The 57,671-nt window shown below is 47.8% G+C and carries 51 protein-coding genes and 1 other RNA gene (2 of these 52 only partly in view); 49 read left to right on the top strand and 3 right to left on the bottom strand.

Annotation, left to right across the window (positions count from 1 at the left end; genetic code table 11):
* Positions 1 to 1,845 carry the 3' portion of a TIM-barrel domain-containing protein gene (locus LOZ80_RS15975; protein WP_238172309.1) on the top strand. Its footprint begins 1,431 nt before the window's first position, so only the last 1,845 of its 3,276 coding nucleotides appear in the window; the start codon falls outside the window, past its left edge; the stop codon is at positions 1,843 to 1,845.
* A gap of 51 nt (positions 1,846 to 1,896) precedes the next feature.
* The gene (locus LOZ80_RS15970) at positions 1,897 to 5,754 is read left to right on the top strand and encodes a TIM-barrel domain-containing protein (RefSeq protein WP_238172308.1); all 3,858 of its coding nucleotides are present in this window, start codon (positions 1,897 to 1,899) and stop codon (positions 5,752 to 5,754) included.
* A gap of 337 nt (positions 5,755 to 6,091) precedes the next feature.
* Here the strand turns inward: LOZ80_RS15970 and LOZ80_RS15965 are convergent, their stop codons facing one another.
* Positions 6,092 to 8,002 carry an FAD-dependent oxidoreductase gene (locus LOZ80_RS15965; protein ID WP_238172307.1) on the bottom strand — a complete coding sequence of 637 codons (1,911 nt, stop codon included), beginning with the start codon at positions 8,000 to 8,002 and terminating at the stop codon, positions 6,092 to 6,094.
* 202 nt (positions 8,003 to 8,204) lie between these two features.
* Here LOZ80_RS15965 and rsgA point away from each other — a divergent pair, with 202 nt between their 5' ends.
* From rsgA to rnpB, 25 genes are all read left to right on the top strand, one after another.
* Positions 8,205 to 9,269, top strand: a complete 1,065-nt coding sequence (gene rsgA / locus LOZ80_RS15960) for a ribosome small subunit-dependent GTPase A (RefSeq protein ID WP_238172306.1) — start codon at positions 8,205 to 8,207, stop codon at positions 9,267 to 9,269.
* Between the two features lie 156 nt (positions 9,270 to 9,425).
* Positions 9,426 to 9,776 carry a histidine triad nucleotide-binding protein gene (locus LOZ80_RS15955; RefSeq protein ID WP_238172305.1) on the top strand — a complete coding sequence of 117 codons (351 nt, stop codon included), beginning with the start codon at positions 9,426 to 9,428 and terminating at the stop codon, positions 9,774 to 9,776.
* Positions 9,777 to 9,890: 114 nt separating this feature from the next.
* Positions 9,891 to 10,064 (top strand): 30S ribosomal protein S21, encoded by a 174-nt coding sequence (rpsU, locus tag LOZ80_RS15950; RefSeq protein ID WP_029195880.1) that lies wholly within the window; start codon positions 9,891 to 9,893, stop codon positions 10,062 to 10,064.
* Between the two features lie 8 nt (positions 10,065 to 10,072).
* The gene (locus LOZ80_RS15945) at positions 10,073 to 10,516 is read left to right on the top strand and encodes a GatB/YqeY domain-containing protein (RefSeq protein ID WP_189006384.1); all 444 of its coding nucleotides are present in this window, start codon (positions 10,073 to 10,075) and stop codon (positions 10,514 to 10,516) included.
* Positions 10,517 to 10,646: 130 nt separating this feature from the next.
* Positions 10,647 to 11,312 (top strand): NfeD family protein, encoded by a 666-nt coding sequence (locus LOZ80_RS15940; protein ID WP_238172304.1) that lies wholly within the window; start codon positions 10,647 to 10,649, stop codon positions 11,310 to 11,312.
* A gap of 12 nt (positions 11,313 to 11,324) precedes the next feature.
* Positions 11,325 to 12,314, top strand: a complete 990-nt coding sequence (gene floA, locus LOZ80_RS15935) for a flotillin-like protein FloA (RefSeq protein WP_283214767.1) — start codon at positions 11,325 to 11,327, stop codon at positions 12,312 to 12,314.
* A gap of 20 nt (positions 12,315 to 12,334) precedes the next feature.
* On the top strand, positions 12,335 to 12,793 hold the full coding sequence (locus LOZ80_RS15930; RefSeq protein ID WP_238172303.1) for a hypothetical protein: 459 nt from the start codon (positions 12,335 to 12,337) through the stop codon (positions 12,791 to 12,793).
* Positions 12,794 to 12,949: 156 nt separating this feature from the next.
* The gene (gene yqfC, locus LOZ80_RS15925) at positions 12,950 to 13,228 is read left to right on the top strand and encodes a sporulation protein YqfC (RefSeq protein ID WP_238172302.1); all 279 of its coding nucleotides are present in this window, start codon (positions 12,950 to 12,952) and stop codon (positions 13,226 to 13,228) included.
* 39 nt (positions 13,229 to 13,267) lie between these two features.
* Positions 13,268 to 14,461 (top strand): sporulation protein YqfD, encoded by a 1,194-nt coding sequence (gene yqfD, locus LOZ80_RS15920; RefSeq protein WP_238172301.1) that lies wholly within the window; start codon positions 13,268 to 13,270, stop codon positions 14,459 to 14,461.
* A gap of 6 nt (positions 14,462 to 14,467) precedes the next feature.
* On the top strand, positions 14,468 to 15,433 hold the full coding sequence (locus LOZ80_RS15915) for a PhoH family protein (protein WP_238172300.1): 966 nt from the start codon (positions 14,468 to 14,470) through the stop codon (positions 15,431 to 15,433).
* Positions 15,434 to 15,473: 40 nt separating this feature from the next.
* On the top strand, positions 15,474 to 17,702 hold the full coding sequence (locus LOZ80_RS15910) for an HD family phosphohydrolase (RefSeq protein WP_238173003.1): 2,229 nt from the start codon (positions 15,474 to 15,476) through the stop codon (positions 17,700 to 17,702).
* Positions 17,703 to 17,734: 32 nt separating this feature from the next.
* On the top strand, positions 17,735 to 18,268 hold the full coding sequence (ybeY, locus tag LOZ80_RS15905) for an rRNA maturation RNase YbeY (protein WP_238172299.1): 534 nt from the start codon (positions 17,735 to 17,737) through the stop codon (positions 18,266 to 18,268).
* Complete coding sequence (locus LOZ80_RS15900) at positions 18,268 to 18,972, top strand: diacylglycerol kinase (protein ID WP_238172298.1); 705 nt, start codon at positions 18,268 to 18,270, stop codon at positions 18,970 to 18,972. Before ybeY ends, LOZ80_RS15900 begins: the two co-directional genes overlap by 1 nt.
* A 23-nt stretch (positions 18,973 to 18,995) precedes the next feature.
* On the top strand, positions 18,996 to 19,418 hold the full coding sequence (locus tag LOZ80_RS15895) for a cytidine deaminase (protein ID WP_443147067.1): 423 nt from the start codon (positions 18,996 to 18,998) through the stop codon (positions 19,416 to 19,418).
* Between the two features lie 6 nt (positions 19,419 to 19,424).
* Positions 19,425 to 20,324: a GTPase Era gene (gene era, locus LOZ80_RS15890; protein WP_238172296.1), complete on the top strand. Its 900-nt coding sequence runs from the start codon at positions 19,425 to 19,427 to the stop codon at positions 20,322 to 20,324.
* Between the two features lie 100 nt (positions 20,325 to 20,424).
* Positions 20,425 to 20,577: a YqzL family protein gene (locus LOZ80_RS15885; protein ID WP_238172295.1), complete on the top strand. Its 153-nt coding sequence runs from the start codon at positions 20,425 to 20,427 to the stop codon at positions 20,575 to 20,577.
* Positions 20,578 to 20,622: 45 nt separating this feature from the next.
* Entirely contained in the window at positions 20,623 to 21,372 is a 750-nt protein-coding gene (gene recO, locus LOZ80_RS15880; RefSeq protein WP_238172294.1) for a DNA repair protein RecO, read from the top strand.
* 184 nt (positions 21,373 to 21,556) lie between these two features.
* Positions 21,557 to 22,372 (top strand): pyruvate, water dikinase regulatory protein, encoded by an 816-nt coding sequence (locus LOZ80_RS15875; protein ID WP_189006352.1) that lies wholly within the window; start codon positions 21,557 to 21,559, stop codon positions 22,370 to 22,372.
* A 90-nt stretch (positions 22,373 to 22,462) separates the two neighbouring features.
* Positions 22,463 to 22,927, top strand: coding sequence for a YaiI/YqxD family protein (locus LOZ80_RS15870; RefSeq protein WP_189006350.1), 465 nt, complete (start codon positions 22,463 to 22,465; stop codon positions 22,925 to 22,927).
* A 50-nt stretch (positions 22,928 to 22,977) separates the two neighbouring features.
* Positions 22,978 to 24,825: a DNA primase gene (gene dnaG / locus LOZ80_RS15865; RefSeq protein WP_238172293.1), complete on the top strand. Its 1,848-nt coding sequence runs from the start codon at positions 22,978 to 22,980 to the stop codon at positions 24,823 to 24,825.
* Positions 24,826 to 24,861: 36 nt separating this feature from the next.
* Complete coding sequence (rpoD, locus tag LOZ80_RS15860; RefSeq protein WP_028558036.1) at positions 24,862 to 25,977, top strand: RNA polymerase sigma factor RpoD; 1,116 nt, start codon at positions 24,862 to 24,864, stop codon at positions 25,975 to 25,977.
* Between the two features lie 112 nt (positions 25,978 to 26,089).
* A complete protein-coding gene (locus LOZ80_RS15855; protein ID WP_238172292.1) occupies positions 26,090 to 26,920 on the top strand; it encodes a hypothetical protein in 831 nt (276 codons plus the stop codon).
* A 3-nt stretch (positions 26,921 to 26,923) separates the two neighbouring features.
* Positions 26,924 to 27,688, top strand: a complete 765-nt coding sequence (locus LOZ80_RS15850) for a tRNA (adenine(22)-N(1))-methyltransferase (RefSeq protein WP_238172291.1) — start codon at positions 26,924 to 26,926, stop codon at positions 27,686 to 27,688.
* Positions 27,664 to 28,773 carry a Nif3-like dinuclear metal center hexameric protein gene (locus LOZ80_RS15845; protein ID WP_238172290.1) on the top strand — a complete coding sequence of 370 codons (1,110 nt, stop codon included), beginning with the start codon at positions 27,664 to 27,666 and terminating at the stop codon, positions 28,771 to 28,773. The genes LOZ80_RS15850 and LOZ80_RS15845 overlap by 25 nt, the downstream gene beginning before the upstream one ends.
* Before the next feature lie 54 nt (positions 28,774 to 28,827).
* An RNA gene (gene rnpB / locus LOZ80_RS15840) (RNase P RNA component class A) lies at positions 28,828 to 29,245 on the top strand.
* A 98-nt stretch (positions 29,246 to 29,343) separates the two neighbouring features.
* Here rnpB and LOZ80_RS15835 read toward each other — a convergent pair.
* Complete coding sequence (locus LOZ80_RS15835; RefSeq protein ID WP_238172289.1) at positions 29,344 to 31,305, bottom strand: S8 family peptidase; 1,962 nt, start codon at positions 31,303 to 31,305, stop codon at positions 29,344 to 29,346.
* A 181-nt stretch (positions 31,306 to 31,486) separates the two neighbouring features.
* On the opposite strand from LOZ80_RS15835, the gene LOZ80_RS15830 reads away from it, so the two are divergent.
* The 15 genes from LOZ80_RS15830 (at position 31,487) to LOZ80_RS15760 (ending at position 48,041) form a co-directional block, all read left to right on the top strand.
* Positions 31,487 to 31,987: a YpuI family protein gene (locus LOZ80_RS15830; RefSeq protein ID WP_173216683.1), complete on the top strand. Its 501-nt coding sequence runs from the start codon at positions 31,487 to 31,489 to the stop codon at positions 31,985 to 31,987.
* A 77-nt stretch (positions 31,988 to 32,064) separates the two neighbouring features.
* Positions 32,065 to 33,159: a glycoside hydrolase family 15 protein gene (locus LOZ80_RS15825; protein WP_238172288.1), complete on the top strand. Its 1,095-nt coding sequence runs from the start codon at positions 32,065 to 32,067 to the stop codon at positions 33,157 to 33,159.
* Between the two features lie 48 nt (positions 33,160 to 33,207).
* Entirely contained in the window at positions 33,208 to 33,423 is a 216-nt protein-coding gene (locus tag LOZ80_RS15820; protein ID WP_238172287.1) for a DUF1540 domain-containing protein, read from the top strand.
* An 18-nt stretch (positions 33,424 to 33,441) separates the two neighbouring features.
* Positions 33,442 to 33,873, top strand: coding sequence for a DUF4190 domain-containing protein (locus LOZ80_RS15815; protein ID WP_238172286.1), 432 nt, complete (start codon positions 33,442 to 33,444; stop codon positions 33,871 to 33,873).
* Positions 33,874 to 34,206: 333 nt separating this feature from the next.
* Positions 34,207 to 35,499 carry a hemolysin family protein gene (locus tag LOZ80_RS15810; RefSeq protein ID WP_238173002.1) on the top strand — a complete coding sequence of 431 codons (1,293 nt, stop codon included), beginning with the start codon at positions 34,207 to 34,209 and terminating at the stop codon, positions 35,497 to 35,499.
* A gap of 589 nt (positions 35,500 to 36,088) precedes the next feature.
* The gene (locus LOZ80_RS15805; protein WP_238172285.1) at positions 36,089 to 36,817 is read left to right on the top strand and encodes a lytic transglycosylase domain-containing protein; all 729 of its coding nucleotides are present in this window, start codon (positions 36,089 to 36,091) and stop codon (positions 36,815 to 36,817) included.
* 124 nt (positions 36,818 to 36,941) lie between these two features.
* Positions 36,942 to 38,120: a cysteine desulfurase family protein gene (locus LOZ80_RS15800; protein ID WP_238173001.1), complete on the top strand. Its 1,179-nt coding sequence runs from the start codon at positions 36,942 to 36,944 to the stop codon at positions 38,118 to 38,120.
* Positions 38,117 to 39,325, top strand: a complete 1,209-nt coding sequence (gene thiI, locus LOZ80_RS15795; RefSeq protein WP_238172284.1) for a tRNA uracil 4-sulfurtransferase ThiI — start codon at positions 38,117 to 38,119, stop codon at positions 39,323 to 39,325. Before LOZ80_RS15800 ends, thiI begins: the two co-directional genes overlap by 4 nt.
* Positions 39,326 to 39,392: 67 nt before the next feature.
* A complete protein-coding gene (locus LOZ80_RS15790; RefSeq protein ID WP_238172283.1) occupies positions 39,393 to 40,073 on the top strand; it encodes a TerC family protein in 681 nt (226 codons plus the stop codon).
* 126 nt (positions 40,074 to 40,199) lie between these two features.
* The gene (locus LOZ80_RS15785) at positions 40,200 to 42,635 is read left to right on the top strand and encodes a DUF8815 domain-containing protein (RefSeq protein ID WP_238172282.1); all 2,436 of its coding nucleotides are present in this window, start codon (positions 40,200 to 40,202) and stop codon (positions 42,633 to 42,635) included.
* Positions 42,632 to 43,585, top strand: a complete 954-nt coding sequence (locus tag LOZ80_RS15780) for an ABC transporter ATP-binding protein (RefSeq protein ID WP_238172281.1) — start codon at positions 42,632 to 42,634, stop codon at positions 43,583 to 43,585. The genes LOZ80_RS15785 and LOZ80_RS15780 overlap by 4 nt, the downstream gene beginning before the upstream one ends.
* Positions 43,557 to 44,393 carry an ABC transporter permease gene (locus LOZ80_RS15775; protein ID WP_238172280.1) on the top strand — a complete coding sequence of 279 codons (837 nt, stop codon included), beginning with the start codon at positions 43,557 to 43,559 and terminating at the stop codon, positions 44,391 to 44,393. Before LOZ80_RS15780 ends, LOZ80_RS15775 begins: the two co-directional genes overlap by 29 nt.
* A gap of 56 nt (positions 44,394 to 44,449) precedes the next feature.
* The gene (locus tag LOZ80_RS15770) at positions 44,450 to 46,120 is read left to right on the top strand and encodes a DUF8809 domain-containing protein (RefSeq protein WP_238172279.1); all 1,671 of its coding nucleotides are present in this window, start codon (positions 44,450 to 44,452) and stop codon (positions 46,118 to 46,120) included.
* A 32-nt stretch (positions 46,121 to 46,152) separates the two neighbouring features.
* The gene (locus LOZ80_RS15765; protein ID WP_238172278.1) at positions 46,153 to 47,142 is read left to right on the top strand and encodes an AAA family ATPase; all 990 of its coding nucleotides are present in this window, start codon (positions 46,153 to 46,155) and stop codon (positions 47,140 to 47,142) included.
* The gene (locus LOZ80_RS15760; protein WP_238172277.1) at positions 47,139 to 48,041 is read left to right on the top strand and encodes a DUF58 domain-containing protein; all 903 of its coding nucleotides are present in this window, start codon (positions 47,139 to 47,141) and stop codon (positions 48,039 to 48,041) included. The genes LOZ80_RS15765 and LOZ80_RS15760 overlap by 4 nt, the downstream gene beginning before the upstream one ends.
* Before the next feature lie 9 nt (positions 48,042 to 48,050).
* Here LOZ80_RS15760 and LOZ80_RS15755 read toward each other — a convergent pair whose 3' ends face one another.
* Positions 48,051 to 49,259 (bottom strand): MFS transporter, encoded by a 1,209-nt coding sequence (locus LOZ80_RS15755; RefSeq protein ID WP_238172276.1) that lies wholly within the window; start codon positions 49,257 to 49,259, stop codon positions 48,051 to 48,053.
* Positions 49,260 to 49,397: 138 nt separating this feature from the next.
* Here LOZ80_RS15755 and LOZ80_RS15750 point away from each other — a divergent pair, with 138 nt between their 5' ends.
* The 7 genes from LOZ80_RS15750 to LOZ80_RS15720 form a co-directional block, all read left to right on the top strand.
* Positions 49,398 to 51,326 carry a vWA domain-containing protein gene (locus tag LOZ80_RS15750; RefSeq protein ID WP_238172275.1) on the top strand — a complete coding sequence of 643 codons (1,929 nt, stop codon included), beginning with the start codon at positions 49,398 to 49,400 and terminating at the stop codon, positions 51,324 to 51,326.
* Positions 51,310 to 54,147 (top strand): VWA domain-containing protein, encoded by a 2,838-nt coding sequence (locus tag LOZ80_RS15745; RefSeq protein WP_238172274.1) that lies wholly within the window; start codon positions 51,310 to 51,312, stop codon positions 54,145 to 54,147. Before LOZ80_RS15750 ends, LOZ80_RS15745 begins: the two co-directional genes overlap by 17 nt.
* Positions 54,148 to 54,246: 99 nt before the next feature.
* On the top strand, positions 54,247 to 54,729 hold the full coding sequence (locus LOZ80_RS15740) for a LiaF transmembrane domain-containing protein (RefSeq protein WP_189006296.1): 483 nt from the start codon (positions 54,247 to 54,249) through the stop codon (positions 54,727 to 54,729).
* Positions 54,730 to 54,893: 164 nt separating this feature from the next.
* Complete coding sequence (gene typA / locus LOZ80_RS15735; protein ID WP_238172273.1) at positions 54,894 to 56,735, top strand: translational GTPase TypA; 1,842 nt, start codon at positions 54,894 to 54,896, stop codon at positions 56,733 to 56,735.
* Positions 56,736 to 56,868: 133 nt separating this feature from the next.
* Positions 56,869 to 57,144 carry a YlaH-like family protein gene (locus LOZ80_RS15730; RefSeq protein WP_189007031.1) on the top strand — a complete coding sequence of 92 codons (276 nt, stop codon included), beginning with the start codon at positions 56,869 to 56,871 and terminating at the stop codon, positions 57,142 to 57,144.
* Between the two features lie 24 nt (positions 57,145 to 57,168).
* On the top strand, positions 57,169 to 57,603 hold the full coding sequence (locus LOZ80_RS15725) for a hypothetical protein (RefSeq protein ID WP_238172272.1): 435 nt from the start codon (positions 57,169 to 57,171) through the stop codon (positions 57,601 to 57,603).
* A protein-coding gene (locus tag LOZ80_RS15720) for a hypothetical protein (protein WP_238172271.1) crosses the window boundary here: on the top strand, positions 57,593 to 57,671 show its start. 215 nt of this gene lie beyond the right edge of the window; only the first 79 of its 294 coding nucleotides appear in the window; its start codon is at positions 57,593 to 57,595; the stop codon falls past the right edge of the window. The genes LOZ80_RS15725 and LOZ80_RS15720 overlap by 11 nt, the downstream gene beginning before the upstream one ends.

Below are 57,671 nucleotides of genomic sequence, written 5' to 3'. Positions count from 1 at the left end.
ATGAAGCTTGTGTTATGGCAGGTTCCGATCCAGAAATGGACGGCATCTGCTTACACCCAGAAAGATAATGACGAGGCTTACATGATAGCTCAAAATTATGCTGTAGGCAACGGCAGCGGAGGCCAATACCGGATACCGGCTGGACAGTGGTTCGAGAATAGCTTGCTGCTTGATTTCACGAATACAACGGCCAAAAACTGGTGGATGTCCAAGCGTGCCTATCTGTTTGACGGCGTTGGCATTGATGGCTTCAAAACGGATGGCGGTGAAATGGTGTGGGGCCGTTCGAATACGTTTTCCAATGGTAAAAAAGGCGATGAAATGCGCAATCAATACCCGAATGAGTATGTAAAAGCGTATAACGAATATGCTCGTTCGAAGAAAAGCAATGCCGTCTCGTTCAGTCGTTCCGGTACACAAGGCGCTCAAGCGAATCAGATTTTCTGGTCCGGTGACCAAGAGTCGACGTTTGGCGCTTTCCAGCAAGCTGTCAATGCGGGACTTACCGCCAGTATGTCAGGTGTTCCTTACTGGAGCTGGGATATGGCCGGCTTCACGGGCTCCTATCCATCGGCTGAATTGTACAAACGGGCAACTGAAATGGCTGCATTTGCTCCAATCATGCAGTTCCATTCGGAATCGAATGGCAGCTCAGGCATTAACGAAGAGCGTTCGCCATGGAACGCCCAAGCGCGTACGGGCGATAACACGATCATTAACCATTTTGCCAAATATACGAATACCCGGATGAATCTGCTGCCTTACATTTATAGTGAGGCGAAGAAAGCAAGCGATACCGGTGTGCCGATGATGCGCGCGATGGTGCTTGACAATCCGACGGATACGAACACTTACGGATTAAATCAGCAGTATATGTTTGGCAGTAATTTACTCGTCGCGCCTGTGCTGAATCAAGGTGAAACGAACAAGAGCATTTATCTTCCCCAAGGCGACTGGGTTGATTTCTGGTTCGGTGCGCAGCGTCCAGGCGGACGGACGATCAGCTACTATGCAGGAGTCGATGATCTTCCTGTCTTTGTGAAGTCAGGCAGCATACTTCCGCTCAATTTGAATGCGCAATATCAGCTTGGCGGGACGATTGGGAACAGTTTGACGAGTTATACGAATCTGGCCTTCCGCATTTATCCGCTAGGGACAACAACGTATGACTGGAACGATGACATTGGCGGTTCCGTGAAAACAATTACTTCTACCGAACAATATGGGTTGAATAAAGAAACGGTGTCAGTCCCTGCTATTAACTCCACCAAAACCTTGCAGGTGTTCACAACCAAACCGTCCTCTGTTGCGGTTGGCGGATCTGCGATGACGGAATACAGCACTTTATCCGCCTTAATTGGCGCCTCGACAGGATGGTACTATGACACCGTTCAGAAATTCACGTATGTAAAACTTGGGGCAAGTGCTTCAGCTCAATCTGTTGTGCTGAATGGCGTGAATAAAGTAGAGTATGAAGCTGAGTTTGCTGCACTTACCAGCGTAACTACGAATACGAATCATACGGGTTACACGGGCACTGGATTTGTGGATGGCTTTGAGACGGTGGGAGACAATGTTTCCTTTGATGTTTCTGTTAAAGCCGCAGGCACCTATACGTTGAAGGTTCGCTATTCCTCGGGGGCTGGCAATGGGTCCCGCGCCATCTATGTCAATAACACCAAAGTAACGGACCTTGCTTTACCGCTGACAACGAACTGGGATACCTGGGGAACGGCAACGGTTAACGTAACATTAACTGCTGGTCTCAACACAGTGAAAGTTAGTTATGATAGCACAAACACACTTGGTATTAATCTCGATCACATAGCTATCGTAGAGCACTAAAAGCTGGGAGGGCTCGGCCCTCCCTTATTTCCTTAGCGAAAGGGAGTATCTATGATGAAGTTGTTAACTAAAAATGTTTCGCGAGTTTTGGTTTTATTCACGGCCTGTACCCTTGTAGTCTCAACTCCCCTTGTACTTCCAGGTTCTCCTGCTCATGCCTATGTCAGCAGCCTTGGCAATCTTGTGAGTTCGAGTGTGACTGGAGATACTCTGACGCTCACAGTTGATAATGGCGCTGAGCCTAACGATGATCTTCTGGTGATACAGGCTGTGCAAAGCGGTATTTTGAAGGTGGATTATCGGCCGAATGGCGTAGCGTCAAGCGCTAAAACGCCGATGCTGGATCCGAATAAAACGTGGTCTTCCGTAGGCGCTACGATTAACACGGCGACAAATCCAATGACAATTACGACCTCAACGATGAAGATCGAGATTACGAAAAGCCCTGTGCGGATGACGGTGAAAAAGGCCGATGGCACAACCTTATTCTGGGAACCATCAGGCGGCGGGGTATTCTCTGACGGTGTGCGCTTCGTCCATAATACGGCAGACAATATGTACGGTATTCGAAGTTTCAACGCGTTCGACAACGGCGGGGATTTGCTGCGGAATACCTCCTCCGAACCTGCGCATGCCGGCGAGCAAGGCGATTCCGGCGGGCCGCTGATTTGGAGCACAGCTGGCTATGGCTTATTGGTTGATAGTGATGGCGGGTATCCGTACACGGATAGTGCAACGGGAAAAATGGAATTTTATTATGGCGGTACCCCTGTAGAAGGGCGCCGGTATTCGAAGCAAAATGTTGAGTATTACATTATGCTTGGCTCCCCTAAGGAAGTAATGAGCAGCGTAGCAGAGATAACGGGCAAACCGCCGATGCTGCCCAAGTGGTCGCTTGGCTTCATGAACTTCGAATGGGATACGAATCAAACGGAAGTTACGAACAATGTGGACACGTATCGCGCCAAAAATATACCGATCGATGCTTACGCTTTCGATTATGACTGGAAAAAATATGGAGAAACAAATTATGGCGAATTTGCTTGGAATACCACCAATTTCCCTTCAGCCTCTACGACAGCATTGAAGTCGACGATGGATGCCAAAGGCGTCAAAATGATCGGCATCACGAAGCCGCGGATCGTCACGAAAGACGCTTCTGCAGCTGCGACCACCCAAGGAACTGACGCGACAAATGGCGGGTACTTCTACCCGGGACACAGCGAATATCAGGACTATTTCATCCCTGTCACCGTGCGCAGCATCGACCCTTATAATGCCAGTGAGCGCAGCTGGTTTTGGAATCATTCCAAAGATGCCCTTGATAAGGGGATAGCCGGGTGGTGGAATGATGAGACAGACAAAGTGTCCTCTGGCGGCGCATCGTATTGGTTTGGCAACTTTACCACAGGTCATATGTCTCAGACGATGTACGAAGGGCAACGGGCGTACACAAGCGGAGCACAACGGGTTTGGCAAACCGCAAGAACCTTCTATCCCGGAGCGCAGCGTTATGCGACAACCCTTTGGTCTGGTGATATCGGCATTCAGTACAACAAAGGGGAGCGAATCAGCTGGGCTGCAGGGATGAAAGAACAGCGTGCGGTCATGCTGTCTTCGATCAATAACGGGCAAGTGAAATGGGGGATGGACACCGGCGGCTTCAATCAGCAGGATGGTACGACCAATAATCCGAACCCGGATTTGTATGCGCGTTGGATGCAGTTCAGTGCGCTAACCCCGGTCTTCCGTGTACATGGGAACAATCATCAGCAGCGTCAGCCGTGGTATTTCGGATCGACGGCAGAGGAAGCCTCCAAAGAGGCGATCCAGCTTCGCTATTCGTTGATCCCCTATATGTATGCCTACGAAAGAAGTGCTTACGAGAATGGAAATGGGCTTGTTCAGCCCTTGATGCAAGCCTATCCGACCGACACGACTGCGAAGAATTATACAGATGCCTGGATGTTCGGTGATTGGCTGTTGGCGGCTCCTGTTGTGGATAAACAACAGACGAGCAAAGACATTTATTTGCCGGCAGGGACTTGGATCGACTATGCAAGAGGCATTACGTATACAGGCGGTCAGACGATTCAATATCCCGTGAACCCGGAAACGTTAACAGACATGCCGCTGTTTATTAAAAAAGGAGCAATCATCCCTACCCAAAAAGTGCAGGATTATGTGGGCCAAAGCGCTGTCACATCTGTGGATGTGGATGTTTTCGCGAGCTCAACACCATCGAGTTTCACCTACTACGATGACGATGGAGCCAGCTACAACTACGAGAGCGGCACTTATTTCAAGCAAAATATGACAGCGCAAGATAATGGTTCAGGCTCGCAAAGCTTCACACTAGGAGCGAAAAGCGGAAGTTTCACACCAGCGCTGCAGTCCTACGTCGTTAAGCTTCATGGTTCAGCGGCTACTTCTGTAACGAACAACAGCAGCGCAATGACCTCCTATGCGAGTTTGCAGGCTTTGAAAGCTGCCGCTGGTGAAGGGTGGGCGACAGGCAAGGATGTTTATGGCGATGTGACCTATGTGAAGGTGGCAGCAGGCTCCGCTTCTGCCAAAGCGATTGCCATCGCGGGTACGGCGGCAGTTGGCGCATCTTCCGTCCAATATGAAGCGGAGGATGCCTCGCTTTCCGGCACCACCGTTGCTGCCAAAGCAACCGTGAATACGAATCATACCGGATATACAGGTACAGGATTTGTAGATGGATTGGGGAATGCAGGTGCAGGCGTAACTTTCTATCCTAAGGTGAAAACGGGTGGCGACTACAATGTTGCTCTTCGTTATGCCAATGCATCAGGAACGGCGAAGTCTGTCAGTATTTTCGTGAATGGGAAAAGAGTGAAGTCCACTTCGCTGAACAGTTTGGCGAATTGGGATACGTGGGCGACGCAGTCGGAGACACTGCCATTGACAGCAGGCGTGAATATTGTCACGTACAAATACTATAGTGACGCAGGCGACACAGGGAATGTCAACTTAGATAATATCACGGTTCCTTTCACCCCGGTGGTCGGCAAATATGAGGCGGAGAGCGCAGAGATTTCTGGCGGCGCAGCGCTGAATGCAAATCATTGGAACTACAGTGGCACCTCATTTGTTGATGGTATTAGCGCAGTTGGCGGACTGGTGAAATATAACGTCAATGTTCCGAACGCTGGAAGCTATCAGGTTGCCCTGCGCTATGCGAATGGCAATAGTGTGACCAAAACAGTAAGTACCTACGTGAATGGAACTAAATTAGGTCAGACCAGCTTTACTAGTCCCGGAGGCAACTGGAATGTCTGGCAGGACAATGTCCAAACGGTAACTTTGAATGCGGGAGCCAATACGATTGCCTTTAAATATGATTCAGGCGACAGTGGAAATATCAATCTGGATCGGCTGCTCCTTTCAACGGCTGCAGCGGGGACGCCTGTATCTGAGTTGAATCTGTTGGATAATCCTGATTTTGAACGCGACACAAGCCTGAGCCACAATTGGGTAGAGTGGCATCCAAGCACCCAGGCTGTTGCTTATGGCATTGACAGCGGTTCGACGACGAACCCGCCGGAATCACCTTGGTCAGGCGATAAGCGAGCTTACTTCTTCGCGGCTGGCGCTTATCAACAGAGTCTGCATCAAACTATAGCAGTCCCAGTCAACAACGTGAAGTACAAAGTTGAAGCTTGGGTCCGCATGAAAAATACGACACCAACGACAGCGCGCATGGAAGTGCAAAATTATGGCGGATCGGCGATTTATGCGAATATCAGCAACAGCGGTGTGTGGAAGTATATCAGTGTCAGCGATGTAATGGTGACCAATGGGCAGATCGATGTTGGTTTTTATGTGGATTCACCTGGCGGTACCACGCTGCATCTGGACGATGTGCGCGTCACGAAGCAATAACCAAAAAACCAGCACGCCCTTTTTAGGGGGCGTGCTGGTTTTTGTTAGGGTTTAACACTGCTGGCTCGCGCGGAGATAGTGTGCGTCACAACGCCGATAATAGAGCAACTTTTCCGTCCTAACCGTTAATGGGAACTACGATCCTCTATTTTGCCGAAAATCAAACAAATAGCTATTCAAACGGAACTACAATCCCTTATTTGCCAATTTTGGCCTTTGAAGCCTGCCTATTGTGGCAAATAGCGCCCTGTAGTTCCGTTTCACTTTAAATCCAACGCTCTCTTGCTCGAATAGCGTATCCTAGTTCCCTTTCGGCTGTCTAGCGGTTCCTACTGTTTTAAACGCTCAGCAACGATTGCTGAACCTCTTGCACAATCGCGAGCGCCGCGCTGCGTGCGCTGGAGAAGGCGCGTTCCGCAAGCTCGCCTTTGCCCGTGCAGCCGTCGCCGCAGAAATAGAAAGGCACATTTTCCACGCGGATCGGCAAAAGGTTGTTCGTAGCAATGTTTTTCACACTGGAAACCATCGCTTTCTTCGAAACCCGTTTAACCGCTGTCACATCGCGCCAGCCTGGGTAATGCTTATCGAACAAGGCTTCCATTTGCGTATTCTTTTCTTCCAAATAAGCTTTGCGCTGCTCATCGCTGTCGAATTTATCGCTTAAGTAGGCAATCCCTTGCAGCAATTGACCGCCTTCCGGTACCAAAGTGTGGTCCGTAGCCGATACATCGCTGATGAATAATTTATTGTCCATATCACTGATGTAGCTGAATGGTCTGGCGACAACGCGGCTTAAGCCGACGTCATAAACCATAACTTCGGTTGCGGTATTGGCTTCATAAGGAGCAAGGAAGGGCTCCCACGCCGTACCTTTTAATAATTTGACCACCTGCTGCACCGGCATAGCGAAAATTACTTTGTCGAAGGCCGTTTCCTGATTCTTGGTCTGCAAAATAAATTTGCGATCAGCATAGCGCAGACTCTCAACGCCTTCTTGAAGGGCAATATTCCATTTTCCTGTAGATGTGATTTTTTGTTTTAATTGATTGGTGATGACAGCCCAGCTGCCAAGCACGTAATTTACCGGTTTGGAGGAGAGGAACAGGTTATGATAATACTCGCTGATGACAGCTCCGGAGACGTTTCTGGCATCCTCAGGCGTAATGAAGAAGTTGGAGCAGACGAGGTGTTCCCACAGTTCTTTCACGTCTTCATCTGCATTGGAATCGGCCAAGTAATCCGCTAAAGTCGCATAATTTTTTAAATTATGAATATTTGCGATGATCGCCGCGATTTCACCCACGAACCTTACTTTTTGCGCTGTGCTGAGCAGATCGGTTTTGAGCAGGTTGATCGCATCAAGCGGAGCGGGTGTCAATTGATTATGTTTGGCGTAAAATACTTTGCGTTTATCCACTTGCTTGGAAGAAAAGGAGAGACCGAGTTCGCGTTCCATATTGGTTAAGGTATGTCGGTCTATGCCATAGATGGCATGCGCGCCGTAATTCAGAGTGAAGCCTGCCTTCTCATACGTAAATGCACGGCCTCCAAGCTGCGGGCTGCGCTCGAATAAGATACCTTCAATATTAGGGTTCTCCGATAGATAAGCTGCTGCGGTCAGTCCAGCTAGACCTCCGCCGATAATCGCTATTTTCATTTTGTGCTCCTCCTTGGGGGCTGGTTCTACTTGAAGTGGGGCATTGGGTGCTTCGGATCTAAGGCCTACCCATATCCAAGCTAAATTATTGGTCATCATGGCGAGCAGATCGGCATGCTCTTGGTTGCACCAAGTTCGAAGCGTGCCTATATACATGCATACGAGCAGATCGATTTTAAGCGGATCAGGCAGCCAGTGCAGCAAACTGTCCGAGAGGACGTTTAATTGGTGTTGTTCAGCCATTTGTACGGTTTCATTTTGTAAAGAAATAGCTTGCAGGCTGCGAATCAGCCTTGGTGATGATTGAATGTTAGACGCTAAGTCTAAAAACAAACGATTGATATGTCCTTCAAGCGACTGAACCTTTGAGGGCGGCTGTTTCACCCAATTCTGAATTAACTCGATTTGCTTGCTGTAGATGGCGGAAATGATGGCATCTTTACTTTTGAAATAATGGTAAAAAGTTCCCTTCGACGTCCGGGTAGCGGCAATTATGTCGTCTACGGATACATTTTCATATCCTTTGTCCATGAACATCGTTAAAGCGACTTCCATCATGACATCTCGCTTTTTGCGGGTAGTGGCTCTCATGAATTGACTCAGACGGCTCACTCCGTTCCCAATCATCGATTTATTCTTATTATATGCAAAAATAGACCGATAGTCTACATTGGAATTGACCGATGTCTGAAACAATCCGGAAAGATTAATCTAAACCATTATTTCCCGTGTAGTGCCATAGATTGCAGTCTATACTTAGACCTAGAAAGCGATGAGAGGATGACAAGTAAACTTGATAAAAACCGATTTAGGCTGGAATACTTTTTTCGAAAAATCATTTGAACCCTATCATAGTGAAGGATATCAAGCAGGACGGGTGTCCTTGGAACATAAACATATGTATCGCGTGTTGACAGAATCGGGTGAAGTATTAGCGGAAGTTTCCGGTAAAATGCGACACCTTGCGATTCATCGTGAAGACTATCCGGCGGTAGGTGATTGGGTTGTGGTTTCCATCAGAGCCGAAGAACAGCGAGCAACGGTTCATGCTGTACTGCCGCGCCAAAGTAAGTTTTCCCGAAAAGTGGCTGGACAAGTCACTGAAGAGCAAATCGTCGCTACCAATGTAAATACGGTGTTTCTGGTTACGGCACTGAATCAGGACTTTAATGTGCGTAGAATTGAACGTTACTTGGTGCTTGCTTGGGAAAGCGGCGCCAATCCTGTGATTGTGCTCAGTAAGGCGGATTTATGCGAGGATCCGGAAGCCCTGGCTGCGGAAGTCGCGGTTATTGCTGTAGGTGTTCCCATTCATATAATCAGCTCCGCTGCGAATCGTGGGCTTGACCAATTGGCTCCTTATATCTCGCGGGGTCAGACAGTGGCATTACTTGGCTCCTCTGGGGTTGGGAAGTCGACCTTGGTAAACCATATGTATGGGGAAGCTATTTTGGAGACTGGCGATATCCGGTTCGGAGACGACAAAGGGAAACATACCACGACCCATCGAGAATTAATCACGCTGCCCGGCGGTGGCATTTTGATAGATACGCCAGGGATGAGGGAACTTCAGCTCTGGGATGCCTCTGAGGGGCTGAGTACCTCGTTTCAAGATGTCGAGGACATCGCTGAAACGTGCTTTTTTCAAGATTGCAAGCATGCAAATGAACCCAAATGTGCGGTGAAAAACGCGCTGGACGAAGGGACGCTTGGGCTTGAGCGCTTTCAAAGTTATTTGAAATTGCAGAAGGAACTTGCCTATTTGGCGCGCAAAGAAGATAAAGGTCTGCAAGCAGCGGAAAAGGCCAAGTGGAAGAAGTTGCACCAGTCAATGAATAGTCAGAACAATCGCTTGTAAAAAGCGGTGAATTCGTTGAAACATCGCACTGTTGGGGTGATGTTTCTTTTTTTTGCAGTGATGCCATTAAAAAGTCGCAATTGGATTGGATTTTTTCATTTGTTTCCGATAAAATTAACATAGAAGGACTAGGAAAGTGGAGGGACAAGCTTACTTATGAGTGATTGTATTTTTTGTAAAATCGTTGCAGGGGATCTTCCTTCCAAGAAGGTTTACGAGGATGATCAGATTCTAGCTTTCCATGATATTCAGCCCGCATCACCGATCCATGTCCTCATTATCCCCAAGAAGCATATCGCTTCTCTAGCAGAAGCGGGTTCTGAAGACTGGGCATTGATTGGGCAGATGCAAAACGCTGCTGCGCAAATTGCTAGAGAACTAGGCGTTACAGAATCCGGTTATCGTGTCATTACTAATATCGGAGCGAATGCTGGACAGATTGTTCATCATCTTCACTATCATTTGATGGCTGGGGCAAGGTTGTCTCCATTAGGGGTTCATAATTAACGCTATCTTTGATTAATCGCAAGTATTCGATTGACACCCTAATTACTATCACCTATAATGAGATTTGATGAACCGTTTGATCTTAGATGGTCTGTTCGGAGGGAGGGAAAACTGTTGTCAGAAACTCGAGTTCGTAAGAACGAAACTATAGATGCTGCACTTCGTCGCTTTAAGCGTTCCATCGCTAAGGATGGCATTCTAGCAGAAGTTAAGAAACGTAAACACTATGACAAGCCAAGCGTTAAGCGTAAGCTTAAATCAGAGGCTGCTCGTAAGAGAAAGTTCTAGGAGGCAACATGAGCTTAAGCGATCGATTGAACGAAGATATGAAGCAAGCGATGAAGAGTCAGGACAAGTTCAAACTCTCGGTTATTCGAATGGTGAGATCCACTATTAAGAATCAAGAGATTGATCTGAAAAGAGCCTTAGATGACAATGAAGTGCTTGACGTTCTAACTCGTGAAATCAAACAGCGTAAGGATTCCCTCCAAGAATTTACGAAGGCCGGCAGAGATGATTTGGCCGAGAGCCTGAAGGCAGAACTTGTTATTCTAGCTGAGTACATGCCGCAACAGCTTTCTGAGGAAGAAGTGAAAGCCATTGTACAGCAGACCATCGAACAAATTGGTGCTTCTTCCAAAGCGGATATGGGCAAAGTGATGACGGCATTGATGCCTCAGGTTAAGGGACGTGCTGATGGTAAGCTTATCAATCAGTTAGTCCAACAATTATTGGGATAATACAAATGTGTTTTACAAGACCGAGAGGATTTCGTCCACTCGGTCTTTTTATTTTATTCACAAAATGAAACAGTTTGTCGTTTGGAGCGTACATATTAATGAGAAGGAAGAATCAGGGAAGGAGTGAAAGATGATGTTTGCTGAAAACTTATCCGCCTTTCTGACTCATCCAGTTACTGCAACCGTTTTATTAGTGGTTGGTATAATTGGGATTGCTTTAGAACTTTTATTCTTTAGCAGTGGATTGCTCGCTTTAGCTGGGGTAGCAGGCTTTGGTCTCTATTTTCTTGGGTTTTATTTGGCAGGTTTTGCTGGTTTTGGCGACTTGGCTGTGTTTGGCATCGGATTAATTCTACTTATTTTGGAATTAGTTGTTCCCAGCTTTGGAATTCTAAGCGTACTGGGGGCCATATGCCTCTTTGGCGGCGTGCTGATGGCTTCGTCCAATCCCAAAGAAGCGGCGTTAATGCTGGGAATCGCCTTGTTGATTGCTATCGTTGTGATTGTGTATGCAATCAAAACCTTCAAACACCGCGGCGTTTGGAATCGTTTTATTTTGAAAGAGCAGCTAACGACAGACAAAGGATTTACTTCGAGCCCGGATCGCATGTATTTAACTGGTTTAACGGGTGAAGCTGTAACCCCCCTTCGACCGGCAGGTACGGCTATCATTCAGGGGGAGCGGATCGATGTCGTGACCAATGGTAGTTTTATTTCGGCTGGCAGGGAAGTTATTGTTGTAGAAGTTGAGGGTGCTCGTGTAGTTGTCAAGGAGAAGGATTCAAAACTTAGTTAGGGGGATTTCAGAATGAATATTGAACCAGGCTTATACTTGGTGTTAATGGCAGCAATTATTATTATTGTATTATCAATTTTGTTAAGTGTTGTACCTGTTATGTTGTGGATTTCAGCGCTCGCATCCGGGGTTCGTATCAGCATTATTACGTTAATTGCGATGAGACTTCGCCGGGTCACGCCGAGCCGTATTGTGAATCCGATGATCAAAGCAACGAAAGCCGGTATTGATTTAAGTGTGAACCAACTAGAGAGTCACTTTCTGGCGGGTGGTAATGTAGACCGTGTTGTCAATGCCTTGATTGCGGCACATCGTGCCAAAATTCATCTGGAATTTGAACGTGCGGCAGCCATCGATCTTGCAGGGCGTGACGTCTTGCTGGCGGTTCAAATGAGTGTAAATCCACGTGTCATCGAAACGCCTAACGTTTCGGCTGTTGCGAAGAACGGTATTGAAGTCAAAGTTATCGCCAGGGTTACTGTGCGTGCCAATATCGATCGTTTGGTCGGGGGCGCAGGTGAAGAAACGATTATTGCCCGTGTTGGCGAGGGGATCGTCACAACCGTCGGTTCGAGCGACTCGCATAAGGATGTGCTCGAAAATCCTGATTTAATCTCTCGTACTGTGCTGGGCAAAGGCTTGGATGCCGGTACTGCCTTCGAGATTTTATCCATTGATATCGCTGACGTAGATGTGGGCAAGAATATTGGCGCCCATTTGCAAACGGAACAAGCGGAAGCCGATAAGCGGATTGCGCAGGCGAAAGCGGAGGAAAGACGGGCAATGGCGGTTGCCGCCGAGCAAGAAATGAAAGCGAAGGTTGTCGAGATGCGTGCGAAGGTTGTTGAGTCAGAGTCGCAAGTACCGCTTGCCATGGCGGAAGCGCTTCGCAGCGGCAACTTGGGCGTGATGGATTATATGAATCTCAAAAACATTGATGCAGATACCCAAATGCGTTCTTCGCTAGGCAAAATCAATGATGGCAAAGGCGATAAAGAATAAAAGGGTTATGAGGTGATCTCGTGGAACAACTCCTCGCATTTCTGTTTAAACATTGGTATCTGGTTATTATCGCAATAACGTTTCTCTATCAAGTCGGCAGCAAGCGCAGTCGTGGAGCGTCAGGATCGCCTAAGCGAGGGATGCCTTCGTTTGGAGAGACGACTACACGCGTCCCAAGGCCGTCTGAAGCGACGAACGAAGCATCGCGAAGCTTTGGCGGCACGGAGCCTCCAAACCGCACAGCGGACGATTTTGGGCGGTCCCATGCGGCCAAACCTGAGGCGGCAATGCCCAAATCCAAAGGTTCGCCTTTTGGATCCACTGTGCAAGGGAACACGGAAAATTCCCCGATTTATGCCAATGCGATTGCTTCATCGAGTGCATTTCCCGATGAGGTAAAGCAAGACCAACTGATGCAAGGCGTGATCTGGGCTGAAATTCTGGGTCCACCCCGCTCGAAGAAACCATATCGCAGGTAAAAGTCCTTATAGAACGCCTTCTCGAGACATCGAGGGGGCGTTCTTTGCTTTGCAGGTTTTTCACATAAAATCAGCTATGCCCGCATAATTTGGTAGAAAGTCTATGCACTTCATCTGTCGTCATGATCATCTAGTTAGAGGGGGTACTGCCCAGCTATGCGTCGCTTGACCCGCAAATGGAACCAGTTCACGGCCAAAATCCTCGATCTTCCCCAGGATGTGGTACAGGACTTGCCGCGAATTACGATGATCGGCAACGTACAGCTTTATGTTGAGAATCACCGGGGCGTGCTTCATTTTTCAAGTGAGAATCTGAAGCTTGAACTAACGAAGGGGACGTTAGAAGTTTTAGGGAAAAACTTGATTATTCGAGCTATTCTCTCTGAGGAAGTTTTTATTGAAGGTTGGATCGACAATGTGAAGTATGTGCCATAGATGAACAATACGAGACCAAAGAACACAGGAGGCTGAGTTATGAAACAATCCATGTTCATAACCCGTTTGCGAGGGTATGTGCGCATTCAAATACGAGGCAGCGAGTGTGAGAGGCTCATTAATCCCATGATGGAGAAGGGCTTCTCCATATGGGATATTCAAGCGACACCGGAAGGGAAGCTGGAGTGCAATATACTTATAAAAGATTTCTTTCGGCTTAAGCCGCTGCTGAAACGGACAGGCTGCAGGATGCATGTACTGGAACGGTACGGGCTTCCTTTTTTTATGGAGAGACTGGGGCGGAGAAAGTTTTTTTTCGGAGGCATGGCTGCTTTTATCATTGGCATCTATGTGTTGACATCCTTTGTATGGCAAATTAGCGTGGAAGGGAATGACCGCATTACGGATGCGCAAATTCTTGAAGCTGCCTCCAAGCAAGGCATTCATATGTTCCAGTGGAAGCTGAAATTGAAAAAAACAGAGGTGCTGTCACGTGATATTCAAAGTTTGCTGCCGGGCACAGCTTGGGTGGGCGTGGAAATTCGCGGTACTCATGTTACAATAAAAGTAGTGGAGGCGACGATTCCCGATCCCCGCAAATTGATGAACCCAAGAAACTTGGTCGCATCCAAAAATGCTTTGGTAACGGAGATTATTTCGGATAAAGGAAAACCGCTGGTAAAGCCGAATACGTATGTTAGAAAAGGGGACGTGCTGATCTCGGGCACAATTGGCGACGAGCAGAACAATCAAGTTGTTGTCGCGGAGGGAAAAGTAAAAGGAGTGGTCTGGTATACCTCCCGAATTGAAGCGCCTCTTACGAAAACATATAAAGTCTACACAGGAGAGACTGCGAACCGCAATTACCTCGTATGGGGTACGCGAGCCCTGCAGCTAAGCGGTTACGGAAAGATGAGGTTTGAGCACTTCGAAACGATTCCGGAAAGGAAGTCGGTCGCTTGGCGATCTTGGGCCTTGCCGATAGGCTGGTTGCATGAGAAGGTTATGGAAGTGAATCTCGTAGAAGAGCCGATTGAGGCAGCCAATGCCAGAAAGTCAGGCTTGGAGCAGGCTAGAGCCAAATTACTCGCGGCTTCAGGCGCGGATGCTAGGCTCGTAGGTGAAAAAATTTTGCATGAAAAAACAGAGAATGGTAAAATTTATATAGACGTTCATTTTGAAGTCGAAGAAAATATCGCCGAAGAACAACCAATTGTGATACGAGGAGAATGAGGCCTGTTGGTAGAAAATGCGCAGTCAGTCAAACTTACATTGAAAAATCCGGCTGAGGGACTAGCTCTGTTCGGTCCTCAGGACAAGTTCCTGCATGTCATCGAAGCGGAAATTCCTGCACAGATCTTTACGCGTGAAGCTGAAATAACGATACAAGGTGCAGCTGCGGAAGTAAACTCACTTCAGCAGCTTTTTGAAGTTCTGCTCCAGCTCATAAGGAACAATTACACCTTGACAGAGCGGGATGTCCTCTATGCAGTTGAGCTGGCCAAACAGATGAAAGCCGATCAATTGCTGGATTTATTCAAAGGCGAAATTACAACGACACACAAAGGGAAACCGATTCGTGTCAAAACGATTGGACAGCGCAAATATGTAGAAACGATCAAGAAGAAGGATATCGTCTTCGGTATCGGCCCGGCGGGGACAGGGAAAACCTATCTGGCTGTTGTTCTGGCTGTTACGCGATTGAAAGAAGGCGCCGTCAAGAGAATCGTGTTAACGAGGCCTGCCGTCGAGGCGGGAGAGAGCCTTGGCTTCCTGCCGGGAGATCTCCAGGAAAAAGTTGACCCCTATTTACGCCCATTGTATGATGCTCTTAATGATGTGCTAGGTCCTGAACAAGTCGCCAAATCCCTAGAGCGAGGCCTGATAGAGATCGCTCCGCTCGCTTATATGCGAGGCAGAACGTTGGACGATTCCTTTATAATTTTGGATGAAGCCCAGAACACAACACCTGAACAGATGAAAATGTTTCTGACACGACTTGGCTTCGGATCCAAAATGGTGATTACCGGAGATGTCACGCAAATTGATTTGCCGCGCGGGAAATCGTCGGGTCTGGTAGAGGCGAACCGGATTCTTAGCGGGATTGAGGAGTTAGGCTTTATTTATTTCGATGAGCAGGACGTTGTTCGGCATTCGCTCGTTCAGAAAATCATTGTTGCCTATAATGCCGAGAACGAAAAGTGATTGTTGGCGGGTTGTTAGGTAGAGAGGAATGACCTCCGTGATGAAAAATGAAGTGCAAATGAAAGGCAAATTTCATTACCAGTTAAGCGGATGGAAATACAGTACTGGTATTCGGGTACTGTTGTTTCTCTTGCTGGCTTTCGGCTTCTATGTGTCACTATATGCCAAGCTTGTACCGCAGGTATATGATATTGTACTCGGAACAACCAGTGAAAAGACGATCTATGCGCCAAGACAAATTGAGAACGCAATTGCGACAGAGCAGGCGAAAGAAGACGCGGCCAAACGTGTGCAGCCTGTGTATCGAATTGTCAATCTCAAGAATGATACGCTGATTGATGCCATTTATGATAAATTATTGCAAATTAATGCGGATGAAGAAGTCAAATTCGATGACAAGGTCAGCATTTATCGTCGTGTGATTCCCCAGCTTATCAGTGACTTGGAGAATGATTCGATCAAATCGCTGCGCGCTAGCGGTCAATACAATGTCCCGTTGCTTGAGCAAATACAAACAGGTCTTGCCGAGCAGCAATATCAGCTCCCTGAAGAGTCCTATTTTAAGCTGCCGCGGATGACTAAAGAAGATTTGGCTGCTATGCGTCCGGTAACGAAGGATATTGTCGCGAAGTTGATGAATGACCAAATATTGGACGCACAAACGGCTAGAGCCAAAGTAGCCGAGCTCGTCAACACATCCAACCTGACCAAAAATACTTCGCGTGAAATGGTGACGGAGATCGCGCGAGTCGTTATCACACCGAATAAATTTTTTGATCAAAAAGGGACAGATGATGCGAAAGGTCAAGCGCGCGAGAACGTCAAGCCGGTCTACATCAACAAGAATGATGTGCTGGTCAAAGTCGGAGATATGATCACAGAAGAGATATATGCCAGACTGGACAAGTTGGAATTATTGAAGGATAAAGCCAATTACTTGCCTCAGTTGGGGTTGAGTATACTTGCGGCCTTGTTGTCTTTGGTAGTGTTTATGTTTGTCAAACAGAGCTCACTGCCGATTAAATACAACAACTCTCAACTGGTTATGCTGATTCTCATTTTTCTCATCAATGTTATCAGTATGAAAATTATTTCTCTTGTTCAAAATCTGGATTATCCGTATATTGGTTACTTGGCTCCTACAGCTTTGGGCAGCATTTTAATTGCGATCCTGCTTGATGCGCCGCTTGCTTTTGTTTCTTCGGTGTTATTCTCACTGATGGCAAGCATCATTTTCAATACGGAGCATACATTGCTCTTTGATTTCCGTTACGGATTAGTCAGCTTAGTCATATGCTTTAGCGCTGTGTTTACGATTCAAAGGGCCAGTCAACGTGCTACGATATTGAAGGCTGGTCTTATGATAGCTTTTTTCTCGATGCTCACGATTACATCCATGCTGCTGATGGAAGATCACTTTCAACAGAAGGAAGCCTTGATATCGCTGTCATTCGCAGCTGCAGGCGGATTGCTTACCGTCGTGTTTGTTATCGGTTTGCTGCCCTTTTTTGAAGTTGCTTTCGGCATTCTGTCACCGCTTAAACTGGTGGAGCTTTCCAATCCGAATCATCCGCTGCTGCGCAAGCTTTTGACAGAGACGCCTGGCACGTATCATCACAGTGTTATGGTAGGGAATTTATCGGAAGCTGCTGCCGAGTCCATCGGAGCGGATGGGCTGTTGTGCCGTGTAGGATCGTACTATCACGATATCGGCAAGACGAAGCGACCAAGCTATTTCATCGAAAATCAAACGAATATAGAGAATCCGCATGACCGTATCGATCCGAATTTAAGCAAGTCCATCATCATTGCCCATCCGCGGGATGGGGTGGAAATGCTGAAGGACTACAAAATGCCGAAACCGATTCGGGATATCGCCGAGCAGCATCATGGGACAACCTTGCTCCATTATTTTTATCATAAAGCGATGAAGCAAGCGGAGGAAGAAGGCAGCGACAAGGAGATCCGCGAAGAGGATTTCCGCTATCCAGGGCCCAAGGCCCAATCCAAGGAAGCCGCTATCGTTGGCATTGCGGATAGTGTTGAGGCAGCCGTTCGTTCGCTCCGCAACCCAACGCTTGAACAAATTGACTCCATGGTGCACAAGATTATCAAATCCCGCTTGGATGATGGTCAGTTCAATGAGTGTGATATTACACTCAAAGAACTCGATAAGATCGCGAAGACATTAAATGAAACCTTGTTAGGCATTTTTCACTCTCGGATTGAATATCCAAGTGAACTAGCGCCCAAGAAATCAGGAACATAAAGATAAGAAGCTCACAAAGGAGGACAACAGGAATGGCAAGCTTAGATTTGACGCTTGAGTGGAGCAGTGAGCAGGAAGTGAAAGAAATCACGCCATCTTTTATCGGGAAAGTGGAAGAATTGCTGCGTTTGGCAGGTGAGCTTGAAGGCATCGCCGCTGGAGAAGTGGCATTAACTTTTGTTGATGATGAAGCGATACAAGAGCTGAACAAGCAATACCGCGACTTAGACAAGCCTACGGATGTGCTATCCTTCGCGATGAGTGAGTTCGGTGAAGATGAAATTCAGATCAACTATGAGGATGATGGTGCGGATACCGAAGGGTTGGAGGACGATGAGATGGTCTCCGAATCCTTCATTGAGCCGCTTGGCGATATCATTATTTCGGTTCCACGCGCGATCGCGCAAGCGGAAGAGTATGGTCATTCCGTGGAGCGAGAACTTGGATTTCTGTTCGTTCACGGCTTTCTGCATTTGATCGGTTACGACCATCAAAGTGAGGAAGAAGAGAAAGTCATGTTTGCTAAGCAGGAGGATATTTTGCTGAAGGCAGGTTTGACACGCTAATGAATGACGGCTTCCGTAAATGGCGCAGAAGCTTCAGGTACGCCTACGAAGGAATCAAATATGCTCTGGATACGCAACGCAATATGAAGTTCCATTTTTGCGTTGCTTTTCTTGTTTTACTGGCCGCCCTTTTTTTTCAATTGCCCAAAACGGATATCCTGTTTATATTATTAGCGGTTACATTAATGATCGTGACGGAACTAATTAATACGGCTGTAGAAAAAACGGTGGATTTGGCGATGCCAGACCGCCATCCGTTAGCCAAAATAGCGAAGGACGTCGCCGCGGCGTCTGTCTTGGTGTCCGCAGGATTTGCCGTCATCGTTGGCATGATTGTGTTCTATGAACCAATCGATGTCCTGCTGCGTAGATCCAGGTTAGATGAAACCCAAATTTCTGCAGGTACGATTTGGGTGCTGCTTGCTCTTGTTGTTTTGACCGTCATCGTTATTGAAACCCGGTTCTCAGACAAAGGGAAGCTGGTTCGGCCAAGCCTGTTGACGGCTATTGCTTTTGCCATTGCGACGGTAATGGCTATTTTCGTCTCACAAACCATCGTAGCTTTGCTTGCGTATACGATGGCTGTCATTATTTTTGTCATGTTATATGATAAAAAGACGCGACCTTTTCCTGCCCTCTTTCTGGGGGCATTAATTGGTGTCGCTGTAACAATCCTCGCTTTTTCCTGCCTAAACATGCTATAACCTTATTATATGTGGAGAGAAGGCTGTCTTCGATGGATCCTAAAGAACTTATTCAACATGCTAAAGAAGCAATGAAACGCGCATATACCCCTTACTCGAATTTTCAGGTAGGTGCCGCGCTGCTAGATGCAGACGGTCATGTACATTATGGTTGCAATGTGGAGAATGCAGCCTATGGACCAACGAATTGTGCAGAACGCACGGCGATGTTTCGAGCTATTGCCGATGGGCACAAAGCGGGTTCATTCCAAGCCATCGCCGTGATGGGAGACACAGATGGGCCGATTTCTCCTTGCGGCGTATGCCGTCAGGTGCTTGTTGAGCTCTGCGCGCCGGATATGCCGGTGTATTTGGGCAGTCTCCAAGGGGATTTCGCAGAAACAACCGTGTCCGCTTTATTGCCGGGCGCTTTTACAACGAAAGATTTGCACGCAAATGGAGGATAACTAGAAGTGGCTAAAAAAGAATTTAAATCAGGATTCGTCTCTATCATCGGACGTCCGAACGTAGGGAAATCAACGCTTATGAATCAAATTATCGGGCAGAAGATTGCCATTATGTCCGATAAACCGCAAACCACCAGAAATAAGATCCATGGTGTCTATACGTCAGCTAGCGGCCAAATCGTATTCTTGGACACACCTGGTATTCATAAACCGACTTCCAAATTAGGCGATTATATGAGTAAAGTTGCTCATGGTACGCTTGGAGAAGTTGATGCCGTTCTGTTCTTGGTTGATGTCGTCGATGGCATTGGCGGCGGAGACCGTTATATTATCGAACAGTTAAAGCTGATTGAAACACCTGTTATTCTGGTTTTGAACAAAATAGACATGGTGCAGCCTGAAGCTTTGTTAGCCGTGATTACGAATTACAAGGATCTGTATGATTTTGCTGAGATCGTGCCGGTCTCTGCGCTCAAAGGGAATAACGTGACAACTTTGCTGGAACAAATTATCCGCTATTTGCCGGAAGGGCCCCAATACTACCCTGCAGATCAGATTACGGATCATCCAGAGCAGTTCGTCTGTGCGGAGCTTGTGCGCGAGAAAATTTTGCATATGACGCGGGAAGAAATTCCGCATTCCATAGCGGTTCAGATCGAAGATATGCGTGTCGAGCCGAACGGCGTCGTTCATATCTCAGCTGTAATCTTTGTTGAGCGAGATTCCCAAAAAGGAATCGTAATCGGGAAGCAAGGTGCCTTGCTCAAAGAGATTGGCAGACAAGCACGTAGAGACATTGAGACGCTGCTTGGTTCCAAAACCTTCTTAGAACTTTGGGTCAAAGTGAAAAAAGACTGGAGAAATCAAGATAGAGTACTTCGTGATCTGGGGTTCCGTCACGATTAATTAATTGCAATTACCTAAAGAGTTCCAATTATTGTCTCGCATAGAGATGCATTCTCTGCACATCCTATGAACATCACGTTCGATGGGGAGGATGCTGAACATGAAAGACTTTTCGTGGACGTATTTTTCAAAGACCGGTGATGTAGACGCCTACTTACTGTACAAGCAAGTAACCGGTGAGCCGGGAATGGATACCGAAGTGCAGAAAGAGGATCAAAGTAACGAAGAGCCGCTCGAGGGTCTGAATATGTAAATAAATGTTCATAAGACCAGAGCGGCATTTCATGGGGGAAATCATTTGCTGCGTAGTGTACAGGGGATCGTGCTCCGTAGTATGGACTATGGAGAGGGGAACAAGATCATTAGTCTGTTCACCCCCGAGCTGGGTAAGGTTGGCGTTATGGCTCGGGGTGCGAAGAAAGTGAAAAGTAGACATGCCGCCGTTACGCAGCTTTTTACGTACGGCGATTTTGTTTTTTTTAAACAAAGAGGTCAGATGGGTTCGCTTAATAGCGCTGAGATTATTGAAGCCCATCATGCCTTGAGGGAAGACCTTCATATGTCTGCCCACGCGTCTTATTTGGTTGAAATGACGGATCGTATGCTAGGCGAGGAAGAAGGAAGCGCATATATATTTGAACAGCTCAAAGCAGGATTAATGGCTATTCAAGAAGGGAAGGACATGCAAATTGTCGTTCACCTGTATGAAATGAAAATGTTTGATTTGGCTGGATATTTGCCTGTGACAGATGCCTGTGTATTCTGCGGGGAAACAACCGGTATGGTTAGTTTTAGCCCTGCCATGGGCGGGACGCTCTGCACACGCTGCCGCTATAAAGATCCGGCTGCGCTTCCTATAGGGGAAGGGACGTACAAACTATTAAAGTTGTTTCCTCGGATGGATATGCGCAGATTAGGTGCAGTTCAGGTGAAGGATGAAACGAAAAACCAGTTGAAAGCCTGTATGCGTGCTTATATGGATGTACACATTGGCGTGCAATGGAAATCAAGAGGATTTATTGAACAAATGGAGAAATATAATATATAGCATTTGCGGCCAATGTGTTGATTTGACATGTGATTTTGCGTCTGCTATGATGTGGTGGAAAACACCTCGCCCTTGTGCTGCCCGCATATCGGTGAGTTTTTTTATGCTTTCGTTCTGTTCTCATAACCGTTACATACTATTGACAATGTAGGGCCTCGTCCCTGCTGAAAGGGGCTAAGGAAAGATGGACCATCCATTACCTACTCGGGTATATGTCGTATCTGATTCTGTTGGGGAGACGGGAGAGTCGGTCGTACGCGCGGCTGCCATGCAGTTTCACCCTGCACCGGTGGAGATTGTAAGAGCGCCGTTTATCCATGATTTTGAGGGTATTGATAAAGTAGTGAATGCCATTCGCATTCATGGCGGTATTGTTGTCTTTACCTTAGTCATACCAGAGCTGCGAGACGACTTGATAACGAAGGCGCAACAATATGATATTCCACATATCGATCTCTTGGGACCTGTCGTTGCGACGCTTGGGCAAGCACTTCGACAGGAACCGCGCAGACAACCAGGCATGATTCATCCGTTGGATGAGGATTATTTCAAAAAGGTAGAAGCCGTTGAATTCGCAGTCAAATATGACGATGGGCGAGACTTTAGCGGGATTCAAAAGGCCGATATCATCCTATTAGGCGTATCTCGAACTTCAAAAACGCCGCTATCTATGTATCTTGCGCACAAAAGGTTCAAAGTGGCCAACGTGCCGTTAGTCCCTGAAATGCAGCCGCCCGCTGCCATCTATACCGTGCCCAAAGACAAGATTATTGGATTGCGCATTGATCCTGATAAATTGAATGTGATCCGCCAGGAACGTCTGCGTACACTTGGACTTGCAGAAAATGCAACCTATGCGAATGTAGAACGTATTAAATTAGAACTGGCTTTTGCTGATAAAATTATGAGCAAAATCGGTTGTGTGATTTTTGATGTCTCAAATCGTGCGGTCGAAGAAACAGCAAGCTTGGTTATGGATCATATTGAACGAATCCAGTAGGATTTTATGTTTATCCTAGCAGGATTTTTTGCAAGTCCATCGTATATAATAGTACGGTGAGATTTCATTTAAGGGCAGGGGCTGATTCACATGCGAACGAGATGCATCATCGTTGACGCCGATGCTTGTCCCGTGAAATCTGAAATTGAGCACGCAGGTAGGCAGTTTGGTGTACAAGTTGTGCTAGTTGCCTCTTTTGATCATCGGATGAAGGAAAACCCTGGCGTGAAGGTCGTTCAAGTTGACCGATCGGACCAATCTGTTGATCTGTACATCGCCAACCAGATTAAGCCAGGAGATATTCTGGTCACCCAGGATTTCGGTCTCGCCGCCTTGGGATTGGCAAAGGGTTCTATATGCTTGACGAATCGAGGGCAGGAATATACCAATAGCTCGATTGATTTCCTATTGGAACGTCGCCACGTATCGGCAAAAATGCGCAGAAGCGGCAAGCATACCAAGGGTCCAAAACCGTTCACAGAGGAAGATCGTAAAAATTTTCTACATGGTTTGACAAAACTTTTAAAATATTTGCAGGAAATCGAAAATGAGTAGCGAATAGTAATTAGTCGGAAAAGCGACCTGAATTGTAGGTGGAATAAAAAATGCGGTACGGACGCATACCTGAAGAGGTCATTGAGGCTGTACTCAAGCGCCATGACATCGTTGATGTCATTGGCAGGCACGTGCATTTGAGCAAACAAGGGCACTATATGAAGGGATTATGTCCTTTCCATTCCGAAAAAAGTCCTTCTTTTACAGTTACACCAGAGAAACAAATTTATCGTTGTTTTGGCTGCAATGTAGGCGGCAATTTAATTCGTTTCATTATGGAAATTGAAGGGCTAAGCTTTGCTGAAGCCATCACCAAGCTTGCCGAGGAAGCAGATATTCCCATCACATGGGAAGAAGCCACCGAGGAGCAGAACGAGCAGCAGCAAGAGAAAGCTGCTTTACTGAAGGCTTATGATTTTACGGCGAAACTGTATCATTACATTCTTGGCAATACGGATCAAGGCAAAGTAGCCAAAGGATATTTGGCATCACGAGGCATTTCGGATAAGCTGATCGATACGTTTCAGATTGGTTATGCTCCAGCGATGTGGGATACACTCGTTCAACAGCTCGAGAAACGTGAGTTCGATCTGGCACTCATGGAGAAGGGCGGCTTGCTCTCAGCCAAACATGAAGGAAACGGCTATGTCGATAAATTTCGCGAACGCATTATTTTTCCTATTTGTGACGCTACTGGCAAAGTGATTGCTTTCGGCGGCAGATCAATGGGAGATGGGCAGCCTAAGTATCTGAATAGTCCGGAGTCCATTTTGTTCAACAAGAGCAGAACGATGTACAACCTTCACCAAGCCAGGCCCAATATGCGAAAGCTTCAACAAGCTGTGCTCTTCGAAGGTTATGTGGATGTGATCAAAGCTTGGGAAGCTGGAATTAGCAATGGTGTCGCTACAATGGGGACCGCTTTGACCAAGGAGCATGCAGCTTTGCTGAACCGCAATGCCGACCAAATCGTCATTTGTTATGACGGGGATAATGCCGGACAATCTGCAGCTTTCAAAAGCATTCCGATCTTGGAAGAAACGGGTAGCCGAGTAACAGTGGCTATGCTGCCGGATGGCAAAGACCCTGATGATTATGTCAGAAATTATGGTTTTGACCGATTCGTGCGGGAGATCATTGAACCTGCCGTACCATCGATGAAATATAAACTCTTGTATATCCGCAGAAATTTTAAGTTGCATGAGGACGGTGACCGACTTCGTTATCTGCAATCCGCTGTAAAATTAATCAGTGATCTCCATTCGCCGATGGAGCGCGAACATTATTTGAAACAATTGGCGTCAGAATTCCCAGATTCCTCGTATGAAGCCATGAAGCTTGACCTTCATGAAATCTTGCTGCAATCGGAAAAAAACCGACCGGATGGGGATAATAAACCAATTCTGTGGAATAATGTTATGAATAATGGGAGAACAGCGGAACGAACACGTAAGAAAACGCCTTCTCTTTTGCCCGCTTATCACAATGCAGAACGATTAATTCTTGCTGTAATGATGCATGATCGAGATGTTTGTACCCACGTGGAAGCACAATTGGGTGATCAGTTCAATGTTGAAGCTCACGCAGTCTTAGCTGCTTATTTATATGCTTACTACGCTCAGAATGCTGAGCCGGATGCAAGCCGATACATTGCCATGCTGCAAGACGAACAGCTGGAGAGCTTGGCTAGTTCCATTGTTATGATGGGAGCTGGTCATGGAATGAACGAACAAGTGATTGACGACTATATTCGCCAAATTCGCAAAGTTCCTATGCAAGATGAAGTTGAACGCAAGAAAGAAGAACGAGTTCGCGCCGAGCGCGCGGGCGACCATCTAAGAGCAGCACAAATAGCAATTGAAATTATCGCCCTAGAAAAACGATTGAAGTCAACTTAGAATTGCTGAATGACTAGGGAGGAGGGAGTCCGTACTATGGCGAATGATCAGCGTACAGAACTAGAGACAGAGTTGACCCTGGACCAGGTGAAAGACCAGCTTATTGAGCAGGGGAAAAAGCGGTCCTCACTTACTTACAAGGATATTATGGAGAAATTAGCTCCCTTCGATCAGGATCCAGAACAAATCGATGAGTTTTTTGAACAGCTTTCAGAGCAAGGTATCGATGTTGGGAATGAATCTGATGAGGATTCGATGAATCCGGAAGAGAACGAACGCGATGAATTCAACTTCGATGATGATCTGGCTTTGCCGCCTGGAATTAAGATTAATGATCCAGTTCGGATGTATTTGAAGGAAATTGGTCGTGTACCGCTTCTTTCTGCGGAAGATGAAGTTGGTTTAGCCAAACGGATCGAAAATGGGGACGAAGAAGCGAAGAGACGCTTGGCAGAAGCGAACTTGCGACTCGTTGTCAGTATCGCCAAAAGATATGTAGGCCGCGGCATGCTTTTCCTGGATTTAATTCAAGAAGGAAACATGGGTCTCATTAAAGCCGTTGAAAAGTTCGATCATACCAAAGGCTACAAATTCAGTACCTATGCGACGTGGTGGATTCGTCAAGCGATAACTCGCGCCATTGCTGACCAAGCGAGAACAATTCGGATTCCCGTACATATGGTCGAAACCATTAATAAATTAATCCGTGTTTCTCGTCAATTGCTGCAAGAACTGGGGCGCGAACCAACCCCGGAAGAGATTGCCAAAGAGATGGATTTGAGTACCGACAAAGTTCGTGAAATCATGAAGATCGCACAAGAACCGGTATCGCTGGAAACACCAATTGGTGAAGAAGACGATTCGCATTTGGGAGATTTCATTGAGGATCAAGAAGCATTGGCTCCGGCAGATGCTGCTGCTTATGAACTTCTGAAGGAACAACTTGAGGATGTCCTGGATACGTTGACGGAAAGAGAAGAGAATGTGCTTCGCTTGCGTTTCGGTCTTGATGATGGACGTACCCGTACATTGGAAGAAGTCGGTAAGGTGTTTGGCGTAACACGTGAGCGGATTCGTCAGATTGAAGCGAAAGCGTTGCGTAAGTTGAGACATCCAAGCCGCAGCAAACGTTTGAAAGATTTCTTAGAATAAAGACGCTGTGAGAGGGCCCTGCCAAATTCGGCGGGGTCTTTTTTTATGAAAATTATGTCTAAAAATTAAGGGTAAAATCACCGATAAAGTAGCTAGGAAGGTGAGCGACGAAATGGATGCTGAGAAACGAAAAGTGATTGTAAGGGAAATCGATCATTGGCGCAGAAGCAAGCTGCTTCCCGAGCACTATTGTGATTTTCTATTGAATTTGTATGTGGATGAGGCGACGCCTAAACCGGCTTCATTAATGGGGGTATCCGCAACCTCGGTAGCAAACAGTAATTGGAAAATATGGTTAGTCATTATGGCGGTGATTGCCGCTCTGGCCTTATCTGCTCTTAATTTTAACTCTTTTGGAATGCCAATGCAAATTGGAATTTCCACGCTTTTTGTCATCATTTGTTATGGGTTTGCTTACCGGCAGTTCACGAAAGCTCCTGTAGTTTCCTATCTGCTTTGTGGGGTTGCTTCGGTTGCATTGCTGCTTCTTGGTCTATACTTGATGGATATACATGAAGTTCAGTCATCCTATGCCTATGTAGGATATTTAGCTTTCTGTAGCGTTGTATGGTTATTTAATGGCCTTGTAGGACGTATGGCGATTTTTCAGCTTTGCGGTTGGTTGGGCTTAGTAGGCACTTATGGCTGGCTGCTTCTGCATAAGTTGGAGAGTCCAGGCTGGTTCTCACTCGAGCTCAGTTGGATACCGGTGAGTATTGTACTCATATGGATTGCTTGGCTTGCGCATCATACGAATAAGCAAGCTGCTGGTGTATTGCTTCTGGTTGGCGGCATCGCTTGGTTTGCGCCAGAGGCTATGACATTCTTAGTCGATGTCGATATGACAGCGCGCGTCATCCAATTGTCTTTTACTGCTAAATTAGTCTCTGCGGGCATCGCATTATTTTTGTTTCGTAAAAAATGGGTAGAGTGGGTAATGTAACGTATGGTGAAATTATCGAAAAGATTGCAAATGATTGCAGATCGTGTTCCTGCAGGTTCCAAAGTCGCGGATATTGGATCGGATCATGCCCTGTTGCCAACTTATTTGGCTCAGCGGGGTATTATTTTGTTTGCTGTGGCTGGTGAAGTGAATCCAGGACCTTATGAAGCTGCAACAAGGCAGGTGCTTGAGAGCGGCTTGTCTAAACTAATAAGTGTAAGATCCGGCGACGGATTAGCTGTGATTGAAGCAGGTGAAGTGAATGTGATCACAATTGCCGGCATGGGCGGCAGTCTGATGGCAAGCATTCTGGAGGCAGGGAAACATAAGCTTACAGGAGTAACCCATCTCATTTTGCAGCCGAATGTTGGCGAAGACCACGTTCGACGCTGGCTGTTAGAACAAGGGTGGAAACTGGAGTCGGAAACCATACTGGAGGAAGACGGCAAAATCTATGAAATTCTAACGGCTGTTGCTGTACCCGCAGAAGAGAAAGCAAAGCTGGCAGACCTGTACGCAGAACGCTTGCTTGCAGGAGGCTTAAAGGTTTCACAGGAGCGCCTGCTTCAGATGGGGCCATATTTGATTCATCAAGCACCGGATGTATGGTTTGCAAAGTGGGAAAGTGAATTAAGGAAGCTGGCGATGATTGAGGATCAACTGGGTCGATCAACTGCGGAAACTTCCATCGAGAAAGCGGCGCAAGTGAGACAGGAAATGAATGAGATCAAGGAGGTACTCGCATGTTTGCAAAAGGTCAAACCGTAGTTCAGCTGTTCGAACAGCTGGCACCCAAGCACTATGCGATGCCGGATGACAAAATTGGCTTGCAGTTAGGTTCGTTGCAAAAGGAAATTCAAAAAGTGCTTGTCGCCTTGGATGTTACCGATGAGGTCGTTCAAGAAGCGATTGAGCTTGGAGCCAATTTGATAATCGCCCATCATGCGATTATTTTCCGGCCGCTCGCGCATCTTCAAACGGATACACCGGCAGGCCGTTTATATGAGAAATTAATCAAGAATGACATCGCGGTCTATATTGCCCATACGAATTTGGATGTGGCCGAAGGCGGCGTCAACGATATGATGGCGGACAAGCTTGGCTTAACGGAGCTTTCGCATCTGGAAGATGTGCATACCGAGAAACTGCAGAAACTTGTTGTCTTCGTCCCTGAGACGCATCATCAGGCGGTGCTGGATGCCTTATTCACCGCGGGCGCGGGGTGGATTGGGCAGTACAGCCACTGCAGCTTCAACATCCCCGGCACGGGCACGTTCCTGCCGCAGGAAGGGACGCACCCGTTTATCGGGGAAGCGGGCAAGCTGGAACGCGTACAGGAAGTACGCGTGGAGACAATTGTAACCGCCAGCGTCCAGCGCAAGGCGGTTCAAGCCATGCTCAAGGCCCACCCCTATGAGGAGGTGGCCTATGACCTCTACCCGATGGACCTCAAGGGTAGAGTGTTCGGTCTGGGGCGCGTAGGCAAGCTGCCCGCGGCCATGACGCTCCGAGAGCTGACCGAGCTCGCGAAGCAGGTTTTCGACGTGCCGGCAGTGCGCGTCGTCGGGGATCTAACACGGCCCATCCGCAAGGTGGCCGTGCTGGGCGGCTCTGGCGGCCGCTACATGCGGCACGCCATGTTTGCCGGCGCCGATGTGCTGATCACCGGCGATATCGACTACCACACCGCACACGATGCGCTGGCTGCGGGGTTGACCTTGATCGACGTTGGGCACAACGTCGAGAAGATCATGAAGCGCGGCGTGGCCGATTATCTCGCCGCGCAACTGACCAAAACCCAGACGCAGGTGCTCGCATCCGAGGTTGATACAGAACCTTTCCAGTTTTTATAGATCAAACAGAGTTGTAATTCAAAGGCATTCCTAGTATACTAGCAAATGCGTCGGAAAGTTTGACAGACAATCGCTGGCTGTGGGTAAGCCACAGCGAGAGGAAAGTCCGGGCTCCATATGGCAGGGTGCTGGATAACGTCCAGTCAACGCGAGTTGAAGGATAGGGCCACAGAAATGGACCGCCGATGGCTTGTCTTCGGACAAGATCAGGCAAGGGTGGAACCGTGGTGTAAGAGACCACGAGGTTCTATGGTGACATAGATCCTGGTAAACCCCACTTGGAGCAAGACCTAGAGGAACGCTAGCCGCTTTCGAGGCGGCAGTCTTCGCCTGAGACGCGTTCGGGTTGGTCGCTTGAGCTGTGCAGCAATGTATGGCCTAGATAGATGATTGTCGCTTCAATGGTGGCAGGGGACAGACGCCCGCTATGACCACCGGAAGTACAGAACCCGGCTTACGGCAAACTTTCCATACTGTCGGTTACCCGCAAGGCTTAGGCCTTGCGGGTATTTATTTTGGTCACGCAAAAAGCTGCCCCAAGGTTCGTAAACCTCAGGGCAGCCTGATGAATCAGAAATTAGTTTTGGATTCGCTGGTTTTCGTTAAGTTATTGTCATTGGGTCTCCACGCGTATTTCTGGGAAATGAACCGCTGCGTAAACCAGTTTTTCGACCAATTAAAGCTAGTAGTTGTTCGTTTTTCGGCCAATTGGATGGCTTTGGAGACATCGATCAGCCCGTAGCCAAAATATTTGTCAAACCCAGTTGTACCCAAGTCTTGAGCTGAGTCTCTCATAATTTGGTATACGTCAGTGTTTTTCAAATTGGGATTCGTGGAGCGGATCAACGCTGCCAAAGCAGTGACGTGAGGGCTTGCCATCGAAGTCCCGGATAAAGCCGCATATTGATTGTCAGGATACGTACTCGCAATGCTTACACCAGGCGCAGTCACATCAATATAATCACCGTAGTTGGAAAAAGGAGCTTTTTTATTTTCTGAATCACTGGCAGCTACGGCGAATACTTCCGGATAAGCAGCGGGATAGCCTGGTCTTTCAGTATTATCGTTGCCGCTCGCCGCGATGAGCGCTACGTCTTTGTCATAGGCGTATTTGATGGCATCGTGCAGAAATCCGGAGTCGGCGTAATTCCCGAGGCTTAAATTCATCACCTTGGCGCCATGATCGGCTGCCCAGATAATCCCTTGAGCAACGGAGTAGGTGCTGCCTGCACCTGTCTGATCCAACACTTTGACCGGCATTACTTTATTGTACCAGGTCATCCCCGCAACACCCAGATTGTTGTTGACGATCGCAGCAATGACGCCTGTAACATGTGTGCCATGTCCCACATCATCTTGCGGTTGATCGTTGCCGGTAATCACATTGTAGCCTGGCAGCAGTTGCCCCTTTAAGTCAGGATGCTGCAGATCAGCTCCCGTATCAACAACAGCGACAATAACATCTTTGGCGCCGCGATTGAATTGCCACCCTTCGACGGTTTCAATCAGAGGGAGATTCCATTGATATTTGCTGAATAAATTGTCATTCGGCTTGAAGTTTGGCGCTATGCTTGACGTTTGTGAATTCTGTGAATTTGTATAATCGGTCTTAGTCGTATCGGTCGTATCTTCTTCCTGATCATCATAATAGTCATTTGTTAGATAAAGAAAGTGAGGCTCAACATAAGCAACATCCCATTTGCCGAAATAAGCCATAAGGGCTTTGGCTTCCATACCTTCCGTGCGGAAGACAAAGGTATAACCGATTTTTTGAACAGATGTCGCTTTAATCTCACTTTTGATCTGTGCCAGTTGTGCTTCGGTAGGGTCTTGCTTGAATTTGACGACAACTTCATTTTGGTGATAATGGCTGGTTCCTTGATTATCTTCCGGATGATCAACCACTTTATCTTTCAGCGTATCGGTATCGACCGATTCCACTTTCCATCTATTTTCATTGGGATAAGGTTCAAGGCGCAAATTTTTCATCTGATGATCCGTCACTTGATGCAAAATATCTTGATGAATGACGCCAATCAGCGAGTTCTCACCATTCGATGCGGGAAGTCCTTGGACAAAATAAACTTGCTGTCCAGCGCCGAATTTCGGGGATTGGTAGTGTCTTCCCGATTCAGCCGCAGCTTTGGCTTCGGCTAAATAAGCAGCAGCTTGCTCTTTATAAGAAACAGGTATTTCTCCGGCTTTTACCCCTTGCTCAATGGTTTGATTGCGTTTCGTCCATATGAGCACATCCATTTTCTCGTGTGCAGATTTCATGCTGGTTAAGACCTTGTCAGGGGGTTCTCCGCCTTCGATCTGGGAAATCATTTTCACATAGTCGGTTGAGCATTGAGTTCTGCACAAATCGTCTGTCAGCTTCACATCCTGCTCGAGGAGAGCTAACTTCGAATTCGTCTCATACTTTGCGCTATACACTTCCGGGCCTGGTTTGGTCTCGTTATTAGAGTGATGGGGAAAGAGGATGATTCCTAAACCAAGAGCTAGAGTAATAGTAGATAAATATCGCCGCATGAACAAACCTCCTTCTAGGCTGGCTTCGCATTCAATGAAAGAAATGAACGAAACAAATAACCTTTCCTTAGAGTTAGGAGCAGCGGATTGTTTTATGCACGGAAACTGGCGGATTACATATACCTTTTCAGGTCAATTTATGGTAGGATAGGAATAGCGCAATTAGAGGAGGTCTTCATAAATGGCTGTTTTTAATGTGAAAAATATTTGTGATTCAACGCGTACGAAGTTAAAAGAAACGACTGCCAAAATGGAGCTGTTTCTGAATCAACATTCGCTCTCACTGTTAAATGTGGAGAATGATCCCGCTATGGATGAATTTTACCGAGGTTATCTTCAAGATACTCGTCATCTTTTAGTATTTTGTGAAGTGGCGTATGAGAAATTGGGCGTTAGCTTGAGACGTCCTACTTTTAATGTGGATTTTTCGGAAAAAGTGTTGTATGAGGTATATCATACTTGCGTGAATACATTTTTCTATCCCAAAAATGAATGCTATTCCGAGGATGGCCGTTATGCTTATACGGGACAAGATGCCATCCGCTTCCGCAAAAAACCTTCACGTGAAGTGCGTGATTTGACGATTGAATTGTCCAAAGTATTTGAAGAGCTTCGTGAGGATCTTTCCTATTACGAAACAGATTACATCACGCAGCGTCGTATGCAAGGCGAAAAAGTATAAATACAATCTACGTACAAAAGATAAAAGGGATGCCGAATATTCGCGCATCTTTTTTCTTTTAGAGGAGGCTTGGACGCATGGAACGCGACGAGTTAATCACAAGCAGTATCTCCATTATCAAGTTGAATCAGCACCCCCGTGGCGGATATATTGCTTCTCCGCTTTTTGCGCCTTACGCTTATAGTTGGCTCAGAGATGGGACGTTCATCGCCAATGCGATGGACCGTGTCGGTGAAAATGAGAGCGCAGGTTTGTTTTATAAATGGGTTGGCCGTGTCCTCCAGGATAAGCGCTCGCAGGTTGATGCTTTAGTTCAGAAGCATGAGCGCCATGAGTGGATTGATCGGTCCGAATTTTTGGGTACGCGCTATCATTTGGATGGCCGCGACGATGTTTCTGAATGGGGACACTTCCAGCTCGACGGTTACGGAGCTTGGCTGTGGGGTCTTACGGAGCATGTGAAAAAAACGGGGCACCGTCATCTGTTGGACGAACTGCGTGAAAGCATTGAGATCACCGTTGATTATTTGATGACGTTCTGGCATTATCCGAATTTCGATTGCTGGGAAGAAAATCCGGATTATGTTCATCCTGCGACCTTAGCTTGTGTGTACGGGGGATTGAAAGCGTTAGGGGAGCTTGAAGGGCGTGAAGAGCTGCTTGAAAAAGCAGCAATGATCAAAGGGTTCATCCTTGAGCACTGTGTTCATGAAGGGCGTTTCGTGAAATCGATCCATTGTATCTCCGAAATATGGCAGCCAGCCTTGTCTGGCGTCGATGCCAGCTTGCTTTGGCTTGCTGTTCCATTCGGTGTTTGTGAAGTCACAGATCCGGTTATGCGCAGCACGGTGCAAGCCATTGAGGCGGATTTGAAGCATGGAGGCATTCAGCGTTATGCCGAGGACCGCTATTTCGGCGGCGGTGAGTGGTTGCTGTTAACAGCTTGGTACGGTTGGTATCAGAAGGAACTTGGCCATCTGGAGGAAGCGCGGCGCTCTTTGGCGTGGATTTGCAGTAAAGCAGATTCACTAGGGCGCTTGCCTGAACAAGTCGCAGATGCCTTGAGATCCCCGGATGCTTATGCGGAGTGGCTGCAGAAATGTGGCGAACCCCCGCTGCCCCTGCTATGGTCCCATGCGATGTTCTTGGTGCTATCTGACAGCTTGCAGTGAGCATAGACCACCTCTTTGACGGGCAAATTGTTAATGGAGGTGTTGACGATGCCAGATGTAAAATGTTCAGTTGCCAATTGCGAATATTGGGTGCAAGGCAACAACTGTCATGCAGGAACCATCATGATCGAAGTTGATCAACATGCAACCGCCAATTATAACGAAGAGTTTGCCGGGGAATCATTTGATACGGATCATCAGGATGCTGCAAGCAATGTTGCCAATACGTGCTGCCACACATTCAAAGCCAAGAAGAAATTGTAAGATCAGCGTGGAGGCCCCATGACTAACAACGACGATCTCATGGACAAGGCGACGAAGGAGCGGTTCCAGCGTGACCAGCTTCGTACAGAAGGCGGGCTGAACCATAAGGAAGAATACGCAGCCGAGATCACAGCTCCTACCCGGAGAATCAACGATGCAGAGCCTTACAGAAACAGATCATCTAATCATGCAGATACCTACTCGGATGTTCCTGATGAAGAGATTGAAGAGTTGGTTGAGGCTGTTACACGCAATAAGGCTGTTGGGTATATAGCTTTGTTCGTGGCGTTGGCCTCACTGTTTGTCTGGCCAGTTCTGCTTGGGATTTCCGGTATTGTGCTTGGCATTATCGCGCTTCTTATGGGGAACAAGGGGCTTGGCGCTTGGTCCATTGCGCTTGGATTTATTGCGGTTGCCGCCTATTTTTTATTAGTCCCTTATTATGGTTAAGTGTAGAGAAGCAAGCCGAGAGATCGGCTTGTTTTTCTTTTTTTTTGAAAAAACAGGTGAATTCACGTTTAAGCCCGATAATTAGGGGGTAGATACTCGTTAGGGCCTCATTTTAGTGCATATACTCTCATTTGCTCGTACTATTTGGCTTCAGGAGTCATATTCGCACCTTTGAATGCTTACAGTATTATTATATAATGAAAAGTGATATTTTAATTCAAATCGAAATTAAGGGAGGTGTACCTATTCTCCTTGGTGCGGTTTCGCGCTTGATAGGGGATAGGTAAGGTATTGGAAGATCCTTTGCCCGAAACGTTAATCAGTTTTCTGTTAATGTTTGGACTGGTGTTGTTGAATGGTTTTTTTGTTGCTGCTGAATTTGCAATGGTGAAAGTAAGAGGAAGTCGGATTGATTCGCTTGTTGGCGAAGGTCGCCGCAATGCTAAGTTTGCACAAGGTATCATGAATAATCTCGATGCTTATCTAGGTGCATGTCAGCTAGGGATTACACTGACTTCATTGGGACTTGGTTATGTCGGGGAGCCGACGTTCGCCAAAATTCTGGAACCGCTGTTTGCTCCACTGCATCTGCCGGATTCGGTGTTCCACACGATTACTTTTATTATCGCCTTTTCCCTTATGACCACACTGCATATTACATTAGGTGAACAGTTCCCTAAGACATATGCCATTCGTAAGGCAGAGCAAATTACGCTGCTTTCAGCAGGGCCTATGGTATTGTTTTATAAAGTGATGTACCCGTTTATTTGGATTCTGAACGGTATTTCCAATTGGATGTTAAGACGTGCGGGGATCGAGCCTACGACTGAACATGAGTCGGCACACACCGAAGATGAAATTCGGGTTCTCATGAAAGAAAGTCACAAAAACGGACTAATAGATAATACAGAGCTCACGCTTGTTGACAATATATTCGGATTTGCAGAGACTACAGCCAGGGAAATTATGATTCCGCGAACCGAGATGGAATGCTTGTATGCGGGGCTTTCCTATGCGGAGAATTTAGCCATAGCGATCAAAGAAATGCGCACTCGCTATCCGGTCTGTGACCCTGACAAGGATAACATTATTGGATTTGTTCATATCAAGGATTTACTTAAACCGGATGCGAACCTCAAAGGGATTAAGAAAATTATACGCCCGATCACGACGGTTCCGGATTCTATTCATATCAGTGATTTGCTGAAAATGATGCAGAAACGCAAAAGCCAGATGGCTTTGCTGATTGATGAGTATGGTGGAACATCAGGACTTGTTACCCTTGAAGACATCATGGAAGAAATTGTCGGTGAAATTCAGGATGAGTTTGACGAAGAGCGTCCAACCATTGAGATGAAGGATGAAAATACGTTCTCCATTGATGGCTTGCTGCTTATTGATGAAGTGAATGAGTATTTCGGTCTTGAGATTGAATCCGATGATTACGATACGATCGGCGGCTGGATTTATTCGCAAACGGAGATTCCGCCAAGCAAGAACCAACAAGTCAGTTACAATGACGAGTTTATATTTATCGTGGAAGAAACTGATCATTTGCGCATCTCTCGCGTCATTGTCAGAAAGTTTACCGAAGAGAATGAAATGTTACAGCAAAATATTTCTTGAAATGGAAGAGGGACAGTCTAATGACTGTCCTTTTTTGTGGCCAGAAAGCCTAAGTTTTTGGATGGATTTAAGGGATTCTCCCTTTTTAGTTGGAGGTATATACAAGCTTTTTGGCAATGAGATCCTCTAGCTTAGCCTTCGTGCGGAGATAAAGGAACGTAAAGCCGCGATACTAGCAAAATGTGTCAGGATAGCGAGTCTAAGGGAACTACAGTACAGCTATCATTCTGAAAACCGCGATATTCCAAGCCAGAGGGAACTACGATCCGCTATTTCACCGTTTTCCGGTTGGAATCAGCAGGTTTCGCTTAAATAGCGGATCGCAGTTCCCATTCATGCTACGTCTATCCCATTTCCCGCCAGTTAGCGGATCATAGTTCCTTTTCACACGACGCTCTCTGTCATTGCATAGCCCAAGGGGAACTACGATCCGGTATATTGTTGAAAATCGTTATGAAGACGCTCATCTCTTAGGGCGGCAAAGCCGCTTTCTTAAATTCATTGCGTGCTCGCAAGTCAGACTAGTCGCCGGGGCTCAAAACGTGTACAATGGACATAACGATGAAATGATAGAAAAGAGGTCTGACGGATGAACAGCACGAACAGCATAGACCCTAGAGTAATGAAAGAATTGCTCCAGCTTCAGATGCTAAGTAAAATGAGTTTGCTATCCGGTGATGACACCAAGTCTTCAAGTACAGACGAAGCTAGTGATTTTAGTGAGCTGCTGCAGACGGTGATGGGGCAAGCTTCCGGTTCGGCTGCGGGAACTGCGCTTACCAGTCAAGATGCAATGAGCTCTTTATTGGGCGGAGCGTCGATGACTAGCGTCCCTAATTCTTTGGCCGCTTTAGGCAAGGCGTATACACCCTTACAAAAACCAGGAAAGTCGTTCGCCGCGACTTCACAATACGAAAATATTATCCAACAGGCAAGTGCCAAATACGGTCTTGATTCATCCTTAGTCAAGGCAGTCATTCAGCAAGAATCCAGTTTTAATCATCAGGCGGTATCCTCAGCAGGAGCCAAAGGGCTGATGCAGCTTATGGATGGGACAGGCAGCGGCTTCGGAGTAACGAATCCGTTCGATCCTCAGCAAAATGTGGATGCAGGCACGCACTTTTTAAGTAATTTAGTGAAGAAGTACAATGGCAATGAAGGCGTTGCGCTTGCTGCTTACAATGCAGGGCCTGGACGAATTGATCGCTTAGGGATCCGGACGGACCAGGATTTGGCGGATAAACGCCATTTGCTTCCGCAAGAAACGCAGGACTATGTATCCAAGGTTTTTACTCATAAACGTAATTTTTCGCTATAATGCACGAAAGATGGAAGCTGATTTCCGCGAGTATCATGCGGGAGTCAGCTTTTTGTGTCTAGGGACAAGCTTGAGTTATCAACGATTATACGTTTTAATAGGAAAAAAGGGGAATCAGTGAGTGATGCTTTATTTGGACTATGCGGCAACCTCGCCGCTTTATGAAGAAGTCATAGACACCATAACCGAAGTAATGAAGCAGCACTATGGCAATCCGTCTTCGATTCATGGATTGGGAGTCCAAGCGGAGAAATTGCTTAACAGCGCCAAGGAAGTCATAGCGGGCATCTTGGGCGTGCAACCGGCTCAGATCATTTGTACATCCGGCGGCACGGAAAGCAATAATCTAGCGATCAAAGGCGCGGCCTACAGCTATCACAATCGCGGCAAGCATCTGATTACGACACAAATTGAACATCCTTCGGTCAAAGAGGTGTTCATGCAGTTGGAACAAGAGGGATTTCGAGTCACTTATTTACCTGTTAATCATGTGGGAATTGTTGATATAGCGGCCTTGAAAGCGGCTATTTGCGAAGATACCATTCTGGTCAGTATCATGTATGTCAATAATGAAGTAGGTACGATTCAGCCAATCAAGAATATTGGCGAACTGCTTGCCGATTACCCCAAAATCCTGTTCCATGTGGATGCCGTGCAAGGAATCGCCAAGCTTCCCTTGCGCCTTAAGGAGTGGGGCATTGATCTATGCAGCGCATCGGCGCATAAGTTCCGAGGCCCTAAGGGCGTCGGCTTTCTCTATCGCAGAGAGGGCGTTCAGCTCAAGCCGCTGCTTGTAGGAGGCGGCCAGGAATCCGGGCTTCGTTCAGGCACGGAAAACGTACCGCTAATTGTCGGAATGGCCAAGGCGCTCCGGATTTCTGCGGAGCAGCTTGCAACGAAAACTGCGCATAAATATCATATCCGGCGCTTATTTGTGGAAGGGATCCGAGAGATTCCGCAGCTGCGCTTAACCGGATCTGAGATCGAAGAAGAGATGGTTCCGCATATTGTTCATTTCTCTTTTGCCGGCATGAAGGCAGAGGTGGTTGTGCATGCCTTGGAGCAGCGAGAAATCTGCCTTTCTACGAAGTCGGCCTGCGCATCAGACGAGTCTGATCCCAGCTATGTCATGCTGGCCATGGGGTGCAGTCCGGAGCAGGCGGTTAGCGGGCTGAGAATCAGCTTCTCGGATGAACATAACGAACAAGATGTGGAGCAGTTCCTTGCAGCACTGCGAGGAGTGGTAAGGGAGCTTACACCGATGGTACAGAAACCAACGGACAGAAGGGGGAAACGAAGATGAAACCGGATTGTTTAATTTTGCGTTTTGGCGAGTTGACACTAAAAGGGAAAAATCGCAAACGATTTGAGCGCAGCGTAATGACACAAATTCGTAAAGTTTTGGGGTCATTTCCTGATTTGAGGTATATTCCGGAATATGGGCGCGTATATGTGGAGCTAGGGGGAGCGGCGTATGAAGAAGCTTCGTCGGCTCTGCAGCGGGTATTTGGATTAGCGTCATTCAGCCCGGCGTATCATGCACCCATGGAGGTCGAAGCGATTCAAGCAATGGCTCTTGAGATTATGCAGGCACTGCCCAAGCAGCCCAAAACGTTTAAAGTGACCGTACGCAGGGTGAATAAATCATTTCCGCTGGATTCGCAGCGCATGAATTATTTGGTTGGCGGTTATGTGCTGCAAGCAAGTCCCGGATTGCAGGTGGATGTTCATCAACCGGAAGTGGAGCTAAGGGTAGAGATTCGTGAGGAACAGGTTCTGTTGTACGCGGAGGTTATTGAAGGCGCAGGTGGATTCCCCGCAGGAACGAGTGGGAATGCCTTATTGATGCTTTCCGGAGGGATTGATAGCCCCGTTGCCGGATGGCTGGCGATGCGCAAAGGGCTCTCGATTGAAGCGATCCACTTCCATAGCTTTCCTTATACAAGCGAGCGCGCGAAGGAGAAGGTCATTGATTTGGCCCGCCAATTGTCTTCCTACACAGACTCTGTCAAGCTGCATCTTGTGCCATTCACAGAAGTGCAAACATCGATCCATCAAGCGTATCAGGATAATTTATTAGTAACGCTTATAAGAAGAGCGATGTATCGCATTGCTGAACAGATTGCCGATCAACGTGGGCTAAGCGGCTTAGTCACTGGCGAGAGCTTGGGCCAAGTAGCGAGTCAAACACTACCCAGCTTGAACGTCATCGGGCGTGTCGTCACACTGCCTCTTTTGCAACCGCTGATGATGATGGACAAGCAAGAGATTATTCGCATTGCGGAGAAGATTGGCACATTCCCAATCTCGATCCTACCTTATGAAGATTGCTGCTCCTTGTTTCTTCCGCCATCTCCGAGCACCAATCCTAACCTCCGAATGGTCGAGAAAATCGAGAACAGCATGGACTTCTTGCCAGCGCTCATCGAGAGAGCAGTCACACAAACGGAAACTATTGAAATCGTTCATGGACAAAGGAAGAAGGTGTCAGACGCGCATTTATTTTAATGCGCTACGACCCTTCGGTAGGTGACATCGTCGCCTGTTCGCCATGTATTCCGGGAGGTTGTAAGGCATGATTGATGCGCTCATACTGTTTTTGCAAATTATGTTGATCAATATCGTCTTAAGCGGCGACAATGCGGTAGTCATTGCGTTAGCAAGCAAAAATTTGCCGGTGGAACAGCGGAAACTGGCTGTTTGGTGGGGCGCTTTCGGTGCCATTGCACTGCGTTTGGTATTGACATTAGTCGCCGTGAGCTTGCTCGACATTCCTTACATACAAGCAGGAGGATCGATTCTGCTTTTCTGGATTGCGATCAAGCTGCTTACCGATGATGACAGTCACGCGAATGTGAAGGAAGCCTCGACGCTCGGCAAAGCTATATGGACGATTATTGTTGCTGATTTTGTGATGAGTCTGGATAATGTGCTTGCAATTGCTGCCAAGGGGAATGGGAACAACACCGTTATCATTTTGGGAATAGGGCTTAGTATTCCCATCATTATTTGGGGCAGCACGCTTGTCATGAACCTGCTGCAAAAATACCCGATACTGGTGCTTATAGGGGCTGGAATTTTGGGGTATACAGCGGGAGAAATGTTTGTTAAGGACGAGAAAATGATCGATTGGGTACTGATGGATTTCGAGTTTCTGCATGTGTGGATTCCGATCGTGGCCGCGGCGCTTGTCGTTATGATCGGATTAACTGTCAAAGGACTGCGCATGTATCAGCTGAAAACCAGAAATGAATAGAATAAGGAAGAACCGCCAAGCTGTGTTTCGACAGCGCAGCGGTTCTTTTTGTGTCAGGAATTGAAACTTTTTTCCATTTTTGTCGTCTACTTATGAGACAGGTTGGATAAGAAGGGAGTCAATAGCGTGAATGTAAGCCCGAATAGAAAAGGAAATCTGCGATTTAAATGGTTGATTGGCTGTATGCTCATTGTTTTATGGCTGCAAGGAAATCTATTTTTCGCAGGAACAGCAAGTGCGGAAGACGCTCCTAAGATTGAAATTCAATCGGAGATTGGCTTTGGAGCGGCGAATGTGAAGCAAAGCAACTGGACCCCGGTGAAAATAACCTTGCATAATAAGGGGACTGCTGACTTATCGGGTGATCTGGTTATTCAAGTCGCCCATCCGAATGGGAACAAGGACTTCAGTTATGCCAAATTGGTGGAACTGCCCAAAGATAGCACGAAAGTCATTTCCATGTTAATCCCTGGATTCCCCTACACCAATGTTAATAATACCATCTCATTTTACGAAAAATCGGTAAAGAGCGGGAAGAAAGTCGCGTTGGATGGCAAAACCTATTTGGAAGCCTTCCCAGTACCGAAGGAAACGTTGCAAGTGGGCGTTTTGGCGCGTGATGTAGACACGATGAATTTCCTAAGCTTGTTGAATCAGTCAGGTAAAAAGCTCAATCTGATTCATTTGAAACAAACAGAAATACCACTGGATACCTTGGGTTTAGACAGTTTTGATGTGCTTGTTCTGAATGATTTTGCTTCGGATACGTTGACGCAGGATCAAGTTCAAGCGATTCAGCAATGGACGCAGCGCGGAGGTACGCTGATTCTAGGCGGTGGTGCTGGTTATTCCAAAACGGCTGCGCCTTTTTCAACTGCTTCCCCAGTAACGTATCAAGGCACGCAGACTGTGACAGATCTGCCAGAGCTAGCCAAAATGGGAGAGAAGGAGCTAGCGCTTGGCACGCCATTCACGATTTCCAAAGCTGCCTTAGTAAACGGAGCAGAAGCTGTCGTTTCGGAACAGACAATCCCTATTTATGCTCGTTCTTCCTATGGAAGCGGCTATGTAGATTACGTTGCTTTCGATTTATCGTTAAATCCAATGGCTTCGTGGAATGGGAATACGCGTCTATGGGAGCAGTTGCTATCGGGGCCAATTGAGCGGGCGAATGCCTATAATTTGAATCAAGGGCGTTATGGTGGAGATTCCTTTTGGGAAATGAATGAAGCATTAGATTATTTTCCTTCGCTCCAGCCGCCTAAGTTGGCTCGTCTTGCGCTTGTTTTGCTTGTTTATGCAGTTATCGTCGGACCGATCCTCTACTTCATTTTGCGTCGATTAGATCGTAGAGAGTGGGCATGGTACATCATCCCTTTGGTGGCGATCGTCACCAGCTTTGGCATCTTTCAATTTGGAGCAACCAATCGGGCAAGCTCCATGGCACAGTCCTTTTCGACGCTAACACTTAATGGTTCAGGGTCAGGCATTAAGCAGTCGATGATATCTGTGTTTTTGCCAAAAGGAGGAGATTTGGAGCTCAAGTTGCCAGATAAAGGAGCCGCCTCTCCCTTCTTGCAAAGCGAAGTTTATCCGAATCTGCAGCTCAGCGGTCGCAGTGAGTTCATATTTCGACAAGATCAGGATTCGTCATCTCTGGTCGGGCTGCAGGATATTGCGTATTCCTCGATAGCCAAGATTGCCAAAAACGATGAACAACCTGTAGCGTTTGGCAAGTTGGACTATACGATTACGGATTTATCGGTGAACGGTGTAAAAGGTGAAGTGACGAATCATACAACGAAGGATTTAACCAACGTCGCTATTTTAGTGAATCAAACTTATCTGAATGTGGGTGACTTGAAGGCGGGCGCTTCAGTTAGCTTCAACACGGCTGGAAGCGTCACGGTGTCCAATGGACAGAATTATGGTCAACTGGCCTTTCCTTATCCGATAACCAGTAAGATGCTGGATAATGGTCGACATCAACGCGCGTTGTTAAATGCCTTCATGCAGCGCAATTTCAAGGTCGCAGGCGGATTCGCGCCCATGATTATTGGTTGGTTTAGGGAACAGACTTCCCTTCCCATCACGTCTAGCGGATCTGTGCCAACTGAGCAGCTCACCCTGGTTTCTCAGGAGATGAAACTTAATTACGTGACTCCTGATGGCAGAATTGTCATCCCGAGTAAAGCAATCGTTCCTACTTTAGCGGATAATCATTTGAAAATGAGTGCTTTACAGTTCCGTGATGGTCCATTCATGCAGATGGGCGGCGGCGATGTTACCCTTGTGTATACATTACCTCCATTAAGTGGTGTGAATTATCAGAAAATGGAAATGATCGGCGACCCGAATTCTGAAGTAACGTTGGAATTGTGGAATGCCCAAACAAATGCGTGGGAACCGCTTGCCATGAAAGCTTCTCAATCTTGGGAAGGGGACAAGCTGCAGCCTTATATTACGGAGGGGAAATCCATTCGCATGAAAGCAACAACCATTCAAAATAATACGATGTTCCGCATGCCGTCTGTTTCTCTGGAAGGATCGGTGAAACGATGATTACAACCAAAGAACTTACTAAAAAATACGGCAATTTTACGGCATTGGATTCCTTGACGATGCAGATTGACAAGGGGACAGTCTTTGGCTTTGTAGGTCCTAATGGAGCGGGTAAATCGACGACGATGTCCATACTTGCCACACTGCTGAATCCGACCTCAGGTACAGCGGAAGTTGGCGGGTATGATGTCACGGATAAGCCCAAAGAAGTACGCAGGCTCATCGGCTACATGCCGGATTTCTTTGGTGTTTATGATAATTTCAAAGCAACGGAGTATTTGGATTTCTACGGAGCCAGTTATGGCATCTCAAGAGCAGACCGGTTGAAATTGATACCGCAATTATTGGACCTTGTAAATTTAACCGAGAAAGCTGATTTTTATGTGGATTCTTTGTCACGTGGGATGAAACAGCGGCTTTGTCTAGCCCGGTGCCTCGTGCATGAGCCAGAGGTTTTAATTTTGGATGAGCCGGCTTCTGGTCTGGACCCTAGAGCGCGTATTGAAATGAGAGAGATTCTGAAAGAACTTAAAGCTATGGGGAAAACGATCATTATTTCTTCGCATATTTTGCCGGAACTCGCTGAAATGGTTGATGAGATCGGTGTCATTGAATATGGGAAGCTGATCGCAAAAGGCAAGGTGTCCGATATTCAAAATCGGATGAAAGCGAATCGTGTGCTGCAAATCAGAGTAGTGAACCGCTCGGAAGAAGCTTTAGCTTACCTGAAGCAGCAGCCGCATGTCACAATGGCACTTCAAGATGAGAAAGGCCTTCATGTTCATTTTGGCGGTACAGATGAGGATCAATCTTTACTCCTTGCGCGTTTGATTGAGACCGGATTCCCGCTTCTTTCATTCAGCGAAGCCTTAACGAATCTGGAAGATGTCTTTCTGGAAATCACCAAAGGAGGCGGCGCCCATGATGAACAGCAAGTTAAATTGGATTAACCCCGTGCTGGAGAAAGAATTCCGCTTGCGTATGCGGACCTTCCGATCCCCGCTGTCAATTCTGGTGTATTTGCTTGCGATCGGTTTGATCGCACTTGGATTTGCTTACATTAATATGAGCAATATGCAAGCAGGCGTGCTCAGTACAACTAAAAGCAGTGAGTTGTTTTATTTTCTAAGCGGTACGCAGCTGGTTCTTATTGCCTTCATGACACCTGGCTTAACGGCCGGGGTGATCAGCGGAGAACGAGAAAAGCAAACGTTAAATATGCTTCTAACGACGCAACAGAGTTCGGAAACGATCATACTCAGTAAATTATTTGCTTCCCTCAGTTTCATGCTGTTAACGGTCGTAGCGACGATGCCTCTTTACAGTATTGTGTTTCTCTATGGGGGGGTATCGCCGAAACAAGTGCTGTCTGTCTTTGTTTTTTATGTGTTCGTTATGCTGCTATTCGGCGCGGTAGGGATATTCTTTTCAACAGTTTTGAAGAAAACGGTCATTTCGATTATCGCCACGTATGGTTTTGTGCTATTTGTTTTTGGGTTCACCGCTTTGGCGGGATTATTCTTTGCCAATTTGGGACGCAATGGCATCGATGAAGACGTGCTCGGGTATTTCCTAAGCTTTAATCCAATGGCTGTTCTAGTAAGCTTGATGGTCCCTGATTTTGCGAAGCAATTGTTCAAAGGGCATGAACCGCTGCAAATGTGGCACATCTTCGTAGCCTCATACACGGTACTGCTGCTTCTTTTTATCTGGTTAAGCGTCAGGTATTTGCGACCGATTATGAAACGAAGAAAATGATCGAACAAACGAATTCCCAAGAGAGTCAACTAGCGGTCAGGAAGGAGCGGTTGTGAATGAGATATGAGAAGCTGGAAGATCTGCTGGATGTAGTAATTGCACGTTTGTTAAAAGTAAAAGGATGTCACTATCTCATTCGCAGCTTGACGGTTGGCATTGTGCTGGCTTGTATCTGGATGATAGGCGGACGCTTCTTCCTGATTAACTTTTATAAAATTGGCGCATGGGGCAGTGTGGTCTTAGCGGTAATCGCCGCAAGTGTTTGGTTGTATCTACAACGGCCTCGGCGTCAAGATGCTGCCCAAGTCATGGATAAGCATGGTTTGGAAGATCGCATCTCGACAGCGCTGAAATACGCGGAGCAAACTTCCTTGTTGGCTGATCTTCAGCGGCAGGATGCTCTTCACAAAGCGAATCTCTTCGTGGATGAGCAACTGACTAAAGTGGTCGTTTACCGGCTTTCCCGCAAACAGTGGATGCCAGGCGCAATTGCCCTATTCGTGTTTGGCTTGCTGCTGATCCTGCCTAATTCCAATGATACGATCATAAAGCAAGGCAGCAAAGAACGTCAGTGGGTGGCAAATCAGCAGCAACAAGTTGCTGAGCTTGTGAAAGAATTGGAAACGAAACCATCACCTTTGCCTGCTATGAAGCAGATGACAGGGGATCTAAATGAATTAGCGCGTAGATTAGGTCAAACGCCGACGACGGCGAAAGCGCTCGAAGAACTGGAAAAATCGTTGAAGAAAATGGAAACGACAATCGGTGATATGGAGAAACAACAAAAACGCTCCGAGCAGTGGGCGGATTCAATGCAGCGAACAGAAGCACTTCGCGAATTAGGGAAAACGCTGGAGCAGAAGCAGACAGAGAGCATGCAGCGTGAAGTTGCAAAGCTCGGTGAACAAGTTCAGAAGATGACGCCGGAGCAGAAGCAGCAGCTTGCAAGTGAATTAGAGAGGCTGGCGGCTTCGGCGGCAGCCGCCTCACCGGAAGCGGAGCAGCAGCTTCGTGAGCAGCTCCAGCGGGCCGCGAGCGCGCTGCGCAGCGGCGAGGACCCTGCAGCGCAGCTGGGCCAGCTGCAAGCCGGCCTTGCGGCGGCCAGCGCCGCACAGCAAGCTCTGGCGCAGCAGCAGGCGCAAGCAGCGCAGGCTGCCGCGAGCCTCGCTGCTGGAGCACTGCCGCAAGCGCGCCAGCTTGCTGCGAGCGGGGCGCAGCCCGGGCAAGCCTGGGCGCCCGGCGGCCGCGCCGAGCGGCTTGCTGCGGCCGGCAGCGCTCCGGCGCCTAATGCCGGAACGGCGGCGGCTGGGGCGCCAGGGGCTGGCGCGCCGGGGGCAGCTCCGACCGGCAGCGGCGCGGGTGGACCTGCGGGCGCAGGAGCCGGGAGCGCGCCAGGCAGCGGTCCCGGCCAGAGCGGGGGGTCTGGCGGGGGCGCTCCCGGCACGCAGGGCGGCACTGGAGCGGGCTCACGCGGGCTTGTAACAACGCCGCGCGAGCGCTCCGGCACCGGTGGCACGTTCGCTGATGGCGGGCCAACCAGCGGCAGCGGCGGCGAAGTCAGCCAAGGCGGGAAGGCTCCGGCTATCGACGGAGCCTCTCGCCCTTATGAAGATGTATATGCCGAATACGCGGCAGAAGCTTCGGGCGCACTCAATCGCTCTGAGCTGCCGCAGCATATGCAAAACAGGGTGAGAGATTATTTTCTGGAAATTCAACCGCAGCGATAGGAAAAATCGCAAAAGGAGGGGACGTTCGCCACATGGTCGAGTCAAAGAAACAGTTGGATGAATGGGGATCGGCAATTCGTCACATGCAAGAACAAATTGGTCGTGTCATAGTAGGCCAGCAAGACGTGGTTGAACAGCTGCTCTGGTGCATTTTGGCGGGAGGACATGCGCTGCTTGAAGGGATTCCGGGTCTGGGGAAAACCATGCTGGTCAAAACGATAGCAGATACCGTTGACCTTCAATTTTCACGCATTCAATTTACACCGGATCTGATGCCGGCAGATATAACGGGGACGAATGTGATTCAATTTGGCACACAAGGGGAGACCTCCTACAAGTTTCAAAAGGGTCCTTTATTCGGTCACGTCGTGCTCGCAGATGAAATTAATCGGGCTACACCCAAGACTCAGAGTGCGCTCCTGGAGGCTATGCAGGAGAAGACGGTAACGGTTGGTTCGGAAACCTATCAACTGCCTGCTCCTTTTTTTGTGTTGGCAACTCAAAATCCCTTGGAGCAAGAAGGGACCTATCCGCTCCCAGAAGCACAGTTGGATCGTTTTCTGCTGAAAATACATGTCACGTATCCTACGAAGAGTGAATTGAAAGAAATTGTTTTGCGAACAACCTCAGCCCAGCAGCTTCAGGCTGAGAAAGTAGCGGATGGCGCACTGCTGCGGGACATTCAAACTGGTTTGAAAGATATTCTGGTTGCCGACGATGTTCTCGATTATGCGGTGCAGCTGCTGATGAATACACACCCGGAAGAAGCGACAGCGCCTGAATCCGTCAAACAATATGTCCGCTTCGGATCAGGCCCTCGTGGTGTTCAGGCGATGATTGCCGTTTCCAAGGTCAAGGCATTTCTGGCAGGCAGGTTTCATGTCTCCAAGCAGGATTTGAATGTGGTGGCGGTCCCGGCCCTGCGGCATCGGTTGTTTCTGAATTTCGAAGGCCAAGCCATGGGCATTTCGCCGGACAGCATCATTGCATCCATTATCCAAACGATGGAGAGCGGCCGATGAGTAAAGGTTTGAATTTGCTTGACCCGGCTCTGATGCGCCGTCTGGATCAAATGAGCATTGCGGCAAAAAGCCGGATTCGAGGAACGATGCAGGGGAGAAGACGCTCCAAAGATCAGGGGTCATCGCTGGAATTCGCTGATTATCGACTGTATACGCCTGGCGATGATACGCGTCAATTAGATTGGCATGCCTATGGACGCACGGGCAAGCCCTTCATCAAACTATTCATGGATGAGCAGGAACTGCAAGTTCATTTGTGGCTGGATGCTTCGAAATCCATGGATTTTGGCCAGAAGGACGGCAGTGGCTCCAGCAAATGGTCGTACGCCAGACAATTGGCTGCTGGCATTGGTTTTTTGGCACTAAATCGATTCGATCGTGTCAGTGCCGCGATGTTTACAACGCAAATAACCCAGCAGATGCGACTTCTCCGAGGGAAAGGAAGCGCACCGCGGCTTTTTGAGTTTCTGGCTGGTGGTCAGCCATTGGGAGAAGGCGATATCGGGGCTGTCTTTCGCAATCCTGCCCTCTTGCCTCGCCAAGCGGGGATGACTTGGTTGTTCTCTGATTTTCTATATGAACAAGGGATTGAAGAGTCGCTCAAGTATTTGCTTGCCGCGAAGCAGGAAGTCATCGTCGTGCAAGTGCTGGCTCCTGAAGAGCTTAACCCTTCGTTTAGCGGAGAGCTGCGATTAATTGACAGTGAGTCAGGAGCTGCTAGAGAAGTAGCGATGAGCAGCAAGGTGCTGGAGTCCTACAGAGCGGCCGTACAGCAATACACACAGTCGCTAAAAGCATTTTGTTATGAGCGAGGAATCACCTATTTGCTGGCGGTGACGGATATCCCGCCAGGGGATTTTCTGTTAGGCACATTAAGAAACAATGGACTTGTGAGGTGAAGGGAGCTTTCATTTGTGAGCGAATTGCAAGGTGCTGCGCCGGGCTTGCCAGAAACACCATCCGTAAATCAGGATGAAGATGATGATAAGAACGGTGGAACAACGATACATAAAGGCATAGCTCCCGCTGCTGGTCGCAATAGCTCCCAGAGCCATAGCTCCAAGGCCGATGCCAAGGTCATTGGCGGAGAAGAAGGTGCCATTGGCTGCGCCTCGGCGGCTGGGTTCGGCACGTGCGATCGTCCACGCTTGCAAGGCAGGCTGCAAGGATCCGAAGCCGACACCATAGCAAAGCGCAGAGATGGCGAGACTTAATTCGGAATGCGCATAAGATAGCAGGAGCAGTCCGGCAATCGTGAAGAGTGCACCGGGAAAAAGCACCCAAGCTGGTCCTTTTCGATCAAAAAGGATGCCGGTAATCGGCCGAATAAGCAGCACCATTGACGCGTTGCACAAGAAAAACCAACCTACATTCGAAATGCCGGCTTCATGGCCAAACAAGGTTATGAAGGTCACAATGCCTCCGTAACAAATGGCTGTACAGAGCAAGAGAGCAGAAGGAAGCAGAGACGATCGTTCCCATAACCGATCTATGAGTTTTGGCGGTTGAGCCGACTTTTCGAGAGGCTGAGGTTTGTTATACGTAATAAATAAAGAACTAAACAAAGATAGCAGGGCAAGAATCGTGGAGATAAGCAGCACGCGAGGGAAACCGTACGTACTCATAATCCATAGACCTGTCAACGGCGCCAGAGCCATGGCAAACGTATTCGAAAGACCATAATAACCCATGCCTTCACCTCGCCGCTCAGGCGGAATAATATCGGCGATGACCGTGCCGAGTGAGGTCGTGGACATGCCCCAACCAATGCCATGCACGAAGCGGGCCGCAAGAATGAGGGCAATGGCGGCCATATAGGAGTATCCGGCAATCGTTAAGGCACAGATCGCAAGGCCGACAAGCAGGACATGTTTTCTCCCCAGCAAATCGAGCGCTCGACCGGCGAAAGGCCGGGTCAACAACGAAGAAATCGTAAAAACGCCAATGACTAAACCGACCTGAACGTCGTTTCCTCCTAGCTCAGATACATGGGTCGGGATGGTTGGGATGAGCATCTGAAAACTAAAGAAGAGCAATAGATTGGATAAGGATGTAATTAGAAAAGCTTTGGTCCATAAGGGTTTTTGTTTCTTGTCTTGTTTAGATATTGGCGCCATGATACCTCCGATGTTGTTCATAAGCAAAGTTGTTAGACAAGGGAAAAACAAGTCTACGCGAAGTAGTATGCCCAAGATGAAGACAATGAACGCAAGATATAAGGGAACTTCCCATCACGGCCAGAAAGGAGAGTACTCATGCAATTCGCAACCTTAAGCGGACTATGGTTCTCGCTTTCAATTCCGGTTATCCTGCTGCTGTATATGCTGAAACGTCAATATCAGGATACCGAGGTATCCAGCCATATGCTGTGGCGGCGAATTCTCCGAGAACAGGAAGCCAACAAGCCATGGCAGCGGCTGCGCAGACATCTTCTGCTATTCCTTCAACTTATAGCAGCAATCCTGCTGATCCTTGCTATCATGCAGCCATTTGTGCAAGGTCAGCAAAAGGCAAAGGCGCATATCTTCTTCGTCGTCGATGCCTCAGCCAGCATGCAAACGCGCTTGGAGCAGGGAACAAGATTGGAAGCTGCAAAACAAGCTATTCTTGATTATGCGCGAAAAGAAGCAAAGGGAAGCAGCTATTCTTTGCTGGTTATGAAGGATCAGCCAGAATTGCTAGTGCAGCGAACGGCAGATATTGCTGCACTCGAGGCGGCCTTGCAGCGGGTTTCGCCATTTTATGGACATACGCATGCACAAGAAGCGATCTCGTTGGCCTCTGCCTTAACCCGTGAAGAGAAGGATGGTGAGGTACGCATCTATACGGATCGTCAATGGACGGACAACCTGGATGGCATATCATTTGCTATTCCTGTTCGTATCCAGGAGCCAGGCGTATCCGTAACCAATGGAGCGCGTGTGGATGTTGATATGGCGAATGTGGCCATTACCCAATTTGGCGTAAAAGGCAACCAGAATGGCGAACAATTCCGTGCTGTTGCGGTTTTGAAGAATTGGGGGACAACGCCTGTCACGGTTAAAACAAAACTATCGACGGATATGTCCGAGATTCGTACGGAATCTTTGGCGCTCAAGGCAGGAGAACAAAAATCACTGTATCTTGAGAATTTGCCGGCTGCACAGGTTTACCAGATCCAATTGGATGCACCTGATGCCCTTGAAGCGGATAATGCGGCTTACGCTTTCCCGGAAGGAACAGGCAGAATCCAGATCGCTTATGTTGGCGAAGGCAATTTATTTCTGCAAAAAGCGCTCGTTTTAGCCAAGGCAGATGTGCTGCAAATTCAAAAGGACAAAGACGGGCTGTATCCGGCGCCGGCTAATGTTACGCCAGATTTGATTGTTCTGGACGGGATCGAGGAAACAGATCTTAAGTCAGCTAAATGGCAGCAATTGCTTAAGTCCAAACCAATTTGGCAGTTTGCATCCACTGCTGAATCTTCGGATGCAACGCCGAATGTTGCTGATTTTTCCGTTATCGAGCATCCGGTAACGCGGTATTTGCATTTGCAGGATGTCCATATTGTGCAGGCGCAGCAAAGACAGCCAAGGCCATGGGAAAAAGCGATCATTTCGGCCAAAGACTTCCCATTGGTGCTGGCAGGTTCCGAAAACGGACGCACCAAGCTGAGGTTTGCCTTTTCACTGGAACACTCGGACTTTCCGCTGCGTTCTGAATTTCCGGTGATGGTGCAAAATGCCGTGTCCTGGTTGACGGAACAACAAGGTGGCAATCTGGGACGTGTCACAGCCGATGAACGAATAGAAATGGCCTTTCACCCTGAAACGATGAAAGCGGTGTGGAAGACGGATAGGAACAATGGCGAGGAGCAGGCAGCAGAACGTTCGAAGGAAGCCTTAGCCCCTGTTCAAAAGGTACCGAGCTTGCCTGGTTTGTATGAATTCGCTGAGTATGGAGCGGCAGGTGAAGAATTGCAAGTTCGCAAGTTAGCTGTCGTCATGGACGCTAGTGAATCCAACAATAAGGCCAGTGAAGAAAATCAATTGAATAGGATTGCTTTACAGGCAAGCAAAGCCGAGAATGCTGCAACTCGTGAAACAGTGCTTGACTTCATTGATCTTATTCCTTGGCTTATTATGGCCTTGCTGGTGTTGATGGTGCTCGAATGGGAGGTGTATCGACGTGGGAATTCTGGTTGATCATTGGCCCGTTATGGGGCTGCTGCTGCTCTTGCCTATCTACATAGGCTGGTTGTGGATAAGTTTGCGCAGGCTCCAGGGAGCTCGTAAAAAGCTGGCTATCTCTCTCCGAACCTCCGTGCTGCTGCTTCTCGTACTTGCGCTTGCAGGACCGCAGCTGACGACAGAACTGCATCACAAAACCATCGTGTTTGCTGTTGACCGCTCGGATAGCGTCAAGCAAGATGGGAATGAAGCGGCTTGGCTTCAAGCGGCAGCGAAAGCGCGAGCCTCCGAGAAAGACGAAGCTGGGGTCGTCTCTATGGCTTTGCAGGCTTCCATTGAGAAGCCTGTAGACAGCAGACCGCTGGATGGTTTTCAAATGACTGCAAAATCGAATCCACAGTTTTCCAATGTAGCCTCGGGCTTGCAGTTGGCAGCGGGACTTCTGCCTGGCGGTAACGCGGGACGAATCATCCTCATGTCAGACGGCGAAGAAAATGTGGGAGAGCTGCTAAGTCAAGGCAAACTATTGCGCGATCGTGGAATCCGTGTAGATGTGGTTCCCTTGGCCGGCAAAGATCGGCGAGATGCTGCAATTGAGGCGGTACGGCTGCCTGAGAAACTGTATCAAGCAGAAGCCTATACGGTTGAAGTTGTTATAAGATCCACGGCTTCGGCTCCTGCGCAATTGCGGGTATTTGAAGACAATCGGGAGATGACGGCACAGTCCGTTCAACTGAATAAAGGCGAGAATCGATTTGCCTTCCAATCATTAGCCAAAGAACCGGGCTTTCATCGATATCGGGCCGAGATTTACCTGGAAGGTGATGAACAGTCTGCCAATAATACGCACTATGGCTTCAGCAGCGTCCAAGGACCGCCGAAAGTCCTTATTGTAGAAGGGACCGCTGGCATTTCCAAAAATGTGGAAGGAGCTTTGCAATCGGCGCTTATTCCTTATGAAACGATCGTACCCGAGCTTCTTTCCAATGATTTTGCCGCATATGCGGGTTATCAGAGCATTATCCTAAATAATGTAGCGGCCACCCAAATTCCGCAGATCAAAATGGAGATGATCGAGCAAGCCGTTCGCGATTACAGTGTTGGACTCGTGATGCTGGGGGGAGATAACAGCTACGGCTTGGGGGGATATTTCAAAACACCGATTGAACGAGCGCTGCCTGTGTACATGGACCTTCGGGGGAAAAGGGAGATTCCGTCATTGGGCATTGTACTCGTGATGGACAAATCGGGCAGCATGTCCGGCGACAAAATGAAACTGGCCCAAGAAGCCGCGTCACGCACCGTTGATTTGCTGAGAGATAAGGATACACTGGGTGTACTTGGTTTTGATGGGGTGCCGCATTGGTTCGTAGAACCTCAGAAATTGACAGACAAAGCCAGTATCATTCAAAAGATTAATGCGATCCCGGCAGATGGCGGTACGGAAATTTACACGGCTGTGGAGGAAGCCTACGCCAAACTTTCGCAAATTGATGCGCAGCGCAAGCATATAATTCTGCTCACGGACGGACAATCGTCTACAACTCAAAGCTATGAAGCGCTGACCGAGCAAATGCAGAAGGAGCAGATCACCATGTCCACTGTGGCTATTGGCACAGATGCCGATCAAGCGCTGCTCAGCCATTTGGCTGAACTAGCCAAGGGAAGATACTACGCGGCGGTTGATCAAACGACAATACCGGCCATTTTCAGTCGGGAAGCGGTCTTGATCTCGCGGACCTATGTGGTGAATCAACCGTTTGTGCCAGCAGTGACGGGCGGATCCGATTGGAGCAGCTTTCTGGGTCAGGGGCTTCCCGTGCTGAATGGTTATATTGCGACAACATCCAAAGAAGCGGCTGAAGTTATTCTTGCCAGTTCCGAGCCTGACCCCATCCTGGCTAGATGGCAGTACGGCTCCGGCCGCTCTGTCGCCTGGACGAGTGATGCAACAGGCGCGTGGTCAGCGAACTGGGTGACTTGGCCGGGATTTACCCACATGCTGACTTCCATGATCAAATGGACGTTTCCGCAATTTGAAGCATCGCCGATTGAGCTTCGCACGCAGTTGAAAGGCAATGAGCTGCTCCTGCAGGCGACAAGTGGGAATCAAGAATGGAGCGACTCTGCAACCCAAGAGGAGTTAAGAGTGAATGTTACGGATGAATCTCTAAATAAACAGGAAGTCGCTTTCACTTCCACGGCGCCAGGCAGTTATTCAGCTCAACTGCCTGTGGATAAGTCTGGCGTTTATTTGAGCAAAATCGAGCTGCTTGCTTCAAACGGCGAAGCCAATGCAGAGAAGCGGGTCGTCGGCAGCTCGACGACAGGGTTCGTGATCCCCTATTCTCCGGAATATCGGATCACGGACGGTCAAGGACTCGTTAAGCTGCAGCAGCTTGCTGAGCTTACCGGCGGCCGGATGCTCTCTCTGGAGCATCCGGAGATGGCCTTTGCTTACGCTGCTGCGCCGCAGAAGCGATTGACCCCCATCCGCGCGTACTTGCTGATGGCAGCGCTCGCGCTGCTGCTGCTGGACATCGCAGCGCGTCGCTTGTCGCTGCCGCCCGGCCTGTGGGTCCGGGCGTTCAGCAGGCGGGCAGCCGCTCCGGCGAGCCCGCTGACCCAAGCGCAGACGCCGATGGCGCGTCTGCGGGAGCGCAAGCAGCTTGCGGAGCACAAGCTGCAGCGGAACGAGGCCGCGGCGGTGAAGCCGCGGCTCATTCCCGAGGAGCCGCCGACGCAGGCTGCGGCTCCCGTGGCGGCGGCGGAGCCAGCAGCGCCGCCTGACGGCATGAGCCGTTTGCTGGAAGCCAAACGGCGGGGACGGAAATAGCGCAATACGCTAGCAATTTCTGATCAGGTGCGATACACTATTTGTAGAAGGGTGTCGAATGTGGATGCCCTATTGACAAGTGAATTAGGGGGGATTTGTTTGGCTAGAAATAGCTACTCCATCGGTATCCTGTTAATTGGCCTGGCCGTCGTTCTATTGCTGGGGAAACTCGGTTTTTTCCATTTTGTGCTATCCTTTTTTTGGCCTCTCGTATTGCTCATTCCGGGGCTTCTGTTTCATTTCCTGTTCTTCAACCGGACGTTGCCTGTCGGCGTACTCGTGCCAGGCGGCATTTTAACGACTTATGCACTCATGTTCTTCTATTGCAATGTGTTCGGATGGGGCTCCATGAGTTATCTATGGCCTGGATTCATTTTGGGCGTGGCTGTCGGTTTATACGAACTTCACTTATTTGATCGCGGAAGCGACCGGGGAGTTTTGATTGGCGCCATGGTACTGGGAATCATTTCAGCGGTTTGTTTTGGGCTCACTTTGCTGCTTCATTTAGGAATCTATGTAATCGCTTTGATCCTTGTTCTGGCAGGCGTTGCTATGATAATCCGACGGCGAAATGTGTGGTAGCAAGTGTCAACGTAATGTAAAAGTTTTAATTTGGCTGGCTTTTATCTTGCATAATGTCGATAAACTGCGTATAATAAGTGTAAATGTCAAGCGTCGGCGCTTATGTCCGACGCTTGTTTTATGAACAGAGACGAAAATTATAGGGTAGAGAGGGTTTGACATTCATGCACGCAAGAGACAAGATACGCAATATTGCGATTATCGCACACGTTGACCACGGCAAAACAACACTCGTAGATAAATTGCTTCAACAATCCGGAACTTTCCGCGATAACGAGGCTATTCAAGAAAGAGCAATGGATTCCAACGATCTAGAGAGAGAACGCGGTATTACCATTCTTGCGAAAAATACGGCGATTAACTATAAAGATTACTTGATTAACATTGTAGATACACCTGGACATGCCGACTTTGGCGGAGAAGTTGAGCGTATCATGAAAATGGTAGACGGCGTATTGTTGGTTGTTGATGCTTTTGAAGGCACAATGCCGCAAACGAAGTTCGTTCTGCGTAAAGCTCTGGAGAGCAACCTGTCTCCAGTTGTCGTTGTTAACAAAATTGACCGTCCTAACGCCCGTCCTCAAGAAGTTGTGGATGAAGTTCTTGACTTGTTCATCGAGCTTGGTGCAACTGACGAGCAGCTTGATTTCCACGTGGTTTATGCTTCTGCTCTTCAAGGGACTTCAAGTCTTGATGCAGAGAAGCAAGATTCCAACATGGAAGCCATTTATGAAACGATTGTCAGCCACATCCCAGCTCCTACAGAAGATGTTGAACAACCGCTGCAATTCCTTGTTACATTGATGGATTACAATGAATACTTGGGTCGTATCGGCGTAGGCCGTGTGAACCGCGGTAAAATTCGTCAAGGCCAAACGGTTGCAGTTATGACGCGTGAAGGCGGACAAAAGCAAGCTAGAATCGAGAAGCTTTTCGGTTTCACAGGCTTGAAACGGATTGAGATCGAAGAAGCGGCAGCAGGCGACATCATCGCGATTGCCGGCATCAAAGATATCAATATCGGTGAAACGGTAGCAGATCCTGCAAATCCAGAAGCATTGCCAGTACTGAAAATTGATGAGCCAACGCTACAAATGACGTTTATCGTAAACAACTCTCCTTTTGCAGGCCGCGAAGGCAAATGGGTAACTTCCCGTAAAATTCGTGAGCGTTTGTACAAAGAGTTGGAAACAGATGTAAGCTTGCGCGTTGAAGATACAGATAGCCCGGATGCGTTCGTTGTATCAGGCCGCGGTGAGCTTCACTTAGGTATTTTGATTGAAAACATGCGTCGCGAAGGTTTCGAATTGCAAGTTTCCAAACCGGAAGTTATCATTCGTCAAATCGATGGTCAAAAAATGGAGCCAATCGAGCGCCTAATTATCGACGTACCGGAAGACAGCATGGGTTCCGTTATGGAGAGCTTAGGTTCACGCAAAGCCGAAATGGTGAACATGATCAACAACGGCAGCGGCAACGTTCGTTTGGAATTCTTGATTCCAGCGCGTGGCTTGATCGGTTACAGAACGAACTTCTTGACGCTTACACGCGGCTACGGAATTATGAACCATGCTTTTGACAGCTACGGTCCATACCAAGGAGCAGGTGTTGGTGGACGTCATGAGGGTGTGCTTGTATCCAGTGAATCCGGTGTTTCCACACTATACGGAATTCTTTCCGTCGAAGATCGCGGTATTCTGTTCGTTCATCCGCAAACAGAAGTTTACGAAGGAATGGTTGTTGGCGAGCACACGCGTGACAATGATATCATCGTAAATATTTGTAAAGAAAAAGCGGTTAACAACATTCGTTCCGCGAACAAAGAAGAAACAGTCAAAATGAAAACTCCTCGTACGTACTCTTTGGAGCAAGCGCTAGAGTATTTGAATGATGATGAGTATTGTGAAATCACACCAAAATCGGTTCGTATCCGTAAAAAGATTCTGAACAAAAGCGAGCGCGAACGTGCGGAAAAACACCGCAAAACAGCGGAAGCAAACGTATAATTCACAAAGTTTTCTTAATAGGGGAAATGTCAGCCATTGTGCTGCATTTCCCTTTATTTTTTTGGGCGAATAAGCGATAATAAAGGTTAATTCTAACTATCTCAAGAAACGGAGTGTATGTTCGGTGAGCGTAATAAACGAATGGTTTGGCAATCACATTTACATCACGTATTTGTTAATCTTTATATTCATGTCCTATGTGTATAACAAAGTTTTCCGTACACGCAAATTGCCAATTCTCAAGACTGCGTTAATTTATGTATTGATGGCTATTGGTTCTATTATGCTGCTTGGTTTTCAATTAGTTGGTTTGCCGATCGTTCTTTGCTTAACAGTTGCCATTTCATTGATGTTTCTAGTGCGGATTCGATACTTTTTTGAGAAAAGAAGCGGGAATCGACCTACGTAATCCATTCTAGTCCTGGAGGCATATATGACACGATTTTGGTTAACGCCGATTAAGAGTTATTCTCCTTTGGTCTTAGGGGCTGATCGCATGGCGTGCACGCCGTTTACTGACTTGGAGGTTCTCCGAGCCAAAGCACATGAGAAGCATCCGAGGCTGCTGCCTATGTATAAAGCTAGCCTCCTACTGAGTGATGATGAGGACGTATGTGGATCAGACCTCGTAGAGCTCGATTTGTCGGACGCTGGAGATGTTGTCTTCAACGGTAATCCTTATCACTTGTCTCATTGTGCTGAAGCCTTTCTGGACCGTCTCCTTGGGCGTCAGGAAGCTTGGGATTTGGTGAAGGCCATCGAGGACAGTTCGGACAAGCTGTCTCCTGAGGCAAAATGGAAGCAGTTGTGGCTGCAATGGCTGGAATCTGGTTGCGACGTTATTTTACTCAGAGAGGATGGAGTTTGAATTGAATCTCCAAGATACATTCTTTAATTGGCTGCAAATGCATATCGTTCAAGAAGCAAGACCCGATG

The sequence above is a fragment of the Paenibacillus sp. HWE-109 genome, assembly GCF_022163125.1.
GTDB lineage: Bacteria > Bacillota > Bacilli > Paenibacillales > NBRC-103111 > Paenibacillus_E.
This window is presented reverse-complemented; position numbering and strand designations above follow the sequence as displayed.

Bases quoted from the DNA above. Each gene is read 5' to 3' on its own strand.
- LOZ80_RS15885 (WP_238172295.1), top strand. From the start codon at position 20,425: ATGAAAGACTTTTCGTGGACGTATTTTTCAAAGACCGGTGATGTAGAC.
- LOZ80_RS15805 (WP_238172285.1), top strand. From the start codon at position 36,089: ATGAACAGCACGAACAGCATAGACCCTAGAGTAATGAAAGAATTGCTC.
- LOZ80_RS15765 (WP_238172278.1), top strand. From the start codon at position 46,153: ATGGTCGAGTCAAAGAAACAGTTGGATGAATGGGGATCGGCAATTCGT.
- LOZ80_RS15775 (WP_238172280.1), top strand. From the start codon at position 43,557: ATGATGAACAGCAAGTTAAATTGGATTAACCCCGTGCTGGAGAAAGAA.
- typA (WP_238172273.1), top strand. From the start codon at position 54,894: ATGCACGCAAGAGACAAGATACGCAATATTGCGATTATCGCACACGTT.
- LOZ80_RS15910 (WP_238173003.1), top strand. From the start codon at position 15,474: ATGAAAAATGAAGTGCAAATGAAAGGCAAATTTCATTACCAGTTAAGC.
- LOZ80_RS15825 (WP_238172288.1), top strand. From the start codon at position 32,065: ATGGAACGCGACGAGTTAATCACAAGCAGTATCTCCATTATCAAGTTG.
- LOZ80_RS15815 (WP_238172286.1), top strand. From the start codon at position 33,442: ATGACTAACAACGACGATCTCATGGACAAGGCGACGAAGGAGCGGTTC.
- LOZ80_RS15770 (WP_238172279.1), top strand. From the start codon at position 44,450: ATGAGATATGAGAAGCTGGAAGATCTGCTGGATGTAGTAATTGCACGT.
- yqfC (WP_238172302.1), top strand. From the start codon at position 12,950: ATGCGTCGCTTGACCCGCAAATGGAACCAGTTCACGGCCAAAATCCTC.
- LOZ80_RS15830 (WP_173216683.1), top strand. From the start codon at position 31,487: ATGGCTGTTTTTAATGTGAAAAATATTTGTGATTCAACGCGTACGAAG.
- rpoD (WP_028558036.1), top strand. From the start codon at position 24,862: ATGGCGAATGATCAGCGTACAGAACTAGAGACAGAGTTGACCCTGGAC.
- LOZ80_RS15835 (WP_238172289.1), bottom strand. From the start codon at position 31,305: ATGCGGCGATATTTATCTACTATTACTCTAGCTCTTGGTTTAGGAATC.
- LOZ80_RS15755 (WP_238172276.1), bottom strand. From the start codon at position 49,259: ATGGCGCCAATATCTAAACAAGACAAGAAACAAAAACCCTTATGGACC.
- LOZ80_RS15845 (WP_238172290.1), top strand. From the start codon at position 27,664: ATGTTTGCAAAAGGTCAAACCGTAGTTCAGCTGTTCGAACAGCTGGCA.
- LOZ80_RS15870 (WP_189006350.1), top strand. From the start codon at position 22,463: ATGCGAACGAGATGCATCATCGTTGACGCCGATGCTTGTCCCGTGAAA.
- LOZ80_RS15750 (WP_238172275.1), top strand. From the start codon at position 49,398: ATGCAATTCGCAACCTTAAGCGGACTATGGTTCTCGCTTTCAATTCCG.
- LOZ80_RS15955 (WP_238172305.1), top strand. From the start codon at position 9,426: ATGAGTGATTGTATTTTTTGTAAAATCGTTGCAGGGGATCTTCCTTCC.
- LOZ80_RS15725 (WP_238172272.1), top strand. From the start codon at position 57,169: ATGACACGATTTTGGTTAACGCCGATTAAGAGTTATTCTCCTTTGGTC.
- LOZ80_RS15820 (WP_238172287.1), top strand. From the start codon at position 33,208: ATGCCAGATGTAAAATGTTCAGTTGCCAATTGCGAATATTGGGTGCAA.
- yqfD (WP_238172301.1), top strand. From the start codon at position 13,268: ATGAAACAATCCATGTTCATAACCCGTTTGCGAGGGTATGTGCGCATT.
- thiI (WP_238172284.1), top strand. From the start codon at position 38,117: ATGAAACCGGATTGTTTAATTTTGCGTTTTGGCGAGTTGACACTAAAA.
- floA (WP_283214767.1), top strand. From the start codon at position 11,325: ATGAATATTGAACCAGGCTTATACTTGGTGTTAATGGCAGCAATTATT.
- LOZ80_RS15900 (WP_238172298.1), top strand. From the start codon at position 18,268: ATGAATGACGGCTTCCGTAAATGGCGCAGAAGCTTCAGGTACGCCTAC.
- LOZ80_RS15875 (WP_189006352.1), top strand. From the start codon at position 21,557: ATGGACCATCCATTACCTACTCGGGTATATGTCGTATCTGATTCTGTT.
- LOZ80_RS15945 (WP_189006384.1), top strand. From the start codon at position 10,073: ATGAGCTTAAGCGATCGATTGAACGAAGATATGAAGCAAGCGATGAAG.
- LOZ80_RS15800 (WP_238173001.1), top strand. From the start codon at position 36,942: ATGCTTTATTTGGACTATGCGGCAACCTCGCCGCTTTATGAAGAAGTC.
- LOZ80_RS15970 (WP_238172308.1), top strand. From the start codon at position 1,897: ATGATGAAGTTGTTAACTAAAAATGTTTCGCGAGTTTTGGTTTTATTC.
- LOZ80_RS15790 (WP_238172283.1), top strand. From the start codon at position 39,393: ATGATTGATGCGCTCATACTGTTTTTGCAAATTATGTTGATCAATATC.
- LOZ80_RS15810 (WP_238173002.1), top strand. From the start codon at position 34,207: ATGTTTGGACTGGTGTTGTTGAATGGTTTTTTTGTTGCTGCTGAATTT.
- LOZ80_RS15760 (WP_238172277.1), top strand. From the start codon at position 47,139: ATGAGTAAAGGTTTGAATTTGCTTGACCCGGCTCTGATGCGCCGTCTG.
- LOZ80_RS15855 (WP_238172292.1), top strand. From the start codon at position 26,090: ATGGATGCTGAGAAACGAAAAGTGATTGTAAGGGAAATCGATCATTGG.
- LOZ80_RS15940 (WP_238172304.1), top strand. From the start codon at position 10,647: ATGATGTTTGCTGAAAACTTATCCGCCTTTCTGACTCATCCAGTTACT.
- LOZ80_RS15850 (WP_238172291.1), top strand. From the start codon at position 26,924: ATGGTGAAATTATCGAAAAGATTGCAAATGATTGCAGATCGTGTTCCT.
- ybeY (WP_238172299.1), top strand. From the start codon at position 17,735: ATGGCAAGCTTAGATTTGACGCTTGAGTGGAGCAGTGAGCAGGAAGTG.
- dnaG (WP_238172293.1), top strand. From the start codon at position 22,978: ATGCGGTACGGACGCATACCTGAAGAGGTCATTGAGGCTGTACTCAAG.
- LOZ80_RS15965 (WP_238172307.1), bottom strand. From the start codon at position 8,002: ATGAGAGCCACTACCCGCAAAAAGCGAGATGTCATGATGGAAGTCGCT.
- LOZ80_RS15780 (WP_238172281.1), top strand. From the start codon at position 42,632: ATGATTACAACCAAAGAACTTACTAAAAAATACGGCAATTTTACGGCA.